We start from the raw sequence: 52,997 nt of genomic DNA on the forward strand, positions 1-52,997 counted from the left end.
GCCCGCCCGCCCCGAGCCCGGCCGCCCCGAGCCCGGCCGCGCCAAGCCCGCCGCCGCAGGTCAACCACGCCGAGCTGAAGCCCGCGCCAAAGCCGGCACGGTGCTCCCGAGCGCGCACGCCGGGAATTGTCGTACCCCTCCCGTAGCGTCCGATGCGACCCACACCACACCCGCACCGGATTGAGGAGAGGCGATGCCCACCCCCGGAACCCCGGCCTGGATCGAGGCGCCCACCGGCGACCCCGACCAGACCCGCGACTTCTACACGGGCCTGTTCGGCTGGACCTACACCGACGCCTACGAGGGCTATTCGGTCGCCATGAGCGACGGCGAGCCCGTCGCCGGCTTCTACCCGCCCTCCGCCGAGCCGACACCGCCGGGCTGGCTGTTCTACCTGCACACCGCCGACCTCGCGCGCACGTCGGAGCGGCTCGCGGAGCTGGGCGCGAAGACGGTCATGGGGCCGTTGGAGATCCCGGGCACGGGCCACGTGCAGCTGGTGCACGACCCGGCGGGCGCGGTCGTGGGGTTCTGGCAGGCCACATCGGACACCGTCCTGGCCACGGGCCGTCCGGGCGCGCTCGCGTGGCAGGAGGTCAACACCCGCGACGCCGCCGCGACGGACGCCTTCTACGGCGCGCTGTTCCCCTACGAGGAGCGGCAGCTCGGCGACGGCGAGGCGCTGGACTACAAGGTCTGGTCGCTGGGCGGCGAGGAGGTGGCCGGTCGGCTGCGCATGGGCCCGGAGTTCCCGCCCGACCTGCAACCGCACTGGATGCTGTACTTCGGCGTCACACCCGAGGTCGGCACCGACAAGGCGGCGGAACGGGTGACCGCGCTCGGCGGCACGGTCGGCGTCGAGCCGTTCGACTCGCCCTACGGCCGGATCGCGGTGGTGCGCGACCCGTACGGTTCGACGTTCTCGCTGGTCGACATGTCGCGGACAACACCGGACGCCTGAGCTTCGCCACCGGCGGAACGGCCCGTTCGAGGGGTCGGAGCCGTTCGGCCGGTGCGGTGCTCAGGCGGGCACGAAGGCGCTGAGCAGCAGCCAGGAGACGACCGCGGACGGCAGGAGCGAGTCCATGCGGTCCATCAGGCCGCCGTGGCCCGGCAGCAGGGTGCCCATGTCCTTCAGGCCGAGGTCGCGCTTAATCAGCGACTCCACCAGGTCGCCGGTCGTCGCGGTCACCACCAGCGCGGCGCCGAACAGCGCGCCGTGCCACCACTGGCCGCCCAGCATGAGGTTCACGGTGAGCGCGCCGCCGACCACGCCCGCCACCATCGACCCCGCGAAGCCCTCCCAGGACTTCTTCGGGCTGATGGTGGGGGCCATGGGGTGCTTGCCGAAGAACACGCCGGCCGCGTAGCCGCCGGTGTCGGACAGGACCACGCCGATCAGGAAGCACAGGACCCGGAAGACCCCGTCCTCGGGGACCACCAGCATGACCGCGAAGGAGGCGAAGACCGCCACGTACACGACCGTGAACACGGACGCGGTGACGTCCCGCAGGTAGCCGTCCGCGCCGTCCTTGAGCCGCCACAGCAGGCACACCAGGACGGTGACGACGAACGCCGTCAGCACGCCGTCGCGCCCGAACGGCCAGGCCAGCCACACCACGGCCTGGGCGCCCACGAGCACGGGCACCAGCGCGACCCGGATGTCCGCAGCGCGCTTCAACGCGCCCGTCAGCTCGTAGACCGACACGGCGACGGCGATGGCGACCACACCGATGAACAACTGCCGCACCGTGAACAGCGCGAACAGGATGACCGCGCCCAGCCCCACGCCGACGGCGATGGCCGCGCGCAGGTCCCGTCCCGCCCGAGACGGGCTCTTCGGGGCCGCGCCCTGCTCACCGCCGCCTGACACCTGTGCTCCCATCACGACCGGCTACCCGGCCGAGCGAACCATGCGGCCGGACACCCGGCCGGGGACACCGCACGGCCGGTGTTCCGGCCGGTCCAACCCGACGACTCCGTCAAATCAAACCTCTAGGAGCTCGGCTTCCTTGTGCTTGACCAGCTCGTCGACCTGGGCGACGTACCGGTGGGTGACGTTCTCCAGCTCCTTCTCGGCGCGGGAGCCCTCGTCCTCGCCGACCTCGCCGTCCTTGACCAGGCGGTCCAGCTCTTCCTTGGCCTTGCGGCGGATGTTGCGGATGGAGACCTTGGCGTCCTCGCCCTTGCCCTTGGCCACCTTGACCATCTCGCGCCGGCGCTCCTCGGACAACTGCGGGATCACCACCCGGATGACCGAGCCGTCGTTGCTGGGGTTGACGCCCAGGTCCGAGTCGCGGATGGCCTTCTCCACCGAGTTGAGCTGGCTGGTGTCGTAGGGCTTGATGACCGCCATCCGCGCCTCCGGGATGGCGACGCTGGCCAGCTGGTTCAGCGGGGTCGGCGAACCGTAGTACTCGACGACGATGCGGGAGAACATGGCGGGTGTAGCGCGGCCGGTGCGCACGGACGCGAGGTCTTCCTTCGCCACGGACACCGCTTTTTCCATCTTCTCCTCGGCGTCGAGGAGGGTCTCGTCGATCACGGCTACTCCCTATGGTGTGCGCAGTTCGGCTCGAATCCCAGCAGGTCTAGAAGGACGGGCGACCACCGGGGGTGCTCACCAGTGTCCCGATCTTCTCACCACGCACGGCACGCGCGATGTTCCCCTCGGTGAGCAGGTTGAACACCATGATCGGCATGTTGTTGTCCATGCACAGGCTGAACGCGGTGGCGTCGGCGACGTTGAGGCCGCGCTCCAGCACCTCGCGGTGGGTGATGTGGTCGAACATCAGCGCGTCCGGGTCGGTCTTGGGGTCGGCGGTGTAGATGCCGTCCACCGCCTTGGCCATCAGCACGACCTCGCACCCGATCTCCAGCGCCCGCTGCGCGGCGGTGGTGTCGGTGGAGAAGTACGGCATGCCCGCGCCGCCGCCGAAGATGACCACGCGGCCCTTCTCCAGGTGGCGCATGGCGCGGCGGGGGATGTAGGACTCGGCGACCTGGCCCATGGTGATGGCGGTCTGCACGCGGGTCTCGATGCCGTGCTCGCGCTCCAGGAAGTCCTGCAACGCGAGGCAGTTCATGACGGTGCCGAGCATGCCCATGTAGTCGGCGCGGCTGCGGTCCATGCCGCGCTGCTGGAGCTCGGCGCCCCGGAAGAAGTTGCCGCCACCGATGACGACGGCGACCTGGACACCTGTTCGGACGACCGCGGCGATCTGGCGGGACACGGTCTGCACGACGTCGGGGTCAACGCCCACGCCGCCGCCACCGAACATCTCGCCACCGAGCTTGAGCATGACCCGGCGGTAACCACCGGACTCGGCGTTGTCTGGCCCCGGGTGGGCTACCTCTGCGCTCACAGGTCCTCCTCTGGACACGGCAAGGGCGGGGTTGCATCCTCGCGCAACCCCGCCCTCACGCGAATCAGGCCTCGCCGACCTCGAACCGGGCGAAGCGGGTGACGGCGATCCCGGCCTCGTCCAGCACAGCCTTGACGGTCTTCTTGGACTCGGTCACGGAAGCCTGCTCCAGGAGCACGACGTCCTTGAAGAAGCCGTTCACGCGGCCCTCGACGATCTTGGGCAGGGCCGCCTCCGGCTTGCCCTCCTCGCGCGAGGTCTCCTCGGCGATGCGGCGCTCGTTGGCGACGACGTCGGCCGGCACCTCGTCGCGGGTGAGGTAGCGGGGGCGCATCGCGGCGATCTGCATGGCGGCGCCGCGGGCGGCCTCCTCGCTGTCACCGGTGTACTCGACCACGACGCCCACGGCGGGCGGCAGGTCGGCGGCACGGCGGTGCAGGTAGGTGGTCACGGTGCCGTCGAAGACGGCGACCTTGGCCAGCTCCAGCTTCTCCCCGATCTTGGCGGACAGCTCCTGCACGGCGGCGTCGACGGTCTGGCCGTCGAGGTCGGTCGCCTTGAGCACCTCGACGTCCGCGGGGCGGGAGGCCTTGGCGACGGCGACGATCCGGGACGCCAGGTCCTGGAAGTCGGAGTTCTTGGCGACGAAGTCCGTCTCGCAGCGCAGCTCGATCATCACGCCGTCCTCGGCGGCCACCAGGCCGTTGGAGGTCGTGCGCGCGGCGCGCTTGTCGACGTCCTTCGCACCCTTGATGCGCAGGATCTCGACCGCCTTGTCGAAGTCGCCGTCAGCCTCGTCCAGCGCCTTCTTGCAGTCCATCATGCCTGCGGCGGTCAGCTCGCGCAGGCGCTTCACGTCAGCGGCGGTGTAGTTCGCCATCGTGCGGTTTTCCGTTCCTTCTGCGGGATACGCGCGGGGATAGTGCCCGGTGCACGCCGCGCCCGCGAGTCGGCGGGCGCGGCGTGCGACGGATCAGGACTGGACGGTCTCGGAACCCTCGGCGGCGGGCTTCTCCGTCGACTCGGCGCCGACGAGCAGCTCCTGCTCCCACTCGGCCAGCGGCTCGTCGGTGGCGACACCCGGCTCCGGCTTGTCGTCACCGGCGGCGGCGCCGGCGCGCGCGCCGGAACGGGCCATGAGGCCGGCGGCGGCGGCCTCGGCGACGACCTTGGTCAGCAGCGCGGCGGACCGGATGGCGTCGTCGTTGCCCGGGATCGGGTAGTCGACCTCGTCCGGGTCGCAGTTGGTGTCGAGGATCGCGACGATCGGGATGTTCAGCTTGCGCGCCTCACCGACCGCGATGTGCTCCTTCTTGGTGTCCACGATCCACACGGCGCTGGGCACCTTGGACATGTCGCGGATACCGCCGAGCGTGCGCTCCAGCTTGTCCTTCTCGCGGTTCATCATCAGGATTTCCTTCTTGGTGAAACCCTGGAAACCGCCGGTCTGCTCCATCGACTCCAGCTCCTTGAGCCGCTGGAGGCGCTTGTGCACGGTGGAGAAGTTGGTGAGCATGCCGCCCAGCCAGCGCTGGTTCACGTAGGGCATGCCGACGCGGAGCGCCTCGTTGGCGATGGCCTCCTGCGCCTGCTTCTTGGTGCCGATGAACAGGATGGACCCGCCGTGCGCGACGGTCTCCTTCACGAACTCGTAGGCGCGGTCGATGTACGACAGCGTCTGCTGGAGGTCGATGATGTAGATGCCGTTGCGCTCGGTGAAGATGTAGCGCTTCATCTTCGGGTTCCAGCGCCGGGTCTGGTGCCCGAAGTGCACGCCGCTGTCGAGCAGCTGCTTCATGGTGACGACGGCCATGGCCGGTTACGCACCTCTTCGATCAGGCGCGCCGGGTGGCCCGGCACGCGTTCCGGTTGGTCGCGGCGTTCCGGGTCGGACCGCCGCCCTGGTGCCCCTGCCGCCGCCCGAACCGGAGTTTCACCTCAGGACCGCCGGACGCCGTGACTCGACCACGAGAGGTGGATCGGATCTGCAATGGCACGCGAAGTCGCCCCGCACTCACACGGGCCGCGCAACGAGTGTACGCCGCTCCCGGCGACCTTCCGAACCGCCCCTCAAGTTGTCCACAGCCCCGGAGTTGTCCACAGCCGGCGACCACCCCCTGGCACCCCTCCGCCCAGGTGAGGACCGTCGAACACATGACCACCCGGAACCCGCTCACCACGGCTCTCCGCCCAGCCACCCGCCTGACCGTGGCCGCGGTCCTCACAGCCCTCCTGACCTGCGCGGCACCCGCGACGGCCGGCCCAAGCCGCTACGCCTGGCCACTCGCGCCACCCCACACGGTGCTGCGGCCCTTCCACGCCCCCGCGACGCCCTACGGCCCGGGTCACCGGGGCGTTGACCTGGCCGCCCCCGCCGGCACCCCGGTCCTCGCGGCAGCCGACGGCACGGTGACCTTCACCGGCCAGGTGGCCGACCGCCGGGTGGTCACGCTGTCCCACGCGGGAGGCGTCCGAACCACCTACGAACCGGTCACCCCGACGGTCGCGATCGGCCGCACCGTGACCCGCGGCAGCCCGATAGCCACCCTCACCCCCGGCCACGAAGGCTGCCCGACCACGTGCCTCCACTGGGGCGCGCACCGGACAACGCCCAAGGCCGGCCGCACGTACCTGGACCCGCTGCGGCTGCTGTCGGCCACGCGCGTCCGCCTGCTGCCGACCGGCCCGCCGGGTTAGGAGTCGAGCTGCTCGTTCAGCTTCGTCCGCAGGCGCAGGACCGCCCGGGTGTGCAGTTGGCAGACCCGCGACTCGGTCACGCCCAGCACCTTGCCGATCTCCGCGAGCGTCAGGTTCTCGAAGTAGTACAGCGTCACGACGACCCGGTCGCGCTCGGCGAGTTGGGCGATCGCGTCGGCGAGCTGGCGGCGGCTGTCCTGGTCGACCAGGGTCGCGATCGGGTCCTCCGCGCCCTCGTCGGGCAGGGACTCGGCGAGCGACGCGCCCGCGCCACCGGCGCTGCGACCGGCGGCGATCAGCTCGTCCAGCGCCACGACGCTGGTGAGCTGGAGCTGGGCGTACAGCTCGCGCAGCTCGGCCAAGCCGATCTTGAGCTCGGCGGCCAGCTCGCGGTCGGTCGGCGTGCGCTGGAGGCGGCCACCGAGCCGTTCGAGGGCGCGCTCGACGTCCCGGGCGCGGCTGCGCACCGATCTCGGCACCCAGTCCTGGGAGCGCAGGTCGTCGAGGATCGCGCCCCGGATGCGCTGCATCGCGTAGGTCTCGAACTTCAGCCCGCGTTCGGGTTCGAACTTCTCGATGGCGTCGACCAGGCCGAAGATGCCGGACTGGATGAGGTCGGCGACGTCCACGTGCGCGGGCAGGCCGGTGCCGACACGACCGGCGACGTACTTGACCAGCGGCGCGTAGTGCAGGACCAGGCGGTCGCGCAGCGCCTGGTCGTGGGACTGGCCGTAGGTGTGCCAGAGGGCGATGATCCCGGCTTCCACGTCGTCGGCGGTGCGCGACTCCGAGGCCGGGTGTGCGGGGCGTGCGGACGGTGGGATCACCGCGTCGTCGTCGGCCATCGGGTCCGAGGTTGGCAGGTCGTGGGCGGCTGGGTCGAGAGCGGTCGCGGCGAGCGCGGCCAAGTCGAGCGCGGCCGGGTCGTGGGCGGACTGGTCGCGGGCAGCCGGGTCGGCGGCGAGCGCGGCGGCGGCCGGGTCGGCGGCGAGCGGCTCGCCCTCGGGGTCGGCGGTCTCACCACGGTCGGCGGCTCGGGCGCGGTCGCCGGCTTTGGCCCGGTCGGCGGCATCGGCGCGGTCGTGGAGGTGGCCGTTGCGCCGGGGGTCGTCGGAGGCTGCGTGACCGTTCGTCCCGGTCGGCTCGGGCGCGGCCGTCGCGGGCGCCTTCGACGAGGTCCCGACGTGCGCGGCGGTAGGAGAGGTCACGGTTGCGGTCCGCGAACCTCCCCCTGCGACGTCAGGAGCGGGGGTGGGTTCGGTCATGGATCGCCTTCAACCGGTCGACGGTGACGTGTGTGTAGAGCTGGGTCGTTGCGAGCGTAGCGTGACCGAGGAGCTCTTGGACGGTGCGCAGGTCCGCTCCCCCTTCCAACAGGTGCGTGGCCGCCGAGTGCCGCAGACCGTGCGGGCCGGTGTCGGCCGACTCCGGTACCGCACCCACTACATCGTGAACAACCCGCCTGGCGGTACGCGGATCGAGCCGACCGCCGCGCGCACCGAGGAACAGCGCCCGGTGTGAACGGTCGCTGACCAGCGCGGATCGGCCCTGTTCCACCCAGCGCCGTACCGCCCGTTCAGCCGGAACGCCGAACGGGACGGTGCGTTCGCGCCTGCCCTTGCCCAGAACCCGGATCACCCTTTGGGAGTAGTCGATGTCGTCGAGGTCGAGGCCGCACAGCTCGGCGACCCGAACACCTGTGGCGTAGAGCAACTCCACCACGGCTTGGTCACGCAGCGCAACCGGATCGCCCTGTTCCGCACCTACTTCCGCTGCTGTCATCGCCGCCTTCGCCTGCTCCGGACGGAGCACGGTGGGCAGCGTCCGGTGCGGTCGCGGCGCGGCCAGGCGCGGGCCGGGGTCGGTCGCCAACAGGCCGGCGCGGGTCGCCCACGCCGTGAACGCGCGGGCGGAGGCCGCGCGCCGGGCGAGCGTGGTGCGGCTCGCGCCCGCCGCGTGCTGGGCGGCCAGCCACGAGCGGAGTCCGGCGAGGTCGACGGCCTCCACCGCGACGTCGCCGGGCGTGCCGGACGCGAGGTGGACCAGCAGGGCCACGACGTCGGCGAGGTACGCGCGGACCGTGTGCGGGGACAGCGCGCGTTCCACCGCGAGGTGGCGTTCGTAGCGGTCGACGACGGCGGCCACGTCCTCGGGCAGTTCGCGGCGCAGGCCGACCAGGTCGATGCGGGGTGTCCGAGCGGGCGGCGGCGGGGACATAGACCCTGACGCTGCGCTCTCAGGCGGACTTGGTCAAGTATCGCCACGCGAACTCCCTTCCTGGGAGCGCTTCCAGCCCGCGTCCACCCGCTCGGCCAAGTCGATCAGCTCCAATTCGGGCAGCAGGGCGCGGACGCGGGACAGCTCGACCCCGGACTCGATCGAGATCGCCTCGGCGCTCGTGCCCGACCGCAGGCCCAACGCCTCGTAGACGCGCAACGCCTCGCCCTGTGGAAGTCCGACTTCGGTGTTCCGCGTGGCCTCGACAAGATCGACGCCGAGCCGTCCGGTCGACTCGATGATCTCGGCCACACTGGTCACCGGCTGCGCCTCGCCGGAGCGCAGCAGCTCGTGGCAGCCGGACGACGTCGAGGACGTGACCGGTCCCGGCACCGCCATCAGCACCCGTCCCAGCGCCGACGTCGAGGCGGCGGTGTTCTTCGCCCCGCTGCGCCGCCCGGCCTCCACCACGACCGTGCCCTCGCCGAGCGCGGCGATGAGCCGGTTGCGCGTGATGAACCGGTACCGCGCCGGTCGGCAGCCGGGCGGGTACTCGCTCACCACGAGACCGTGCTGCGGGATGCGTTCGAGCAGCCCCTGGTGGCCCGCCGGGTAGGCGATGTCCACCCCGCACGCGAGCACGGCGATCGTCGGACCACCCGCCGCCAGCGCGCCCCGGTGAGCAGCGCCGTCGATGCCGTACGCGGCCCCGGACACCACCGTCACCCCGGCCTCGGCCAGCCCGAACCCGAACTCGGCCGCGACGTGCTGGCCGTACCCGGTCGCCGACCGACTGCCCACCACCGCGACCGCCCGCTCGGTCAGCGCGGCGAGGTCCCCGCTCCCCCGCACCCACACCGCGAGCGGGGCCAGGCCGCACCGGAGCCCGTGGGCGGCGGCGATGGTGAGCGCGTTGAACGGCCACTCGGGCCACTCGTCGTCCTCGGGCACGACCAGCCGACCACCGATCTCCTCGACCGCCGCGAGGTCCTCCTCGGCCCGGTACTCGCCGCGCCGGGCGGAGGTCTGGTTGGCGACGGAACCCGGCACGTCCCCGGACCGGACCCGCCGCGCGGCCTCGACCGGCCCGCGCTCGGCGACGAACTCGCTCAACGCGGGCGCTGGCGGCTCGGCGACCCGCGACAGGTAGGCCCGAGCGAGCCGAACGTCATCCCCACTCACGGCCCACCACCACCGAACCGGCACCCGCCACCAGAACACGGCTCACAACCCTCGGCGCACAACGGCCACCCGCCGCGACGAACCGCCCACCAACACCGACCACCACGGGCGGTCCGACACGGACACCGACCGCCACCACCACCAACGTCACCAACGCCGAGCGACGACCCGCCACTCACGCCGCCCGGGTGCGCGCCGGTAGCGCCGCTGTGAGGGCCAGGGCTGCCGCTGCCCGGGCTGGGGCTGCCGCCGTGCGCACCGGCGATACCGCTGCGCGGGTTCGCGGGACCGTTGTGCGCGCCGCCGGTGCCGCTGTGTGGGCCGGTTGTGCAGCGGTGGCACGTGCGTGGGGGTTCGGGTGGTGGCGGGGTCGGGTTCGGGGGTTGTCGGGTTGGGCGCAGGGTTCGGTGATGGTGGTGGGGGTTGAAGGGGCAGTTCGGGGGGTTGCAGTCGGTGGTCATGGCGTGTCGGCCTTTCCGGGGTCGGGGTCGGGGTCGGGGTCGGAGGTGTGGGGAGCGGGAGCGCGGGGAGCGGGCGTGTGGGAGGCCTGGGTGTGGGAGGCCTGGATGCGGGTGGCTGGTCGGGGGACTGGGTGGCCGAGCGTCCATGTGCGGGTGGCGGGGTGTAGGCGGCGGAGGGTTGGGCGGCCTGCGTAGGGGCCCTCGTTCGCTGTGTCGGGTGGGGGTGGGTGGTGGTGTGGTTTGGGGGTTATCTGGCGTACGCGCCAGGTGTGGGGGCCGGTCATGCGCTTCTCCGTTCTCGGAATTCGAGGGCCGCCGCCACGTGGTCCTCGGTGGGCAGGTCGGTCCCGGCCAGGTCGGCCAGGGTCCAGGCGACGCGCAGGCAGCGGTCCGCGCCTCTGCCGGTCAGCGCTCCCCGGGAGAGGGCCCGGTCGAGCAGGGATGTCGCCTGCCTCGGCAGGCGGTATTCGCGGCGGAGGATCGGGCCCGGGACCTCCGCGTTCGTGCGCCAGCCGTGGCGGGACCAGCGCGCGTGGGCACGGGCGCGGGCGTCGGCCACGCGTTCGCGGACCGTTTCCGTGGATTCCGGTTCCGGGAGACCGGCATCCATCATCACGGTGAGCGGCCGCATGAGAACGCGTAGGTCCACGCGGTCCAGGAGTGGGCCGGAGAGTTTTGATTGGTAGCGACGTCTGACACCCGGCAGGCACGTGCAGTCGATGTCCTTCGCGGGCGCGCAAGGGCATGGATTCGTGGCCAATACGAGTTGGAAGCGGGCCGGATAGCGCGCCACACCGTCCCTCCTGGCGATTCGGACCTCCCCTTCCTCCAGGACCGTGCGCAGGGCGTCGAGTTTCGTCGGACCGAATTCCGAGGCCTCGTCGATGAAGAGGACCCCTTTGTGCGCCCGGCTGACCGCGCCCGGTTTCGCCAAGCCGGAACCGCCGCCCACCAGGGCCACCGTGGAAGTGGACGGGTGCAGGGACACGAACGGCGGTGTGGCGACTAGTGGTGTTTCCGGTGTGAGGAGGCCGGCGACCGAGTGGACCGCCGTGACGCCCAGCGCGTCCTCCGGACCCAACGGCGGCAAGAGGCTCACCAGGCGTTCGGCCAACATCGTCTTCCCCGTACCGGGTGGGCCGGTGAGCAGGACGTGGTGCCCACCCGCCGCGGCGACCTCCAGCGCCCACCTCGCCTCCGGCTGGCCGACCACGTCGGCCAGGTCCGGACCGGGTGGCGGCTGGGCCGGGGTGAACGGTGGCGGCTCGCGCAGGGCCGTCGGGTCGCCGTCCAGCCAGCGCAGCAGGTCGCCCAGCGAATCCGCCCCGTACAGGTCGAGGCCGTCCACCAGGGCCGCTTCGCGCAGGGATGCCGTCGGGACCACCGCGCGGGGCAGGCCGGCGCGGCGGGCCGCGAGGAGCGCCGGCAGGACGCCGCGCACCGAGCGGACCCGGCCGTCCAAGGCCAGCTCGCCGAGCAGGACCGTGCCTTCCAGGCGCTCACCGGGGACTGCCTGTGAGGCCGCCAGCACTACGCAGGCCAAGGCCAGGTCGTAGCTGGAACCGACCTTCGGCAGCGAGGCGGGCGACAGGCCGAGGGTGACCCGTTGGGTGGGCCACTCGTGCCCGCTGTTGCGGATGGCCGCGCGCACCCGGTCCTTCGACTCCTGGAGTGCCGTGTCGGGCAGCCCGATGAGCCTGGTGAGGACGGCGCCCGCGCCCACGTCCGCCTCGATCTCCACCGGTACGCCGTCCACCCCGAAGAGGGCGACGCACCACGCTCGTGCCAGTGCCATCTCAGGCTCCTCGCACGTGGTGCAGCCGGACCGGGCCCGAGGGCGGCCACAGGATGCCGATGACGTCGAACCGGATGCGCATCCAACCCAGGCCGTGGGCCCTCAGCCAACGACGGGCCAGGTCGCCTATTCGACCCAGCTTCTCCGGGGTCACCGCTTCCAGGGGGTGGTCGTGGGTGGTTCCCGAACGGCATTTGACTTCGCAGACGACCAGTTGTTCGCGATCGGTCGCCACGACGTCCAGTTCGCCGGCCTTGCAGCGCCAATTGCGGGACAGGACCACCAGGCCCTGCTCTTCCAGATACCGGCAGGCCAGGTCTTCACCGCGCCTGCCGAGTTCCTGCGTGCTCATTTCCGCCTCCGGGTGTGTCGAGTGGTGTGTCTCGACTGTGGCGGAGGAGGGAAGGGGGTGCCAGGAGCGGAACTGGGATTGTGGACAACTTCAGGGCTGTGGACAACTGGGTCGCCGATGGCGGCGGAAGACGGAAAAGCGGAAGGGGTCCACCCGATCGGGTGGACCCCTTCCGCAAGCGGAGCGGCGGGTCAGGAGTTGAACGGGCCGTCCTCGGGCAGGCGCAGATCGGGCTTGTCGAGTTCTTCGACGTTCACGTCCTTGAAGGTGATCACCCGCACGTTCTTCACGAACCTCGCGGGTCGGTACATGTCCCACACCCAGGCGTCGGACATCCGCACCTCGAAGTAGACCTCGCCGTCCGCGTTGCGGACCTGCACGTCCACCGAGTTGGCCAGGTAGAACCGCCGCTCGGTCTCCACGACGAACGAGAACTGGCTGACGATGTCGCGGTACTCCTTGTACAGCGACAACTCCATCTCGGTCTCGTACTTTTCGAGATCCTCTGCACTCATTACGCCTCCGCGCGGGTCGTGCTCATCGAGTCCGCGCCCCTCCTCGTCGCGAGCCTGCCACCGCTGGTCTGCGGCGATGTTCCATTCTGGACCACGGCGGCGGAAAGCACGTCGCGCGCCACCCGGTGCGGCGCGGTCAACCCGTGCCGGGCCGCCGCCTGCGCCACGTTCGCATACGACCAGCGGTGCTCCGCGCTCGGCCCGTGTTCCAGCAGCGCGGCCTGGTGCTCGGCGGTGCTGTAGCCCTTGTGCACGTCGAACCCGTACACGGGGTGTTCGTCGTGCAACGACGCCATGATGCGGTCCCTGGTGACCTTGGCCAGCACCGACGCCGCGGCCACGCACGCCGCCACCCGGTCGCCCTTGACCACCGGCATGTTCGGCGCGGTCAGGCCCGGCACCGGGAACCCGTCGGTCAGCACGTAACCGGGGTGCGCGGACAACTGCGCCACGGCCCGCCGCATGCCCTCGATGTTCGCCACGTGCACGCCGATCAGGTCCACCTCGGCCGAGGGCACCACGATCACCGCGTAGTCGACGGCGCGCTTGAGCACCAGGTCGTACATGCGGTCGCGGGCGGCGGCGGTGAGCAGCTTGGAGTCCGTCAGGCCCTCGAACCGCGCGGCGTCACCCGGCTTGAGCACGCAGGAGGCGATCACCAGCGGCCCGGCGCACGCACCGCGCCCGGCCTCGTCCACCCCGGCCACCGGGCCGAGGCCGCGCCGGTCCAACGCGGCCTGGAACGCCCAGATGCCCGCGGTCTGCCGTACCTGCGCGCGAGGCGGCTTGCGGATCACCACCCGACCTTATCCCAGCCGCCCGGGGCCGGGACCGCGCGTGCCGACCTCAGCCACGGCGGTCGCGGAACAACCGGACGCGGGCGCGGACGCGACGGCTCACCAACAGCACCGGCCACGCCCCCAGCAGGCCGACACCCAGCGGCACGGCCGACTGCCACGCCGGCGCGCCCAACGCCACGACCTGCGGGTTGTGGTCGCCCACGCCCTGCCAGCGCGACGGCGGCAGCACGATCACCCGCGCCTTGCCCACGACGTTGTCCACCGGCACCAGCCCGGCCTGCGGACCCTTGTCCCGCGCCTGGCACCGCGAGTCGCACGAGTCGTTGCGGTTGTCGCCCAGCACGAACAGGTACCCCTCGGGCACCCGGACCTCGGCGAACGAGTCCTGCGAAGTCCCGCGCCCCGGCTCCCAGTACAGGTACGGCTCGTCCAGCGGCTTGCCGTCGACCATCACGCGGTTCTGGTTGTCGCAGCACGACACCGTCTGCCCGCCGACCGCCACGATCCGCTTGACGAAGTCCTCCTTGTTCGCCGTCGGCACCCCGACCAGCGAACCCAGCCCCTGGAAGAACCCGACCACCGGGTTGCTCGGCTCCACCGGCGCGAACTCCTGGTTGATCCAGGCGTCGGGGCCGTGGAAGACCACCACGTCACCCGGCGCCGGGTCGGTGAAGTTGTAGGTGACCTTGTCCACCAGCACGCGGTCGCCGAAGCACGGCGAGGTGCAGCCGTGCAGCGTCTGCTCCATCGACTCCGACGGGATCATGTAGACCCGCGCCAGGAACGTCTGGATCAGGAACGCGAGCCCGACCGCCACGACGATCAGGACCGGCAGCTCACGCCAGAAGGAGCCCTTCTTCTTCTCCTTCTTGCGGGCGCGCCGACGCCACGCCTCGATCTTCTCCTCGTCGGAGGCGCGGGACGAGTCCTCGTCGGAGGGGCCGTGCGAAGGTGCGACGTCTACCACCGGCCCAGCGTACCGATCACCCCTGTGTGGACCTGGTCAACCGGCGGCGCAGCCGCTTGCCGAAGAACACCAGCGGGAACGCCCCGAGCAGGCCCACGCCCAGCGGGACCCCGGACTGCCAGGCGGGCGCGCCCAGCGCCACGGCCTGCGGGTTGTGGTCGCCGATGCCCTGCCAGCGCGACGGCGGCAGCACGATCACGCGCGCCTTGCCGATCACGTTCTCCTCGGGCACGACGCCGTTGACGCCGCCACCGCCCTGCCGACGGGAGTCGGTGGAGTTGGTGCGGTTGTCGCCCATCACCCACAGGTGGCCCTCGGGCACCTTGACCGGCGCGAACGGCTCGTGGTCCTCGGGACCGGTGCCGGGCTGCCAGTAGATGTACGGCTCGTCCAGCGGCTTGCCGTCGACCTTGACGCGGTGCTGGTCGTCGCAGCACTCGACGGTCTGCCCGCCCACCGCGATGACGCGCTTGACGAAGTCGCGCTCGTCCGGCGGCGCGAGGCCGACCAGGGACATCAGGCCCTGGAAGCCGCGCACGACGGGGTTGTCGGACCGGGGCGACTGGAAGTCGTTCTGGCCCCACGCCTCGGGGCCGCGGAACACCACGACCTCACCCGGTTCGATCTCGCCGAAGTCGTAGACCAGCTTGTCGACCAGGACGCGGTCGCCGAAGCACGGGGAGGTGCAGCCGTGCAGCGTCTGCTCCATGGACGCCGACGGGATGACGTACACCCGCGCGAGGAACGTCTGGATCAGGAACGTCAGCGCCAGGGCCGTCACCGCCAGCACGAGCAGCTCGCGCCACAGCGGGGGCTTCTTCTTCTGGGGTTTGACCTGGGGCTGCTCGCCCGACGCCGAGCCCTCGACGGGCTCGGCGTCGGGTTCCTGACCGTCTTCGCCGGCGGAGCGGTGCACGGGTTCTGCCACGTGGGGCAGGCTATCGGTAACGCGTGAATCCGGCGTCAGGAGGCCGGCTTGGCCTCGCGCTTCTCCTTGATCTTGGCGGCCTTGCCGCGCAGGTCGCGGAGGTAGTACAGCTTCGCGCGACGCACGTCGCCGCGGGAGGCGACCTCGATCTCCGCGATGTTCGGGGAGTGCACCGGGAAGGTGCGCTCGACGCCCACGCCGAAGGAGACCTTGCGGACGGTGAAGGTCTCGCGGATGCCACCGCCCTGGCGGCGGATGACCACGCCCTGGAAGACCTGGACGCGCTCGCGGTTGCCCTCGATGACGCGGACGTGGACCTTCAGCGTGTCGCCCGGCCGGAAGCTCGGGATGTCGGAGCGCAGCGACTGGGCGTCAAGAGCGTCCAGGGTGTTCATGGTCCGTCCTCTACGTTTCATTCACTTCCCCAGAGGCGCGTGCCATCTCAACTTGCGCACGTGCGTGGGGGCGGGCTCAAAGCGCACACCGGCAGACCCGGGTGCAGCAACCTGTCCAGTGTGCCAGACGGGGCTGTCGGCGACGAAATCGGGGCTCAGCGCAGGTCGTCGAGCAGCTTGCGGTCGTGCTTGTCCAGCGCGTCCTCGGGGAGGGCGGCGAGCAGGTCCGGGCGGCGCTCCCACGTGCGGCGCAGCGCCTGGTCGCGCCGCCAGCGGTCGATCGCCTTGTGGTTGCCCGAGCGCAGCACGTCCGGCACCGCGAGGTCGCGCCACACCTCGGGGCGGGTGTAGGAGGGGCCTTCCAGCAGGCCGTCGGAGAAGGAGTCCTGCGCGGCGGACGCGGGGTTGCCCAGCACGCCGGGCAGCAGCCGAACCACGGCTTCCACGATCACCAGCACGGCGACCTCGCCGCCGACCAGCACGTAGTCGCCGATGGACACCTCGTCCACACGCATGCGGCGGGACGCGTCGTCCACCACACGCTGGTCGATGCCCTCATAACGGCCGCACGCGAACACCAAACGCTCTTCAGCGGCGTACTCGTGCGCCAAAGCCTGCCTGAAGGGACGCCCGGCGGGCGTGGGAACGATGAGACGCGGCGGCTTCTCCCCCGCGCACACCTCGTCAAGCGCGTCACCCCACACCTGGGGCTTCATGACCATACCCGGACCGCCGCCGTAAGGGCTGTCGTCGACCGCCTTGTGCACGTCGTGCGTCCACTTGCGCAGGTCGTGCACATCGACGCTGATCAGGCCCTTGTCGATGGCCTTGCCGAGCAGCGCGGCGCGCAGCGGGTCCAGGTACTCCGGGAAGATCGTGACGACGTCAATCCGCATCGAGCAGGCCTTCGGGCGGGTCGAGCACGACGCGCTTCCCGGGCACGTCGACAGTGGGCACGATCTGCTTGACGAACGGGACCAGCACCTCGCCGCCGTCCCGTTCGATGACCAGCAACTCCCCGGCGGGACCGTGCACGACCTCCTGGACGGTGCCCACGAGCGTGCCGTCGAGCAGTTCGGCGCGCAGGCCTTCCAGCTCGTGGTCGTAGAACTCGTCCGGGTCGTCGGTGGGCGGCAGGTCCTCGGTGCTGACGAACAGCAGCGTGCCGCGCAGCAGCTCCGCGACGTCCCTGGTCAGGACTTCCTCGAAACGCACCAGCAGCCGCCCGGAGTGGTTCCGGGCGGCTGCGACGGTGAGGGTGCGACGCGTGCCGTCACGCAGCTTGCCGACCAGCGCCGAGCCCGCGGCGAACCGCTGCTCGGGCGAATCGGTGCGCACGTCCACGGCCAGTTCGCCGCGGATGCCGTGCGCCTTGGCCACGCGGCCGACGACGACGTCCATGCGCGCGCTCAGCGGTCGGTGTCGACCACGTCGACGCGCACGCCACGACCACCGATGCCGGCCATCACGGTGCGCAGCGCGGTCGCGGTGCGGCCGGAGCGGCCGATCACCTTGCCGAGGTCGTCCGGGTGGACGTGGACCTCCAGCGTGCGACCGCGCCGGGTCGTGACCAGGTTCACCCGGACGTCGTCCGGGTGGTCGACGATGCCCCGAACGAGGTGTTCGAGGGCGTCAGCCAACAAGCTCACGCCTCGTCCTTGGGAGCCTCGGCCTCATCCGACTTCTTGGCGGCCTTCTTCTTCGGCGTGGTCGCCTCGGTCGTCGGCGCGTCACCGGCCGCGGCGAGCGCGGCGGCGAACAGGTCGGCCTTGGACGGCTTGGGCTCCTTGACCTTCAGGGTGCCCTCGGCGCCCGGCAGGCCCTTGAACTTCTGCCAGTCGCCGGTGATCTCCAGGATGCGCTGGACGGACTCGGTCGGCTGCGCGCCGACGCCCAGCCAGTACTGCGCCCGCTCGGACTTGACCTCGATGAACGAGGGCTCCTCCTTCGGGTGGTACTTGCCGATCGTCTCGATGGCCTTGCCGTTGCGGCGGGTGCGCGCGTCGGCGACGACGATCCGGTAGTACGGCTGACGGATCTTGCCAAGCCGCTGAAGCTTGATCTTGACGGCCACGGGTGTGGGTACTCCTCAGGCTCTCTCTTGCATCGTGCGGGCGCTCCTCACCCGAGTGGGGCACGGGTGGGAGGACCCAGAGGTCTTGGCGCCAGGGCACGGTGAGAGGGACCGACCACGGCGAACAGCCAACCATTCTGCCAGACGGGGTCACTCGACCACGAATCGGGCCACTCCGACGCCCGATCCGGTCAACGCGGCCCGCACCGCGCGGGCGTGTTCGACGGCCCCGGGAGTGTCCCCGTGCAGGCACAGCGAGTCCACCTCGACGGGCACGACGTCACCCGTCACGGCGACGATCTCACCCTTCTCAGCGAGCCGCAGCACCTGCTCCACCACGGCGTCCGTGCTGGTCAGGACCGCCCCGGGCCGCGTGCGCGGCACCAGCGTGCCCTCAGGGGTGTAGGCGCGGTCCGCGAACGCCTCGCGCACCGGCCGCAGGCCCGCGTCGGCGGCGTGACGAAGAAGACGCGACCCGGGCAGCCCGAGCACCGGCAGGTCCCCGAACGCCCGCACACCCGCGACCACGGCCGCCGCTTGCGCGTCGTGGTGCACGGTCGCGTTGTAGAGCGCCCCGTGCGGCTTCACGTACGACACCCGCGTCCCGGCCGCGCGGGCGCACGCCTCCAGCGCGCCGATCTGGTACAGCACCTCGTCGGCCAGCTCGCCCGGGTCCGCGTCGATGAACCGCCGCCCGAACCCGGCCAGGTCCCGGTAGGACACCTGAGCGCCCACGGCGACCCCGCGCGCGGCGGCCTCCGCGCACACCCGGCGCATCGTGGACGGGTCGCCCGCGTGGAACCCGCACGCCACGTTCGCGCTGGTCACGATGTCCAGCAGGGCGGCGTCGTCGCCGAGCTTCCAGATGCCGAACCCCTCGCCGAGGTCGGAGTTCAGGTCGATCACGTGGGCATCACCCCGATGGAGACCAGCAGCAGCGTCAGGCCGGGCAGGAAGTTGTTGACCACGTGCGCCACGACGCTCGCGGTGAGCCGGCGGGTGATCAGCCGGGCGATGCCGATCGGCAGGGCGATCACGATCAGCAGGGACGTGCGCAGCGGCTCCAGGTGGCTGGCCGCGAAGATCAGCGTGGTCAGCACGAACGCGGCCCACTGGCTCCAGCCCTGCCGCTCGATCGCGCCCCACAGCAGCCCCCGGTAGATCAGCTCCTCGCAGATCGGCCCGACGAAGCACACGTACAGGAACATCGCGATGGCGGCGGCCAGCGGCAGCGCCGCGCCGTCCACCAACTCGCCGATCGCCGAGGTGGCGTTCTGGTCGCCCACGACGCGCGACCAGACCAGCGCCGCCAGGTAGGTCAGCACCAGGCCCAGCGCGCCGAGCTTGAGGCCGACCTTGACGTCCGCCCAGTTCCACGCCAGCCGCAGGTCCACCAGCGGCCCGTTGCCGCGCACGCGCGTGATGACGACCGCGACGGCGGCGGCCAGGACGGTCGGCGCCATCGAGCCGACCAGGATGAACGCCACCGAGGAACCGATGTCGGTGCCGGACGTGCGCGCGACCGCGGTGATGAACACCGCCGAGAGCACGAACACCGCTTCGACCAGCAGGAACGCGCCAAAGCCCCAACGCTGCCCGGTGCGCTCGGGCACCGGCTCGCGGCCGACGGCGCGCACGCCCTCGATCAGCCCTGTCGGGGGTTCATCCGGAGGATTCACAGTCGATAACCCTAGCTACGAGGCGCCTACGTACAGGTAGACGGCGGGGAGGAGGTTGTTGGCCGCGTGCGCCACGACGCTCGCCGCGACCCGCCCGGTGATCATCCGGGCGGCCCCGATGGCGAGACCCTGGGCGAACAGGCTGATGGTGCGCCACGACTCTTCGTGGAGGAACGCGAAGATCAGCGCCGTGAGGCCCAGGATGGCGTACCTGGGGACTTTGTAGTGCTCCAGCGCGCTCCACAGGGCGCCTCTGGTGAGGAGTTCCTCCGTCAGGGGCGCACCGAGGAAGACGAACAGCGCCGCGCACGCCAGCCAAATGGACTGACCGCCGCTCAACGCGCCGATCCGCTCCAGCGAGGAACCGGAGTCGCGGTTGATGCGGAGCAGCACGACTCCGAGTACCCACGCGGCGAGCAGCGACAACCCGCCACAGGCCAAACCCACCTTGATGTCACGCGCGCGGGGGACGAGCCCGAAGTCCCGCTCCGGACCGTCACCATGCCACCGGGAGACGACGACGGGACCCAGGCCGAGCAGGACGTTGGGCAGGAAGACCAGGAGCAGCAACGGGCCGAGCACGGGCGGGTCGGTGACGTCGACCTCGGCGAACCGGTCGGCCGTGACGGCGGTGAAGACCAGCGAGGACAGGTGGTAGCCGCCCAGTCCGACGAACAGCGCGAGGAAGCCCCAATGCGCCCGCCCGGTGTCCTGCCGTTCCTCCACTCGTCCGAACGTAGCGGCACCGGCTGAACGGACCCTGTGCAGGGCTCAAGATCACCCTGACGGCCGCACGGTCAGTGGATGCGACCGCGCAGCATCACGAGCTTGGGGTGCCTCAGGGCGGCCAGGTCGGCCCGGGGATCGGTCTCGTAGACCACGACGTCCGCCGCCGCGCCCTCGGTCAGCGACGGGAAGCCCAGCCACTCCCGCGCGGCCCACGAAGCCGACGCGAGCGCGTTCTCCCGGCTCAGGCCCACGGCGTGCAGGGCGGCGACCTCGTCCACGATCCGGCCGTGGCGGATGCCGCCGCCCGCGTCCGTGCCCGCGTACACCGGCACGCCGGCTTCGACGGCGGACGCGACCGTGGCCTTGTTGCGCGCGTAGAGGTGGCGCATGTGGGCCGCGTACTTCGGGAACTTCTCCGCGCCCGAGTCCGCGATGCCGGGGAAGTTCTCGATGTTGATCAGAGTCGGGACCAGCGCGGTGCCGGCGGCGGCCATCGTGGCGATCGTGTCGTCGTCCAGGCCGGTGCCGTGCTCGATGCAGTCGATGCCCGCCGCCAGCAGGCCGGGCAGGGCCTCGCCGCCGAACACGTGCGCGGTCACCCGGGCCTTCGCCTCGTGCGCGACCTTGATCGCCTCGGCCAGCACGTCGTCGGACCACAGCGGGGCCAGGTCGCCGGTCGAGCGGTCGATCCAGTCGCCGACCAGCTTCACCCAGCCGTCGCCCTGCGCCGCCTGCTCGGCCACGGCGGCGGGCAGGTCGCGCTCGTCCTCCAGCTCGACGCCGATGTACTTGATGTACCGCTTGGGCCGCGCGATGTGCCGGCCCGCGCGGATGATCCTCGGCAGGTCCAGGCGTTCCTGCAGCGGCCGGGTGTCCAGCGGGGAGCCGCAGTCGCGGATCAGCAGCGTGCCGGCGGCGCGGTCGAGCAGCGCCTGGTCCGCCGCCTCCGGCAGGTCGACGGCCCCGTTCGGGCCCAGGCCGACGTGGCAGTGCGCGTCGACCAGGCCCGGCACGAGGTAGCCGCCGTCCACGACGGTCCGCGCGCCGGGCACCGGCCGGGTGCGCACCCGCCCGTTGACCACCCACAGGTCGCGCGGGTCGCCGCCGTCGGGCAGGACGACCCCGCGCAGGTGCAGGCCGGTCACTTCGGGAACTTGAACTTGGTCGGGTCGAAGCCGGGCGGCAGGTCGTTGAGACCGCCGTCGAGGCCGGGCGGGAGCTGGCCCATGCCGGGCGGCATGCCGCCGGGGAGCATCCCGGGCATGCCGGGGAAGCCGCCGCGGATCTTCGGCTGCGTCGGCCCGCGCCCCTTCTTGCCCTTCTTCCCCTTCTTGCCCTTGCCCTTGGGCCCGCGCGCGCCGGGCAGGCCGAACCGGCCGGCCATCTGCGACATCATCTTGCGGGCCTCGAAGAACCGGTTGACCAGGTCGTTCACGTCGCTGACCCGGACGCCCGAGCCGTTGGCGATGCGCAGCCGGCGGGACGCGTTGATGATCTTCGGGTCCTCGCGCTCGGCCGGGGTCATGCCGCGGATGATCGCCTGCACGCGGTCGAGGTGCTTCTCGTCCAGGTTCGCGAGCTGGTCCTTCATCTGGCCCGCGCCGGGCAGCATGCCCAGCAGGTTCGCGATCGGGCCCATCTTGCGCAGGGTGAGCATCTGCTCCAGGAAGTCCTCCAGCGTGAGCTGGCCGGACCCCATCTTCATCGCCGCGGCCTCGGCCTGCTCCGCGTCGAACGCCTGCTCGGCCTGCTCGATCAGGGTGAGCATGTCGCCCATGCCCAGGATCCGCGACGCCATCCGGTCCGGGTGGAAGACGTCGAAGTCCTCCAGCTTCTCGCCGTTGGACGCGAACAGGATCGGCTGGCCGGTCACCTCGCGGACGCTCAGCGCGGCACCACCGCGGGCGTCGCCGTCGAGCTTGGTCAGCACCACGCCGGTGAAGCCGACGCCGTCGCGGAACGCGGTCGCGGTGTTGACCGCGTCCTGACCGATCATCGCGTCGACCACGAACAGCACCTCGTCGGGCTGCACGGCGGCGCGGATGTCGATCGCCTGGCGCATCATCTCCTCGTCCACACCGAGGCGGCCCGCGGTGTCCACCAGCACGATGTCGTGCTGGGCCCGCTTGGCCTCCTCGATGCCGCGGCGCGCCACGTCCACCGGGTCGCCGACGCCGTTGCCCGGCTCGGGCGCGAACACCGGCACCCCGGCGCGCTCGCCGACGACCTGCAACTGGGTGACCGCGTTGGGCCGCTGGAGGTCGCAGGCGACCAGCATCGGCGTGTGGCCCTGGCCACGCAGCCACTTGGCGAGCTTGCCCGCCAGCGTCGTCTTGCCGGCGCCCTGGAGACCGGCGAGCATGATCACCGAGGGCGGGTTCTTGGCCAGGTTGAGCCGCCGGGTCTCGCCGCCGAGGATGGCGACCAGTTCCTCGTTGACGATCTTGACGACCTGCTGGGCCGGGTTGAGCGCCTGGGAGACCTCCGCGCCCTTGGCGCGCTCCTTGACCTTGGCGATGAAGGTCCGGACGACCGGCAGCGCGACGTCGGCCTCCAGCAACGCCACCCGGATCTCCCGCGCGGTGGCGTCGATGTCGGCGTCGGAGAGCCGCCCCTTGCCGCGCAGGTTGTTCAGGACCGAGGTGAGCCGGTCGGAAAGGGTGTTGAACACGATGCCGTCAGACCTCGCACGTCGTCGGACCAATGACCACCCGCCAGGGTAGCCGGTCCCACGCCCACTCCGGTCGGCGCTCGCCCGCAGCCCCCCGCCCCAACCGACGACACGCGCGCGCCCGCCCTCCAGGCGCGCAGCGCCCAGCCCTTCCGGCGCGCGCAGCGCGCCCGCTTTTGGGCTTTTCCGTCCTCCCCGTATGGCCTGCCCGAAGGGCTACCACACTTTCCCGGGGTCGGGCCAAAAGTTTTGCGAGGAACGAGCAAAAGTTTTTCGACCGACCCCGGGAAAGTGTGGTCGGCTCCGCCAGGCCATACGGGGAGGACGGAAAAGCCCCCGCCTGTGCCCTTCCTCCCCGGCGGCCTGCCCGCCGGCGAGGCGCTTTTGATCTTGAAAAGCTTGAGAGCTTGACGCCAAAGCCGTCACGAAGCCACGGCCAACCGAAGGCGGTCACCCCGCGACAGGAGCGTCATCGCCTGCCAACCCCGCGGGGCGTGTCCCTCGGCGAACCGTCGGCGCAACCGATCCGCCCGCCTGACATGCCTGCTGAACGACCGCGACCGGATCAACCGACCCCGGTGGACCTGCCCGGACAACGCCTGTTCGGCGGTCGCGTCGAGCCACAGGAAGTGCCGCGGCCGTGCGCTCACCAGACCGACCGCCACCAGACCGGCACGCGTGGTCGGCCGGGTGGAGGGCTCGTGGACCAGGAGCAGCCCGGACGTGAAGAGGGCGAACCACAGGATGCGCAGCCGGTGCACCAGGTGCACCAACGGCCGGTAGAAGCGGTAGGGGAGGGACGCGGGCAGCACGGCACGCAGGTAGCCGCGGACCTGGTCGGAGTCCAGCACCACGGCCGCCGCGCCGCCGGTGTCGACGTCGGCGAGCATGGTCGTCTTGCCCGCCCCGGGCAGTCCCGCGAGCACGACCAGGGATCGGGGCGCCACGGCGACGACGGTCATCGCTTCCATACTAAAGAGACGTTCCGGACGCCTCCGAGTTCCCGGCAGGACCCGGAGGCGGTCTGTACCCCTCGAACGGACCGCCCCCGGGCCTTTCGCCGGTGACGCTCCTCACCGCCGGTTCCCCGGCGGCCCCCCGCGTCACAGCTTGAAGCCTGCCGTGGCGGGAGGGGCCGGGGCAGCGTGAGCACCCCCGATCGGTTGTGCGTAGACCTACGCATCCCCTCAGCGGGCGGCTACCAGGACGGCGCGTTCGATCTTCTTGCGCAGAGCCGCGTCCAGGACCCCGGAAGTGGTGATGGCGAAGGAATCCACGACCGTCGAGCCCAATGTGGACACCCGGGCCCACACGACGTCCACACCGGACTGCTCCAGCGCGTCGGCCACGTGGTGCAGCAGCCCGATCCGGTCCGCCGCGCGCAGCTCCATGACCACCGAACCCGAGGCCTCGTCGTCGAACCACAGCACCTTCGGCGGGGGCGGGTCCTGCGGCGGGCCGCCGTAGTCGCGTTCCTTGGCGGCCAGCTTGTCCGCCAACGGCAGCGACCCGTCCACCGCGCGCGTCAACTGCTCGCGCAACAGGGTCACGTCGGGCAGCGACCCGAACCTCGGGGACACGGTGAACACGTCCACCGCCGCCCCTTCATGCGAGCCGAGGACCGCCGAGTGGACCTCCAACGAGTTCAACGCCAGCACGCCCGCCGCCCGCGACAGCAGACCCGGCCGGTCCGGGGCCACCACGGTGACGGTCGCCGCGTGGTCGCCCGGGTCGATCAGGACGTCCGGCTTCCCGGACGCCAGCACGGCCGCCGCCAGGTCCTGTTGCCGCTGGTCCAACGGCTCCGGCTTGGGCAGCGGGTCGCCCGCCATCGCCGCCCGGCAGCGCGCCACCAGGTCGCCGACCAGGGACGCCTTCCAGTCCGACCACACGCCCGGACCGGTCGCGATGGCGTCGGACTCGGCCAGCGCGTACAGCAGTTCCAGCAGCACCGGGTCGCCGCCGAGGGTGTCCACGACGCGGCGCACGGTCGCCTCGTCCTCGACGTCGCGCCGGGTCGCGGTGTGCGGCAGCAGCAGGTGGTGGCGGACCAGCGCGGTGAGCGTGGCGACGTCCTGCGGCCACAGGCCCAGCCGTTCGGCGACCTGGGTGGTCAGGGCCGCGCCCACCTCGGAGTGGTCTTGCTGCCTGCCCTTGCCGATGTCGTGCAGCAGCGCGCCGAGCAGCAGCAGGTCCGGGCGGGACACCGTGGTGACCAGGCGGGCGGCGTGCGCGGTCGTCTGCACCAGGTGCCGGTCCACGGTCCAGACGTGCGCGGCGTCGCGCGGCGGCAGGTCGCGCACCGCGCCCCACTCCGGGAAGAGCCGGCCCCACAGCCCGGTCCGGTCCAGGGCCTCGACCACGTCGATCAGGCCCGTTCCGCTGCCCAGCAGCGCCAGCAGCTCCTCGCGGGCCTCGCGTGGCCACGGCTGGCGCAGTTCGGGCGCGGAGTCGGCGAGCTTGGCCAGCGTTCCCGCCGCGATCGGGTGCTTGCTGCGGGCGGCGGCGGTGGCCACGCGCAGCAGCAGCGCCGGGTCCCGGCTGGGCACCGCGTCACGGGCGAGCGCGACCTCGGTGCCGTGCAGCACCACGCCTTCGTCCAACGGGCGGCGCGCGGGCTGGCGGCGCAGCGGAGAGCGGGCGAACACGCCCAAGCCCCGCTTCGGCACGGCCGCGCGAGCCGTGCGCATGGCCACGTCCACCGCGTACACGATCGTGCGGGCGGCCGACGACATCGCGCGCGCCAACTGGAACCGGTCGGCCAGGCCCAGTGCCGCCGCGACCTCGTCACCGTCCTGCGCGCGCAGCACGTCCCGCGGCTTGCGGGCCACCCGGCGCAGCTCGGTGCGCACGTCCAGCAGCAGCTTGCGGGCCTCGTTCACCTCGGCCGACGGCCGGTCGGTCAACTGCGCGGCCGACAACGCGTCCAGCAGCGTCACGTCCCGCAGCCCGCCCCGGCCGTGCTTGAGGTCCGGCTCCACGCGGTGCGCGATCTCGCCGCTGCGCGCCCACCGGCGTTGCGCCGACTCGGCCATCTCGTCCAGCCGGGTCCGCACGCCCGACCGCCACGCCTGGCGCGCGCTGTCCGCGAGCCGGGTGCTGATCTCGGTGTCCCCGGCGATGTGCCGGATGTCCAACAACCCCAACGCGGTGCGCAGGTCCCCGGCGGCGACGCGCAGCGCCTCGCCGACCGTGCGCACCGAGTGGTCCAGCCCGATCCCCGAGTTCCACAACGGGTACCAGAGCTTCTCCGCGACCTCGTCCACACCCTTGTGCCCGTTGTGCACCAGGAGAAGGTCGAGGTCGGAGTACGGCACCAGCTCGCGCCGGCCCAGTCCCCCCACGGCGACCAGGGCCAGCCCGCTGCCCGGTCCACCCACCCCAGCCTGCGAGGCGTGGGCGGTGAGCCAGAACTCGTGCAGGTCCACCAGCGCCTCGCGCAACGACTCCCCCGTCAGACGGCGCCGACCTGGCGCGAGCAGGCGGTCCCTCGCTCGCACCAGGTCGTCAGCCGTGACGACGGCCGCCTCGGCGTTGTCCATACGGCCGTCCCCCATCTCTACAGCGCGTCGGTGCCGCGCTCCCCGGTCCGGACCCGGATGACCGTGTCGACCGGGGTCACCCAGACCTTCCCGTCGCCGATCTTGCCGGTGCGGGCGGCCTCGACCACCGCGTCCAGCACCTTGTCCACGGCGGCGTCGTCGATGAGCACCTCGACGCGCAGCTTGGGCACGAAGTCCACGGCGTACTCGGCGCCCCGGTAGACCTCGGTGTGGCCCTTCTGGCGGCCGTAGCCCTGGACCTCGCTGACGGTCATGCCCAGCACGCCCAGCTGCTCCAGCGACGCCTTCACGTCGTCCAGGGTGAACGGCTTGATGATGGCGGTGACCAGCTTCATGACTTGGTGCTCCCCTCAAGGACCGCGGTGGCGCCGGCGGCGACACTCGGCTTGGTGTTGCCACGCGAACCGAGGCCGCTGCCGAACTCGTACGCGGTCTCCGCGTGCTCGGCCTCGTCGATGCCGCCCACCTCGGCCTCCTCGTCGGCGCGGAAGCCGACGACCAGCTTCACCAGGTAGCCCAGGACCAGGCTCAGGACGAAGGAGTACGCGAGCACGGCCAGCGCGCCCACCGCCTGCCGCCACAACTGGTCCACGCCGCCACCGTAGAAGAGGCCGTTGACGCCCGCCGGGGCCGCGGAGCTGGCGAAGAAGCCGATCAGGATGGTGCCGGACAGGCCGCCGACCAGGTGGACGCCGACCACGTCGAGCGAGTCGTCGAAGCCGAAGCGGTACTTCAGGCTGACCGCCAGGGCGCACAGCGCGCCGGTGATCGCGCCGATCGCGATGGCGCCCAGCGGGGTCACGGCGGAGCAGGCCGGGGTGATCGCGACCAGGCCGGCGACGATGCCCGAGGCCGCGCCCAGCGTGGTGGCGTTGCCGTCGCGGACGCGCTCGACCACGAGCCAGCCGAGCATGGCGGCGGACGTGGCGACCAGGGTGTTGACGAAGGTGACGCCGGCGGTGGTGTTCGCGGCGAGCGCGGAGCCCGCGTTGAAGCCGAACCAGCCGAACCACAGCAGGCCGGCGCCGAGGACGACCAGCGGCAGGCTGTGCGGCTTCATGCGGTCCTTGGGCCAGCCGACGCGCTTGCCCAGCACGATCGCCAGGGCGAGACCCGCCGCACCGGCGTTGATGTGGACGGCCGTGCCGCCCGCGAAGTCGATCGCGAGGAGCTTGTTGGCGATCCAGCCGCCGGGGTCGATGACGTTGCCGTCGGCGTCCTTGCCGTCGAAGTCGAACACCCAGTGCGCGACCGGGAAGTAGACGACCAGCGCCCACAGGCCGGCGAACAGCAGCCACGGACCGAACCGGGCGCGGTCCGCGATCGCGCCCGAGATCAGGGCGACGGTGATGATCGCGAACATCGCCTGGAAGGCGACGAAGACGGTGGCCGGCACGGTGCCCGAGAGGGCCTCCTTGCCCAGCAGGCCGTCCAGGCCGAAGAACTCGAACGGCTTGCCCAGCAGCCCGGCCCCGACATCGGTGCCGAACGCGGTGGAATAGCCGACCAACACCCAGAGCACACCGACCACGCCGATCGCGCCCAGGCTCATCATCATCATGTTGAGCACACTCTTGGACCGGACCATGCCCCCGTAGAAGAAGGCAAGTCCGGGGGTCATCAGCAGCACCAGTGCGGAGCTGGTGAGCAACCAGGCGGTGTCCCCTGTATCCACGTCGACCTCCACTGCACGTCGGTTGCGGAGGAGCATCGGGATGTCCTGTTTCGCGCGGTCACGTGCCAGGTTTCGCGCGGGTGAACTGTCCGGGGGCTGGTGTTACGGGCACGTTTCACACGCTTGAAGGGACGGTTTTCGGGTGCAACCAGGTCGGGGGGCCGGGCTGTGCGCGGTGACGGACGGTGGGGTGGGCGGTCGCTCTTCGGGTGGCTGGCGCGGGGGCCCGGTGGGGGCGTGGTGACGGACGGTGCGGACTGGGCACAGATCGGCTTCCACCCCCGCACAAGCCCTGCTCGACTCCGCACAAGCCCGCCCGACCCGGCACGCAAGCCCTCGCCTGCCCGCACAAGCCCCGCTCGGCGCGAGCAGGGCGGCGCGGGCAGGGCGGGCGGGGCGGGGCGGGCAGGGCGGGGCTGGGCAAGGCGGCAGTTGGGCGAGGGCTGGGCAGGGGGCGGCTGGGCGAGCGAACGGGCCGCCCCAGGAGGGACGGCCCGTTCGGAGTGCCGGTATAGCGCAGTGCGCGTATCGCGCAGTGCGCGTGTCGCGCGGTGTGCGGTCAGATTCGCCAACCGGGCAGGCCCGGCTTCGGGCCCGCGGGGCGCTGGCCGCCGCCGGTTTCCGCCGTCGTCAGGGACGGCTGCGGTTCGACCGCCGCGCAGCGGGTGCCGTCGCGCGGGGTCTTCAGCTCGATCAGGTACTTGTCCGTCGCCCCCGTCGTGCAGGCGCTCCGGTCGTACACGCCGTGGCCCCAGCCCTCGTACGTCAGCAGGACCGTGGTGTCGCGGCTCTGCCGGTGGGCGTTGACGGCCCACTCGTAGCCCGTCGCCGGGTCGTGCAGGGCGTTCATCATCAGGATCTTCGGCGCGTGCTTGATGCGCAGCCGGTGCTGCGGGTTGTTCACCTTCTCCGGCAGGCCGACGCAGCCGGCGATCGCGTAGTGCCCCAGGGAGGAACCGCGCATGTGCGGGGCCAACTGGTTCGCCCGCGCGACCAGCGCCGCCATCTCGCGGTGGTTCTTCACGCGCATCGCCCAGTCCTGGCAGAACACCGCCGGGAACGGGTTGTTCACCGTCTCCGGCTCGGCCGCGAAGCCCGTCGGCGCGGCGCCGCCGCCCGACAGGGCCAGGAGCCACTCCGCCAGCGGGGCCCAGTCCGGGCCGTAGAACGCGCCGAAGGCGTTGCCGATGATCAGGTCCGCCGGGATCTTGCGGCTCGGGTCGCCCGGCGCGGTGATCTCGCCGCGGTCGGCGCGGGCCAGGAGGTCGTCCCAGAACTTCGCCACGTCACGGCCGTGCAGCGCGCAGGACGGGGTCCGCTCGCACCACTTCACGAACTCGGTGAACGCGTCCTCCGCCGCCACCGCCTCGGTCTCGTTGAACCGCCACGTCCCCAGGCTGTGGTCCATGTTCGAGTCGATGACCATGGCGCGGATGTTGCGGCCGTAGCGCTCGGCGTACTGCTGGCCGATCAACGTCCCGTACGACACGCCGTAGTAGTTGATCTTGCGCTCGCCGAGCGCGCGGCGCAGCGCGTCGATGTCGTTGGTGACCGCGATGGTGTCGGCGTGGTCGTAGATCGGACCGCTGTGCTTGCGGCAGTCGGCGGCCAGCTCGCGGTTGTACCGGGCGAGGGCGTCGAACTCGGCCTGGTCGGCCGGGTAGATCGACACCTGCTTCTCCAGCACCTCCAGCGAGCACTTCACCGGGGCGCTGCGCGCGACGCCGCGCGGGTCGAAGCCGACGATGTCGAAGCGGTCCTGGACGTCCTTGCTGAAGAACCGGTTCGCGAACAGCGCGAAGTCCACGCCGGACCCGCCGGGCCCGCCCGGGTTGATCACCATGGCCCCGATCCGCTTGGCGGGGTCGAGGGCCTTGCGCCGCGCCACGGCGAGGTCGAACTTCTCGCCGCGCGGGTTCGCCCAGTCGATCGGCAGCTTGAGCGTGCCGCACTCCACCTCGGGCAGCTCGGGGCACGGCTTCCAGTCGATCGGCGCGGCGAGCGCCTGGACGTCGGCGTCGAGCGGCGTCGCGTCCGCGGGGTCCGCGGACGCGACCGACGCGGTGCCGGCGACGAGCGCCACCGCCGCGCCGACACCGCCCAACGCTCGGAAGATCGGTCGCACAGGTTCCTCCCTAGTTCCTGTCACCGTTCAGTCACCCTTTGGGGTGACCGCAGGCTTCCAGGGGCGTGAACTGGCGCACAACCGACTGAAGTCGCAGACGGCGTCAGTCCGAAGGCTGACGACCGCGCACTAACGGGTGAGTTCGTCGTACCGGGCGGTGAGCTGGTCGAGGCCTGCGGCGGTGAGGGAGCCGAACAGCCGCATCCGGGCCATGCCGCCGTCCGGGTGGATGTCGAGGCGCGCGTGGGTGGCCTCCGGGCCCTCCACGCGGAAGCGGTGCCGGGTGTCGGGTTGCAGGCGGGTGAGCGGGAGCAGGTCGAACCACTCGTCCGGGTCCTTGCGGGCGTCCCGGCCGCGCACGGACGCCCAGCCCGGCGCGTTGCCCTTGAAGTGGGTGGTGTCCAGTTCCGCCAGGTGCACGACACCGGGCGCGGCGAGGGCGATCTCCACCCACTCGTTGCCCTCTTCACGCCGGCGGGCGGTCTCCCAGCCCTCGCCCATCGAGGCGGCGTCGCCGGGCGAGATCAGGTTGCCGGGCCGGCCGAAGAAGTCGTTGCTGCACCCGGCGACCGCCGCGCCGTTCTCCAGCGCGGCCAGGTCGAGAGCGCCCGGGAGCAGCAACGCCGGGTCGGGTACGGGCGAGCCGTGCACCCGCAGCCGGGCCACACCGCCGTCGGGGTGGATGGTCAGGCGGACGTGCGTGTACCGGCGTTCCACGTCCACGTCGAAGTAGTGCTTGCGGTCGCCGCCGAGGGGCGACTTGGGCACCAGCGGCTCCCACCCGGTCAGCTCGTCCGGGCTCGGGTAACCCGGCGCGTGCGTGCCCTCGACGCTCGCGAACGGCGGGTAGTTGCCCTTGAACCACGCCGTGTCCACCACGACCCCGCGCACCACGCCGGGCATCCCCAGCCGCACCACGGCGCTGTCCGAACCCGGCTCGCGCCGCCGCCGGGTCTCCCACCCGTCGTAGACCTGCCCCTTGTGGCCGAACGTGTGGGGCCGGTACTCGGCCTCCGCCGGGGTGATCAGGTTCTCCCGCTCGGCGAACAGCTCGTCGTTGGCCCACACCACGCTCCCGCCGACCGCGCGGGAAGCCAGGTCGGGCAGCCGGGTCCAGGTGGGTGTCATGCGTCTCCTCTGCTCAGCAGCCGGCCGGTGGGCCGGTCTCCGGTGATCCTGTTGCCCCGCAACCACGTCTGCCGCACGACCCCCGCCAGCGGGCGGCCGTGGTAGGGCGTGACGGGGTTGCGGTGGTGCAGCTTCGCGCGGTCCACGACGAAGGCGTCGTCCGGCGCGAACACGGCGAGGTCGGCGTCGCGACCGGGAGCGATCGCGCCCTTGCGGGTCAGCCCGACCAGGTCGGCCGGGGCGGTGGCCATCCAGCGGACCACGTCGGTGAGGGCGTGGCCGCGCTGCCGGGCCTGCGTCCACACGGCCGGCAGGCCCAGCTGCAGGCTCGCGATCCCGCCCCACGCGGTGGCGAAGTCGCCCTCCTTCAACTCCGGCGTGCACGGCGAGTGGTCGCTGACGACCAGGTCCACCAGCCCGTCCGCGAGGCCCCGCCACAGCAGTTCGCGGTTGGCCGCGTCGCGGATCGGCGGGCAGCACTTGAAGTGCGTGGCCCGGTCGCCGATCTCCTCCGCGATGAAGGTCAGGTAGTGCGGGCACGTCTCGGCCGTCACGCGCAGCCCCGAAGCGCGGGCTTCCCGCAGCGCCGGCAACGCCTCCCCGCTGGACAGGTGCAGCACGTGGACGCGGGCGTCGGTCTCCCGGGCCGCCTCCAGGAGGCCGCTGATCGCCTGCCCCTCGGCGTGGTGCGGCCGGGACGCCAGGAAGTCGCGGTAGCCGGGACCGGACTCGGTCACGTGGCCCGGGTGCTCGGCGTGCACGATGGTCAACGCGTCCACGGTCCGCAGCTCGCGCAGCGCCGCCCGCAGCTCGTCATCCTCGACGTGCGGGAACTCGTCGACGCCGGAGTGGATGAGGAAGCACTTGAACCCGAACACCCCGGCCTCGTGCAGCGGCACGAGGTCGGCCGCGTTGCCGGGCACGATCCCGCCCCAGAACCCGACGTCCACGTGGGCGTTGCCCTCGGCGGACTTGCGCTTGACCTCCAGCGCCGCCACCGACGTGGTCGGCGGCAGGCTGTTGAGCGGCATGTCCACGATGGTCGTCACGCCGCCGGCCGCCGCCGCGCGGGTCGCGGTCGGGAACCCCTCCCACTCGCTGCGGCCCGGGTCGTTGACGTGGACGTGCGTGTCCACCAGACCGGGCAGCAGCACCTCGTCCTCGGCCAGCTCCACCACCCGGTCGCCGGACAGCTCGTCGGGCCCGGTGACGGCCTCGATCCGCCCGTCCCGGACACCGACGTCGGCCGCCCGCTCGCCCTGCGGCGTGATCACCCTGCTCGCGCGGAACACCAGGTCCATGCGGGTCACTCTCCCAGCCAGTCGGCGGCGATGCGACCGGCCAGCCGCTCCAGCAGCGGCTCCGGCTCGGCCAGGCAGCGGGTCAGGTCGGGCTCCACGTCCAGCAGCGCGTACGCGCCGCGCAGACCCAGCTCGGCGGGGTCGATCGAGGTCCGGCCGGCGACGGCGACCGTGGGCACGGACCCCGCCGCCGACGCCACCCCCGCCGGGGCCTTGCCGTGGCGGGTCTGGGCGTCCAGCGACCCCTCGCCGGTGACCACCAGCCGGGCGCCGGCGACCGCTTCGGCGAACCCCACCAGCTCCAGCACCACCTCGATGCCGGGCCGCCGGGACGCGCCCAGCGCGGCCAGCGCGGCGAACCCGATGCCGCCGGCCGCGCCCGCGCCCGGCACGTCGGCGTACTCCGGCCCGACCTCCTCGGCGAACCGCGCCAACCGCTCCTCCAGCACCTCGACCTGCTCGGGGGTGGCGCCCTTCTGCGGCCCGTACACCGCCGCCGCCCCGGACGGCCCGAGCAGCGGGTTGTCCACATCGCTGGCCAGCACCACTTCCACGTCGGCGAAGTCACGGTCGCCGATGGCTTCGAGCATCCCGCGACCGCCGTCGGTGCACGCGCTGCCGCCGACCCCGAGCACGATCCGCCGGGCGCCCGAGTCCACCGCGCTGACCAGCAACTCGCCCACGCCCCGGCTGGTGGCGGTGAGCGGGGCCGGCTCGTCCAGCAGCGCCAGCCCCGCCGCCGAGGCCACCTCGACCACGGCGGTCGCTCCGCGCACGGCGAAGCTCGCCGCCACCGGCTTGCCCACCGGGCCGGTCACCCACCGACCGACCCGCAGGAAGCCGGCGGCGACGGCGGCGTCGACCGTGCCGTCACCGCCGTCGGCCACCGGCAGGCTGCGCACCGCCAGGCCCGGGACCGCCTCCCGCAGGCCGCGCTCGACCGCGGCGGCGACCCGCGGGGCGGACAGCGTTCCCTTGAACTTGTCGGGCGCGACGACGACGTGACCCATCAGGGCAGCGGCTCGTACTCGCGCATCGCCGCGATGGACGTGCCGTTGGCGGTGTTGCCCTCGCGCTCGATCATGATCTCGACCAGGACCGGCCGGCTGGTGCGCTCGGCCTCCTTGCGCGCCCACTCCAGCGACTCCCGGATGCGGCCCGGTTCGGTGACCCGCGTGCCGGAGCACCCGTAGGCCTCCATGATCTTGACGTTGTCCGAGCCGTTGGTGTCGTAGTGGATGTCCACCTCGTACTCCATGTCGTATCCGCCGTGGTCCTCGGCCATGCGGATCAGGCCCAGGTACTCGTTGTTCAACATGATCAGCACGAACGGGACGTCGTACTGCGCGCCCACGGCCAACTCCTCGACCAGGAACTGGAACGAGTAGTCGCCGACGATGCCGACCACCTCGGCGTCCGGCTCGGAGTTCTTGAGCGCCTTCTTCACGCCGATGGCCGCCGGGATCTCCCAGCCGAGCGGACCGGCCTGGCCGCACACCTGGTAGTGCCGCGGCTTGTGCGCCTTCTGGTGCTGGCCCGACCAGATCTGGTACAGCCCGATGGCGGTGACGAAGTACGTGTCCGGCCCGTAGAACTCGTTGATCTCCTTGAAGACCCGGGGAGCCTTGACGGGGACGGTGTCGAAGTCCTCGCGCCGCAACAGGGTCCGCTTCAGCTCCGCGCACCGCTCGGTCCAGGCGTTCGGGGATGCCGCCGCCCGTTCACGCGCAAGCTCCAACAACGCCTGCAGGAACAGCTTCACGTCCGCCACGACACCCAGGTCCGGCCCGAACACCTTGCCGATCTGGGTCGGCTCGACGTCCACGTGGATGAACTTGCGCTCGCCCCGGTAGGTGGCCAGGTCGCCGGTGTGCCGGTCGCCGAACCGCGCGCCCAGCGCCAGCACCAGGTCGGACTCCAGGAAGGAGGCGTTGCCGTAGCGCTGGGAGGTCTGGATGCCGGTCATGCCCGCGTACAGCGGGTGGTCCTCGTCGATCGCGCCCTTGCCCATCAGCGTGGCCTGGACCGGGACCTGGAGGTGCTCGGCCAGGGCCCGCAGCTCCTCCCCCGCCTCGGCGAGGATCACGCCGCCGCCCGCGAGCAGCAGCGGGCGTTCGGCGGCCAGCAGCATCTCCAGCGCCCGCTCGACCCGCGCGGGGTGCGGCTCGGGCCTGGCGACCGGCAGCGGGGCGTCGATGGCCGCGTCCCACTCGATCTCCTGCTTCTGTACGTCGATCGGCAGGTCGATGAGGACCGGGCCGGGCCGGCCGGAGCGGGCGGTCCGGAAGGCCTCGCGGAAGATCCACGGCGCCTGCGCGGCCTCCTTGACCTGCACCGCCCACTTGGTGACCGGTGCGGCGATGGCCACGATGTCCACCGCCTGGAAGGCCTCCTGGTGCAGCTTGGAAGTCGCCGCCTGGCCGGTGATGCACAGGATCGGCACGGAGTCGGCCTGCGCGGTGTAGAGGCCGGTGATCATGTTGGTGCCGGCCGGGCCGGAGGTGCCGATCGCGACGCCGACGTTGCCGGTGGTGCGGGACCACCCGTCGGCCATGTGCGTGGCCCCCTCCTCGTGGCGGACGATCAGGTGCTCGATCGTGCCGTCGGTCTCCAGCGCCTTGTAGAGCGGGAGGATGGCCGCGCCGGGGCAGCCGAACACGGTGTCGATCCCCTCGGACTTGAGGACGTCGACGACCGCCTGCATGACGGGAACCCTGGCCATCAGGCCCTCCCTGCGAAGTTCTCGATGACCTTGAGCAGCGCCGAGTGGTCCAGGGAGCCGTACCCCTGGGCGCGCGCGGACGCGATGAGCTGGGCGATGAGGCCCGTGACGGGCAGCGCGACGTCGACCTGGCGGGCGGCGGCCAGCGCGATGCCCATGTCCTTGTGGTGCAGGTCGATCCGGAAGCCCGGCTGGAACTCGCGGGCGACCATGCTCTCCCGCTTGAGGTCCAGGACGCGGTTGGCGGCCAGGCCGCCGGCGAGCACGTCCAAGCCGGCCTTGGCGTCCACACCGGACGCCTCCAGCAGCACGATGGCCTCCGCGACCAGCGCGTAGATGCCGCCGACCATGAGCTGGTTGGCCGCCTTCACGACCTGGCCCGCGCCGTGCGGACCCACGTGCACGACGGTCTTGCCCAGCACCTCGAAGATCGGCCGGGCCGCCGCGAAGTCGGCCTCGTCGCCGCCGACCATGATCGACAACGTGGCCTGCTTGGCGCCCGCCTCGCCGCCGGACACCGGGGCGTCGAGCACCCGCACGCCCTTGCCCCCGGCCGCTTCGGCGATCGCGAGGGAGGTCTCGGGGCGGATCGTGCTCATGTCGATCAGGAGCGTGCCTTCGGCGACCACGTCCAGCACGGTGCCCAGGACGACCTCTTCCACCTGCGGGTGGTTGGGCAGCATGGTGATGACGACCTCGGCGTCCCGGGCCGCGTCGGCCGCGTTCGAGACCGCCGTGCCGCCCGCCGCGGTCAGCCTGGCCAGGGCGTCGGCGTCGAGGTCGAAGCCCGTGACGTCGTGGCCGGCGGCGGCGAGGTGGGCGGCCATGGGCGTGCCCATGATCCCCAGCCCGATGAATCCGATCCTGCTCATGCGTTGTCCTTAGGTCCGAAGAGCCAGTCGAAGTCGGGGACGCCGGCGCGGGAGCGGGTGGCCTTGTACTCCAGGCCGACGAAGCCGCGGTAGCCGCCGGCGTCGAGCTTCGCGAGCAGCCCGTCGAGGTCGAGGTCCCCGGTGCCGGGCTCGCCCCGGCCGGGCGCGTCGGCGATCTGCACGTGCCCGATGCGGTCGACGTGCGCGGTGAGCGCGTCGAGGTCGTCCCCGTTGACGGCCAGGTGGTAGAGGTCGGCGAGCAGGGCGAGGTTGTCGCGGCCCGCCGCGTCGAGCACGGCCAGCGCGTCCGCCGCGGTGCGCAGCGGGTAGTCCGGCGCGGCCGAGAGGGGTTCGAGGACCACCGTCCCGCCGATCCCGGCGGCGACGTCGGCGGCGTGGCGGAGGTTCTCCAGGGCCGCCGGGGTGGTCGGGAAGCAGCCGTGCAGCGCGTTGAGGGTGCGGCAGCCGAGGCGGTCGGCGAGGCCCACCGCGATCTCCACGTTCGCCCGGAACTCCGCCTCGCGGCCGGGCCACGCCACCAGGCCCCGGTCGCCGGCGGGCAGGTCGCCCGCGAAGAAGTTCAGGCCGACCAGGCGTACGCCCGCGTCCCGGACCGCCGCCTCGAACGCGTCGAGTTCGCCCGTCGGGGGCACGGCCTCGGCGAACGGCCACCAGAACTCGACCGCGTCGAACCCGGCCGCCTTGGCGGCGGCGGGCCGCTCCAGCACCGGCAGCTCGGTGAACAGGATCGACAGGTTGACGTCGTACCGCATCTCTCGGCTTCCTTCCACAATGCGGAAGCTATCTTCCGTACATCGAGAGAGTAGGCACGGTTCGCGGACCGGCGCAAGACTGTTGACACGCTCGGAGGCCGCTCGTACCGTCCCTCATGGCGGAAATGAGTTTCCGCGATACAGAAAAAGGGAGCCCTGGTGACCGATCTGCAAGGGTTCAACTCCGCACCGGCCGAGCAGCTCCGCCCGCTGCTCACCGAATGCCTCGCCGTGCCGCGGTGGGTCGAGGCCGTCCTCGCCGGGCGCCCGTACGCGAGCGAGGACGAGCTGCTCGCCGCCGCCGACGCCGCCGCGTCCCTCACCGACGACGAGGTGCACGCCGCCATCGCGGGCCACCCGCGCATCGGCGAGAAGGCGAAGCACGGCGGCGTGTCCGCCCGGTGGTCGGCGGCCGAGCAGTCCGGCGTGGCCGAGTCGCTCGCGGACCGCCTCAAGGCGGCCAACGCCGCGTACGAGGAGCGGTTCGGGCACATCTACCTGGTGTGCGCCACCGGTTTGAGCGGCGAGCGGATGTTGGACGACCTGGCCGCGCGCATGGCCAACGACCCGCGCACCGAGCTGCGCGTGGTCAACGGCGAGCTGCGCAAGATCGCCGCACTGCGCCTGCGGAAGGTGCTCCACCCCCACGAAACGCAAGGGAGCTGACCGATGGCCATCGTCTTGGGCCCGAACCAGTACGGCAAAGCGGAGAACCGGCTCGTCACCGTGACCCGCGACGGCGATGTGCACACCATCAAGGACCTGACGGTCGGCACCTCGCTGCGCGGCGACCTCGCCGAGACCCACCTGACCGGCGACAACGCCGCGGTCCTGGCCACCGACACGCAGAAGAACACCGTCTACGCCTTCGCCAAGGAGGCCCCGGTCGGCGAGATCGAGGACTTCGCGCTGCGCCTCGGCCGCCACTTCGTGTCCTCGCAGGAAGCCATCACGGGCGCGCGCGTCCTCATCGACGAGCACTCGTGGAACCGGATCGAGGAGAACAACCACTCGTTCGTGCAAGGCTCGAACGAGAAGCGGACGACCGCGGTCACGGTGGAGGGCGACCGGGCCTGGGTCGTGTCGGGCTTGAAGGACCTGGTCGTCCTGAAGTCCACGGGCTCGGAGTTCCACGGCTACCCGCGCGACAAGTACACGACCTTGAAGGAGGTCAACGACCGGATCCTGGCCACGTCGGTGACCGCGCGCTGGCGCTACCAGGGCAGCGGGATCGACTGGGCCAAGAGCTTCGCGGAGATCCGCGGCGTCCTGCTGCGGACGTTCGCGGCCAAGCACTCACTGTCGTTGCAGCAAACGCTGTACGCCATGGGCGAGGCGGTGCTGGAGGAACGGCCGGAGGTCGCGGAGGTGCGGCTGTCGATGCCGAACAAGCACCACTTCGTCGTGGACCTCTCGCCGTTCGGGCTGGAGAACGACAACGAGGTGTTCTACGCGGCGGACCGGCCGTACGGGCTGATCGAGGGCACGGTCCTGCGCGACGACGCCGAAGACCCCGGCCAGGCCTGGTACTCGCTCCCGGCGTTCTGACCTGATCCCCGCACCGCCGACCCTGCAGGAGGCCGTCCGTGCGCCACCCCGTCGACCGCGTCCCCCGTCCGTTACCGCTGGCGGCCGGGGCCGTCCAGCACGTCGCCGCCATGTACGCCGGGGTGGTCGCGCCGCCGCTCATCATCGGGGCGGCGGTGGGCTTGGGGCCCACCGACCTCGCCCTGCTGATCAGCGCGAGCCTGTTCACCGCCGGGGTGGCGACCCTGTTGCAGGCCCTGGGTTTCTGGCGGATAGGCGCGCGGCTGCCACTGATCAACGGCGTGTCGTTCGCCGTGGTGGCCCCGGTGCTCGCGATCGTCAAGGAGCACGGGCAGGAGGGGGCGTTGCCCGTCATCTACGGCGCGACGCTCGTGGGCGGGGCCCTGACCGCGTTGGCGGCGCCCTACTTCGGGCGGCTGACCCGGCTGTTCCCCGCGGTGGTGGCGGGCACGGTGATCACGTTGATCGGGTTGTGCCTGCTGCCGGTGGCCATCCGGTGGATCCGCGGCGGCGAGGGCACGTCGGCGTCCTCCGGGTCGGTGCTCGTGGCCGGGGTGACGCTGGCCGTCATCCTGGCGTGCAACCGGTTCCTCACCGGGGTGGCGGGCCGGTTCGCGTTGCTCATCGGGCTCGTCGTGGGCACGGTGGTGGCCTGGCCGCTGGGCATGGTGGACACGGCGGCGTTCTCGGACGCACCCGTCTTCGCCTTCGCCACGCCGCTGCACTTCGGCGTGCCCGTGTTCGACGTCGCGGCCATCGTGTCCATGTGCATCGTCATGGTCGTGGTCATGACCGAGAGCACCGCGGACATGTTGGCGCTGGGCGAGATCGTCGGCCGTCCCACCACCGAGCGGACCATCGCGGAGGGTCTGCGGGCCGACGGTCTCGCCACTTCGTTCAGCGCGGTGTTCGGCGGGTTCGCGTGCACGGCGTTCGCGCAGAACATCGGGCTGGTGGCGTTGACCCGCGTGGTGAGCCGGTACGTCGTGGCGGGCGCGGGGGTGTTCCTGGTGCTGCTGGGGCTGTTCCCGGTGGCCGGAGCCGTGGTCGCCCTGGTTCCGGGGCCGGTGCTGGGCGGGGCCGGGTTGGTGCTGTTCGGGTCCGTCGCGGTGTCGGGGATCAAGACGCTCGCGGCGGACGGGCTGGAGACCCCGGGCAAGGTGCTGACGGTGGCGATCGCGCTCGGCGTCGGGCTGGTGCCGATCGTCGCGCCGGACTTCTACCACGGGTTCCCCGGGCTCGTGCAGACCGTGATGGACTCGGGGATCAGCGCGGGCACCATCACGGCGGTCGTGCTGAACCTGCTCGTCGGCCGACGCGCGTCAGGGCGTGCGGCGGGCCAGGGCGTGCAGGTCGGGTAGGGCCAGACCGGTCAACGCGTGGAGTTCGGCCCGGTCCACCGCCCCGCAGTCCAGGGCGCGCAGGAACGACGTCGACAGGGCCTGGGCGGTGGCGGGTTCGTCCAGGACCGCCCCGCCCGCTTTGTCGACATATGCCTTCAGCCGCTTGGCTTCCGCCTCCAGGGTCTCGCGGTAGTACGCGTACACGGCGGCGTAACGGGTCACCAGTTGCGCCGGGTGGAGGTCCCAGCCCTGGTAGAAGCCGTGCGCCAGGGAGCGGCGGACCAGCGCGTAGTGCGTGCGCCAGCCGTGTTCGACGTTGTCTTCGGTGGGCAGGACGTTGGTGGAACCGTCGGACAGCTCCACGCCGTGGCCGGCCGCCGACACCTGCATGACGTTGCGGGCGAAGTCGCACGCCCCGTGCGCCAGGTGCTGGTGCGCGGCACCCAGGCCGCAGCTCGCCGTGTAGTCGTAGGTGCCGAAGTGCAGCGCGGTGACGCGCCCTCGACCGGCCTCGATGAGCCGCGGAACGGTCAGGCGGCCCTGCGCGTCCACAATGGACTGGGTGGTCTCGACCTGGATCTCGAAGCGCAGGTCCGCGCCGAGCAGGTCGAGGACGTCGGTGAAGACCTCGACCTGGGCCACGGACGTCACCTTCGGGAACGTGACCACGAAACCCGGCGGCACCTCACCCAGGGTGGTGACGAAGATGTCGAGGGTGCGGAGGCCGCGTTCCAGGAGCGCCTTGGTGTCGAAGGACTTCATGCGCAGGCCGAACCGGCTCGGCGCACGGCCCGCGGCCACCCAGTCGCGGACGACCAGGGCGGTGCGCTCGGCGTCGTCGTCCTCGGTGGGCCGGACGCCGTAGCCGTCCTCGAAGTCGATCCGCAGGTCCTCCACCGGTTCCGCTTCGAGCTTCGCCCGGACGCGCCCGTACAGGTCCTCGGGCACGTCCAAGAGCGCGGCGAAGTCCTCGGGCGAGTACCCCTCCAGCGCCGCAAGCGCTTGCGCACCCCAGTCGGCGGGGGTGGATCCGTGCACGCGGTCCGCCGGCACGTAGCACGTGTGCACCGGCTGGCGGCCCGACGGCGAGCGCAGGTCCACGGCGGGCAGCCGCGCGGTGAGCGCCGCGACCGCCGCCGGGTCCAGGGACGTCCGCGGCACGTCAGATCCGCTCGTAGGCGGGCAGGGTCAGGAAGTCCACGAAGTCGTCGGCCAGCGCCACCTGCTCGAACAGCTCCACCGCCAGGTCGAGGTGGTCACCGTCGAGCTTGGCCCGGGTGTCGGCGAGGACCGAGCGGACGAGGTCGGCGGTGACCGGCGTGCCGTCGTCCAGCACGACCCCGTTGTGCACCCACTGCCAGATCTGCGACCGGGAGATCTCGGCGGTGGCCGCGTCCTCCATCAGGTTGTGGATCGCCGCCGCGCCGTTGCCCGCGAGCCACGACAGCAGGTAGCGCACGCCGACGTCCACGGCGCTTTCCAGGCCGGCGCGGGTGGCATGGCCGCCGGTGGACTTGAAGTCGAGCAGGTCCTCGGCCCGCACATTGACGTCCTCGCGGACGTTGGCGAGCTGGTTGGGCCGGTCGCCCAGCTTGGCGTCGAAGATCTCCCGGCACACCGGGACGAGGTCGGGGTGGGCGACCCAACTGCCGTCGAACCCGTCGTCGGACTCGCGGGTCTTGTCGTCGCGCACCTTCGCCAGGGCCTGCTCGGTGACCTCGGGGTCGCGGCGGTTGGGGATGAACGCGGCCATGCCGCCGATCGCGAACGCGCCCCGCTTGTGGCAGGTGCGCACGAGCAGTTCGGTGTAGGCGCGCATGAACGGGGCCGTCATGGTGATGCTGTTGCGGTCGGGCAGCACGTAGTCGGCGCCCGCGTCCCGGAAGTACTTGATGATGCTGAACAGGTAGTCCCAGCGGCCGGCGTTCAGGCCCGAGGCGTGGTCGCGCAATTCGTAGAGGATCTCCTCCATCTGGAACGCGGCGGGGATCGTCTCGATCAGGACGGTGGCGCGGATCGTGCCGTGCGGGACGCCCAGCTCGGCCTGGGCGGCGGTGAAGACGTCGTTCCACAGCCGGGCTTCGAGGTGGCTCTCCATCTTCGGCAGGTAGTAGTACGGCCGGCCGAGGGAGGCGTTGTGGAAGAAGTGCAGGCCGAAGTCCACCAGCGCGCCGACGGCGGGCCGGCCGTCGACCTCGATGTGCCGCTCGGGCAGGTGCCAGCCGCGCGGGCGGACCACGATGGTCGGGTGGTCGCCGTCCTTGAGGGAGTAGTACTTGCCCTCGGGCGACTGGTAGTCGATCGTGCCGCGGGCGGCGTCGTAGAGGTTGACCTGGCCGGAGACGACGTTGTGCCAGTGCGGGGTGTTGGCGTCCTCCAGGTCGGCGAGCCACACCTTGGCGCCGGAGTTGAGGGCGTTGATCGTCATCTTGCGCTCGGTGGGGCCGGTGATCTCGACGCGGCGGTCGCGCAACGGCTCCGGGGCCTCGGCCACCCGCCAGTCGGACTCGCGGACGTGCGCGGTCTCGTCGAGGAAGCCCAGCGGCCGGCGGTCGGCGCGCCTGGCGACCAGCTCGTCCCGGGTGGCGGCGAAGGCGCGGTGCAGGTCGGCGACGAAGTCCAGCGCGTCCGGGGTCAGGATCTGCTCGCCGCGCTCGACCTCGCCGCCGAGCACGCGGATACCGGACATGGTTCCCACCTTCCTGGCGCTGATTTCTACTTCGCGGACTATAGTTATCGCATCGCGGAACGGCAACGGAGGGTTGGTCGAGATGGCACGGGAGTCCTCGGGTGGCGTGCAGTCCCTGCAGCGTGCCTTCGACCTGCTGGAACGGCTCGCCGACGCGGGCGGTGAGGCGAGCCTGTCGGAGCTGGCGACGACATCGGGGTTGCCGCTGCCGACGATCCACCGGTTGATCCGCACCCTGGTCACGCTGGGGTACGTGCGGCAGAACAGCAACCGGCGCTACACCCTGGGGTCGCGCCTCATCCGGCTCGGGGAGAGCGCGTCGCGGCAGTTCGGCACGTGGGCGCGGCCGTTCCTGGCGGCGTTGGTCGACCAGGTCGAGGAGACGGCGAACCTGGCGGTGCTGGACGGGGACGAGGTCGTGTACGTGGCGCAGGTGCCGTCGCGGCACTCGATGCGGATGTTCACCGAGGTGGGCCGCCGCCTGCTGCCGCACGGGACCGGGGTCGGGAAGGCGATCCTGTCGCAGCTGCCGCGGGACGAGGTGCGGGCGCTGCTGGGGCGGACCGGGCTGCCGGCGTACACGCCGAACACGATCACGGACGCGGAGGAGCTGCTGGCCTCGCTCGACCGGATCGCGGAGCAGGGGTACGCGCTGGACGAGAGCGAGCAGGAGTTGGGGGTCCGCTGCATCGCCGTGCCGCTGGTGGGCGCGCCGACCCTCGCGGCGGTGTCGGTGTCGGGCCCCGAGGGTCGGCTGACGAAGGAAGCCGTGGACCGCATCCTGCCGGAGGTCCTGGCCATCGCGAAGCGCCTGTCCGCGCAGTCCGCACTGGCCTGAACAAGTGGGCCACCGGCAATCGCCGGCGGTCCGGCCCACCGGTAGACGACCGGTCAACTATTTGATCGGAAATAGACGACCGGTCAACTATCCGGCCGCGCGCGTTGACGTGCTGCGGCAAGTGACCTGGGTCTCCGTTGACCGAGTTATATTCATGCGCATACAGTTAATGCACATGCACTCGTCACACCGGAAGGTCGGCCCATGCACTGGCTCCACCTCGCCATCGCCACCGTCTTCGAGATCGTCTTCGCCCTCGGAGCACGCGCCGCCAACGGCTTCACCCGCCCGCTGCCCTCGGTGGTGACGCTCGTCGCGGCGGCGGGCGGGATCTTCTTCCTCAGCCTCGCCCTGCGCACGCTGGACGTCGGCGTCGGCTACACGATCTGGACCGGCATCGGGTCGATCGGGACGGTCGTCATCGGCGCGTTCCTGTTCAAGGAACGCCTGACCGCCGCCCGCGCCGTGTGCTTCGGCGTGATCATCCTCGGCGTCGTCGGCCTCCGCGTCGCGGCCGGCGCCTGAACCCGACAGCGCCCGAACCCCACAGCGCCCGAACCCCACAGCGCCCGAACCCCACAGCGCCCGAACCCCACAGCGCCCGAACCCCACAGCGCCCGAACCCCACAGCCCCCGAACCCCACAGCCCCCGAACCGGAAGCAGAGCAAAGATGCACAACCACAAGCGCGCCTGGACCTACCTGCTGATCGCGGCCGTGTTCGAGGTCGTCTTCGCCCTCGGCACCAACGGCTCCAACGGGTTCACGCACCTCTGGTGGTCGATCACCACCATCGTCGCCGCGGCCGGCGGCATCTTCTTCCTCAGCCTCGCCGTCAAGACCCTCGACGTGGGCGTCGGCTACACCGTCTGGACCGGCATCGGCTCGGTGGGCACGGTCGTGTTCGGCAGCATCGTCTTCCACGAGTCGCTGTCCGCGCTGAAGGTCCTGTGCTTCCTCCTGATCATCGGCGGCGTGGTCGGGCTCAAGCTCACGTCACGCGCGGCACCGGCCAGCTAACATATGTATGTACGACCATAGAAACGGGAGGGCCACCATGCCGGACGCTTCGGACCACGCGGTGGCCCTCTCCAGCGACGGACAGCTCTGGGCCCGGCTGTCCGCGCTGCACGCCCGGGTCGGCGGCGCCATGCAGAAGGTCCTGCAGCGGCGCGCCGACATCGGGTTCTCGGAGTTCCTCGCCCTCGTCGCCCTCGCCAACTCCGAACTCGGCGAACTGCACATGCAGGAACTCGAAGAGGTCACCCAGCTCAACCAGAGCTCGGTCAGCCGGCTCGTCCTGCGCCTGGAACGGACCGGGCTGACCGAGCGCCGCCACTGCGAGCGCGACCGGCGGCGCGTCTACACGGGCATCACCGAACTGGGGCGCGCGGTGGTCGCGGAGGCGCTGCCCGTCTACGAAGCGGCGTTGAGCGACGCGTTCGGCACGGTCACCGGCGACCGCGAGCTGGGACCGCTGCTGGCGAAGCTGCGCGACTGACCCCGCGCGGTTCCCACCATCGAGCGACCCCGGCGTGCCGGGCGGGCGGCCAACGGTCAAGATCTCCCGCGTGACTTACGAGGGACGCACGCTGACCCTGCACTGGGACGACCGCCAGGTGGTGGGCCGCTGGTCCGACGGGTCCCGGCTGGACCCCGAGCCGGCGGACCCCGCCGCGGACCGGGTGCAGTGGCTGGTGGACCTGATCGCGCGGTACCGCCGCGCCTACCCCGGCGCGCGGGTGCGCGCCACCAACCGCGACGACTGGCGGGCGCCCGCGAGCGGGCGGCTGCGGTACGTCGTGCCGCAGGAGCCGCCCGCGGGCCGGCCCTACGTCGTGCGGTCCGCGCTGGAACCGTTGCACTACCACGTCTTCCCGGAGCGCCGGGAGGTCAAGGAGTGCTGGCACCACTGCCCGTGAGGGCCTAGCCCAGGAGGGCGTCGACGAACGCGGCCGGCTCGAACGGGGCCAGGTGGTCGGCGCCCTCGCCCAGGCCGACGAGCTTGACCGGCACGCCGAGCTCCCGCTGGACCTGGAAGACGATGCCACCCTTGGCCGTGCCGTCCAGCTTGGTCAGCACGATGCCGGTCACGTCCACCACGTCGGCGAACACGCGGGCCTGGGTCAGGCCGTTCTGGCCGGTGGTGGCGTCCAGGACCAGCAGCACCTCGTCCACCTCGGCCTGCTTCTCCACCACGCGCTTGACCTTGCCCAGCTCGTCCATCAGGCCGGTCTTGGTGTGCAGGCGGCCGGCGGTGTCCACCAGCACCGTGTCCACGCCCTTCGCCACGCCCTGCTTGACCGCCTCGAACGCGACCGACGCCGGGTCCGCGCCCTCCGCGCCGCGCACGGTCGCCGCGCCGACCCGCGAGCCCCAGGTCTCCAACTGGTCGGCGGCGGCGGCGCGGAACGTGTCCGCCGCGCCCAGCAGCACCGTGCGGCCGTCGGCGACCAGCACGCGGGCCAGCTTGCCGGTGGTGGTGGTCTTGCCGACGCCGTTCACGCCGACCACGAGCACGACGGCGGGCTTGCCCGAGTGCGGGAGCGCGTGGACGTTGCGGTCCAACTCCGGGTGCAGCGCCTCGACGAGGACCTCCCGCAGCAACGCGCGGGCGTCGTCGGAGGTGCGCACGCCACGGCTCGCGATGCGCTCACGCAGGTTGGTGACGACCTGGTCGGTCACCGCCGCGCCGAGGTCGGCCAGCAGCAGGGTGTCCTCGACGTCGGTCCACGAGTCCTCGTCCAGGTCGCCCGCGCCGAGCAGGCCCAGCAGGCCCTGGCCGAAGGTCGAGCGGGAGCGGGACAGCTTGCCGCGCAGCCGTTCCAGGCGACCGGCGGTGGGCTCGATCTCCTCGATCTCGGACGCCTCGACCGGCAGGTCCACGTCCACGAACCCGCGCTTCACGGAGTCGCGGGGGACGCTGGCGTCGTCGCCCACGCCCGGCTGGCCGTCGACCTCGGTGCGGTCGGCGACCGGGTGCTCGACCGGGGCCGTGTCGGACGGCGTGGTCGGGGTCGCGGTGTCGAGGGGCGGGGTGGGCGCCTCGTCGACGGGCCGGGCGGGGCTCGCGCCGCTCGGCCCGGCCGCGGCGGGCTCGGCGGCGGGCTCCGCCTCGACCGGCTCGGCGGGTTCGACCGGCTCGCGCTCGACCGGTTGAGCCGGCTTGCGCTCAGCGGGCTTGCGCTCGGCGGGCTTGCGCTCGGCGGGCTTGCGCTCGGCGGGTTCGGCCGGCTTGGTGTCCGCGGGTTTCGGCTCGGTCGTCCGGGGTGCGAAGCTCACCCCCGACCCGGCCTGGTAGCCCTTGACGGCCGGCTTGTCCTCCTCGGGTTCGGCGAGGCTGATCCGCCGCTTCCGGGACAGCACGACGCCGGTGACGAGGGCGACCGCGAGCAGGGCCGCGACAACGACGACGATCCAGATCACAAGCTCCGTGGACACTCCGCAATCCTCGCACGCCACGTTCCGTGACAATCCAACAAGCTGGATTGATTTCCGGCAACTTTCCCACTTACACCCTTGCGCCTGCGGTCTGTGTGGAATAGGACACAGGGCGTGAGGGTGATCGGGCTCATCTCCGGGACGTCGATGGACGCCGTCGACGTCGCCGTCGGCGACTTCTCGTTCGACGGCACGACCATCGCGCTGCGCCCGATCGCGCACGCCGAGCACCCGTTCCCGCCCGAACTGCGCGAGCCGCCCGCGAGCGCCGCCGACCTGTGCGTGCTGGACACCCGGCTGGGCCAGGTGTTCGCGGCGGCGGCCCGGGAGCACGAGGCCGACCTGGTGGCCTCGCTCGGCCAGACCGTGCACCACTGGGTCGAGGACGGCCGGTGCCTGGGCACGCTCCAGGTCGGCGCGCCCGCGTGGATCGCCGAGGCGACCGGGCTGCCCGTCGTCGCCGACTTCCGGGTGCGGGACGTCGCCGCCGGCGGCCACGGCGCGCCCCTCGCGAGCACCCTGGACGCCCTCTGGCTCGCCGAACTGGCCGGCTCCGAGCCGGGCAACGCCGTCGCCCTGAACATCGGCGGCATCGCGAACATCACGAAGGTTTCGCCCGAAGGTGTGATCGCCTACGACACCGGGCCGGGCAACGCGCTGATGGACGCCGCCATGACCGTCCTCTCGAACGGCCTGCGCACCTGCGACCTGAACGGCGAGTTCGCCGCCCGCGGCCGGGTCCACGAGGAGTTGCTCGACCGCCTCCTCGCCGACCCCTACTACGCCCTCCCCGCGCCGAAGTCGACCGGCAAGGAGCACTTCAACCGCGCCTACCTGGACCGGATGACCGGGGGACTGGTGATCCAGGCCGAGGACCTGCTCGCCACCCTCACCGAACTGACCGCCCGCACGATCGCCGCCGAGTGCGCCGGGCCGGTGATCGGGTCCGGCGGCGGGATGCGCAACCCCGTGCTGGTGGAGTCGTTGCGCGCCAAGGTCGAGCTGCGCACCAGCGACGAGCTGGGCCTGCCCGGCGACGCCAAGGAGGCCTACCTGACCGCCCTGCTCGGCTTCCTGACCTGGCACGGCCTGCCCGCCAACGTCCCCTCCGCCACCGGCGCGTCCGGCCCGCGCCCGCTCGGCTCGATCACCCCCGGCCGCGAACCCCTGCGCCTGCCCGAGCCCGTGACCACCGCCGTCACCGGGCTCAAAGTGATTGGAGGACACCGTGCGCGCACTTGATGTCGCCATCATCGTGCTGTTCCTGGTGGGGATGCCGCTGCTGGGGGTGTGGATCGGCGGCCGGCAGCGCTCCGCCACGGACTACTTCGTCAGCGAGCGTCGCATCTCGTGGTGGGTCGTGTGCGTGTCGGTGGTGTCCGCGGAGACGTCCACGCTGACCGTGCTGTCCGTGCCGACGGTCGCCTACGGCGGGACGATGACGTTCCTGTCGCTGGCGATCGGCTACCTGCTCGGCCGGATCGTGGTGTCGTTCGTGCTGCTGCCCAAGTACATCGCGGGCAACCTGATCACGGCGTACGGGTTCCTGGGCAAGCGGTTCGGCGGCGGGTTGCAGTCCACGGCGTCGGTGACGTTCCTGGTGACCCGGCTGCTCGCGGACGGCCTGCGGCTGTTCGCCACCGCGATCCCGGTGAAGGTCGTGCTCGCGGCGTACGGGGTCAACGCGTCCTACTGGGCGATCGTGGTCGTGTTGGGCATCGCGATGGTCGTCTACAGCTTCCTGGGCGGCGTGCGGGCCGTGGTGTGGGTGGACGCCATCCAGATGCTCTGGTACGTCCTGGGCGCCGTCGCGGTGATCGTGGTGCTGTCCGGCAAGCTGCCCGACGGCTGGTTCTCCGCCGCGGCCGACGCGGGCAAGTTCCAGATCCTCGACTTCGCCGCCAGCCCGTTCACCTCGCCGTACGCGATCCCGACCGCGTTCATCGGCGGCGCGGTCCTGTCCATGGCCTCGCACGGCGCGGACCAACTCATCGTGCAGCGGCTGATGGCCACCAAGGACGTGCGGGCGTCGCAGAAGGCGTTGATCGCCAGCGGTGTGGTCGTGTTCCTCCAGTTCGCGTTGTTCCTGTTCATCGGCGTGATGCTGTGGGCGTTCTACAAGGGCGCGAACCCGGTCAAGGACCTGGGGCTGAACAACAACGACGAGCTGTTCGCGAACTTCATCGTGCGGGACATGCCGTCGGGGCTGTCCGGGTTCGTGATCGCGGGCATCCTCGCGGCGGCGCTGTCGTCGTCGCTGGGCGCGCTGGCCTCGTCCACGGTCACCGACGTCTACCAGAAGTTGGTGCGGCGGCCGATGACCGAGGCGGAGGTGTTCCGGCAGGGCCGGATCTGGACGGTGGTGTGGGCGGGTCTGCTGATCGTGTGCGCGGGCCTGTTCGCCTCGCTGACGCGGCGCGGCAACCCGATCGTGGAGCAGGGCCTGTCCATCGCCGGGTTCACCTACGGCGCGTTGCTGGGCGCGTTCCTGCTGGGGTTGCTGTTCCGCAAGGCCAAGCAGACCGACGCGATCGTGGCGTTCGTGACGACCGTGGTGGTGATGGCGTTCGTGATCCTGGGCGTGAAGTTCGTCGGCCCGGAGGCCGCGGCGACCCTCGACTTCTCGGCGGCCACCGCGACCTCCAAGCCGCTGGCGTACCCGTGGTACACGCCGATGGGTGTGCTGGTGACGCTCGTCGTGGGCGGCTTGCTCTCGTTGCGGCACAAGGGCTACACGCCGCCCGAGGTGGACGAGGCCGTGAGCGTGAAGGCGGCCTGAGCGACCGGGCCGCTCGGGCCGTCCAGGCGGCCTGAGCGGCTCAGGCGGCTGTGGAGCGGTAGGCCACCAGTTCGAGGGTGCGGCGGAAGCCGAGCCGGTCGAACATGTGGTGGGACGACGTGTTGCCGGCCAGGATGGCGGCGGCGGCTTGGGGGCGGGCGCCGAAGCGCTCGGCGAGCTTCCAGACGAGTTCGGTGATCAACGCGGCACCGACCCCCTTGCCGCGCACGTCGGGTTCCACGGCGACGAAGTCGATGTAGTACTCCCCGGGCTCGGCCTTGCCCGCGGCGTAGCCGAGCACCCGGTCGCCGTCCATCGCGACGACGACGGTGTGGTCCCGGCTGCCGTCGACCAGGGACCGGCCGGACAGGTAGGTCTTGGGGAAACAGCGCTCGTGCAGGACGGCCACCGCCTCGTGGACGGCGGCCTCGGTCGGCAGGACGCGCATCTCGCGCGCCGGGCCGGTGCGGGGGCAGCTCGCCTCGCGCAGCAGCAGCCCGCGCAGGCCGTCGCCGTCGAGGACGTGGATGCTGCTCGCCCGGCCCGCGGTGAAACCGTGGCGTTCGGCGAACGCGGCCAGCCTGCGGTGCAGGGTGTGGCCGTAGACCTCGCGGTCGGCGATGCCGGCCAGGAGGGGTTGGGCGCGGGCGTAGAGGGCGTCGGAGGTCTGGTCCCAGATGCGGCTGCCCGCCGGGTGGTTGACCGGGACGTCCACGAACGGTCCGTGCAGGAACGCCCGGCCCAGCTCGGCGTCCACCTCGACGCTGAGCACGCCGCAGACGCGGCCGGAGTCGTCGGTGGCGACGACGGTGCAGGAGGGCCAGTCGGGTTCGAATTCGGCGAGTTCTTCGGTCAGCTCCCCGAGCGTCTCACCGAGGTAGCCGATGTGGTGCGCGGTGTCGGCTTGGAGCCGGACGAGCAGGGCCAGCACCGCGCCCAGGTCGTCCTGGCCGGCGAAACGGGTGTCATACATGTCCGGAATAGTCACTCGCGGATGCACCGAACGCGAGGGAGTTTTCGGACGTGGACGCTGCTGATCTTGCGCGGGCCGTCGGGGTGGGCGCGGACTTCCTGGAGGGGGTGGTGGACCGTGACTGGGCGGTGGGCGTGCCGGGGATGGACTGGACGGTGGCGCAGACCGTGGCGCACGTCGGCAACTGCCTGATGTGGTACGCGATCGACATGGCCGCGGGCGCCGGCGGCCTGCACACCGCGGACGTCGAGGTGCGGCCCGCGACGCCGCCCGCCGAGCTGGTGGCCACGCTGCGGACGTTCGGGGCGGTGCTCGGGAGCGTCCTCGCCACCGCGCCGCCGGACGCGCGCGGCTGGCACCCGTGGGGCGAGGCGGACGTGGCCGGGTTCGCCGCGATGGGGTCGATCGAGTCGATCATCCACGCGCACGACGCGTCGCGGGCGCTGGGCGTGCCGTTCGAGCCGCCGGCGGACCTGGTGACCAAGGTGCTGCGGCGGCTGTTCCCGGAGGCCCCGGTGGACACCGACCCCTGGCAGACGCTGTTGTGGGCGACCGGGCGGCAGCCGTTGGGCGACCTGCCGCGGCGGGGCGAGTGGGCCTGGCACTCCGCGCCCCTGCCCTGAGCGGGTTTCGGCGCGCGGTCGGACGTGGGGCGGGTCACCATGGGGACCGCAACACCCCCGGGGAGGCGTCATGGCGGTGCGGCGCGTGCACTTCGAGGAAGCGGGTTGCCCGGTCTCGCGGTCGGTGGACGCGGTCGGCGACTGGTGGTCGCTGCTGATCGTGCGGGACGCGTTCGACGGCGTCCGGCGGCTGGTGGACTTCCAGCGGAGCCTGGGTGTGGCCAAGAACATGCTCAGCGCCCGGCTGCGGGCGCTGGTGGCGAACGGGGTGATGGTCCCGGTCCCGCCGGCCGACGGCGGGTTCCAGCGCGAGTACGTGCTGACCCCGAAGGGCCGTGACCTCTTCCCGGTGATCGTGGCGCTGCGCCAATGGGGTGAACGCCACTGCTTCGTGCCGGGCGAGCCGCACACCGTCCTGGTGGACCGCGCGGACGGCCGACCAGTGGCGCAGGTGGAGGTGCGCGCGGAGTCCGGAGCGGTGCTCGGACCGGACGACACCGTTGTCATGGAGGTGTCCTGACGGGACGCATCTCTTGCCGCCGGGCTGCGCGTGGTGGACCCTCGACTGCGTGAGTGAGGAAACGATCCAACTCGAACTCAACGACAGCGGGGTGGCGGTAGACCTTCCGATGCCCGCCAACCAGCGGGACGCGATCCAGGAGGTTCCCTACCGGCCGGTGGAATTCCGGGACGACGACCTGCCCAGCGCACTCGAACGGGCCGCTTCCTGGCTCCGGCAGACCCAGGACTGGCTGGGCGAGGCGGTAGACGTCATCGCGATCCACCTGGACTACGACGACACCAAGGGTTCGCCGTACTACAACCTCAAGTTGCTGTGCAACGACGAGGACCTGGCCGGAGTCCCCCGCGTGGTCCGCGAGCACGAGGCTGGTATTACCCGCCAGTAGCGTACCGTTGGGGTATGCCAGATCGCGTGTACCCGCCGGTGATCGCCGCGGCCAAGCTCATGTTCCGCGTGCTCGACCTGCGCATCACCGTGGACGGCGCGCGCCACGTGCCGACCACCGGCGGGGCCGTGCTGGCGAGCAACCACGTCAGCTACCTGGACTTCATCTTCGCGGGCTACGGCGCGCAGCCCGCGAAGCGCCTGGTCAGGTTCATGGCCAAGCACGAGGTGTTCAAGCACCGCGTGTCGGGCCCGTTGATGCGCGGGATGCACCACATCCCGGTGGACCGCGCCAACGGCCAGGAGTCGTTCCAGCAGGCGCTGGACGCGCTGCGGGCGGGTGAGGTGGTCGGGATCTTCCCGGAGGCCACCATCAGCCGGTCCTTCACGGTGAAGGACATCAAGAGCGGCGCGGTGCGCTTGGCGGCGGAGGCCGGCGTGCCGTTGCTGCCGGTCGCCGTGTGGGGCACGCAGCGGCTGTGGACCAAGGGCCGACCAAAGAACCTGACGCAGCGACACGTGCCGGTGACGATCATCGTGGGCGAGGCGATCGAGCCCACGACGGACGAGGCATTGCGGAAGCGGATGCAGGAACTGTTGGACGAGGCCCAGGCCCGGTACCCGGAGAACGGGGACGGGCAGTGGTGGCAACCCGCACACCTGGGCGGGGTCGCACCCACGCCGGAGGAGGCCGCCGAACTGGACCGCCGACGCGACTGAGCGCCACACTTCGCGCGAAGCGCGGCGCTTCGCCGCGCAGCGGCGTGCTTTTGGTTCGGGCTCCCAGCCACAAGGGGCCTTCGTGTTCCCCACCGTATGACCTGCCCGAAGGGCTACCACAGATTTCCCCGGGTGACGCCGAAAGTTTTGC

55 protein-coding genes are annotated in these 52,997 nt (G+C 71.7%); 16 read left to right on the forward strand and 39 right to left on the reverse strand.

The genetic code is table 11. The features are described from left to right. Nucleotides 1-193 precede the first annotated feature (193 nt). Complete coding sequence (locus AB0A74_RS27635) at nt 194-961, forward strand: VOC family protein (protein ID WP_358253869.1); 768 nt, start codon at nt 194-196, stop codon at nt 959-961. Between the two features lie 60 nt (nt 962-1,021). Here AB0A74_RS27635 and AB0A74_RS27640 read toward each other — a convergent pair whose 3' ends face one another. The 5 genes from AB0A74_RS27640 to rpsB all read right to left on the reverse strand — a co-directional run bounded on the left by AB0A74_RS27640 (nt 1,022) and on the right by rpsB (nt 5,178). Beyond that, the gene (locus AB0A74_RS27640) at nt 1,022-1,873 is read right to left on the reverse strand and encodes a phosphatidate cytidylyltransferase (protein WP_358253871.1); all 852 of its coding nucleotides are present in this window, start codon (nt 1,871-1,873) and stop codon (nt 1,022-1,024) included. Nucleotides 1,874-1,987: 114 nt separating this feature from the next. Further along, nucleotides 1,988-2,545 (reverse strand): ribosome recycling factor, encoded by a 558-nt coding sequence (gene frr, locus AB0A74_RS27645; protein ID WP_343932345.1) that lies wholly within the window; start codon nt 2,543-2,545, stop codon nt 1,988-1,990. A gap of 46 nt (nt 2,546-2,591) precedes the next feature. Continuing rightward, entirely contained in the window at nt 2,592-3,302 is a 711-nt protein-coding gene (pyrH, locus tag AB0A74_RS27650; protein WP_246030263.1) for a UMP kinase, read from the reverse strand. Between the two features lie 127 nt (nt 3,303-3,429). Continuing rightward, nucleotides 3,430-4,245, reverse strand: coding sequence for a translation elongation factor Ts (tsf, locus tag AB0A74_RS27655; RefSeq protein ID WP_309114507.1), 816 nt, complete (start codon nt 4,243-4,245; stop codon nt 3,430-3,432). A gap of 93 nt (nt 4,246-4,338) precedes the next feature. Continuing rightward, the gene (gene rpsB / locus AB0A74_RS27660; RefSeq protein WP_358253873.1) at nt 4,339-5,178 is read right to left on the reverse strand and encodes a 30S ribosomal protein S2; all 840 of its coding nucleotides are present in this window, start codon (nt 5,176-5,178) and stop codon (nt 4,339-4,341) included. A 341-nt stretch (nt 5,179-5,519) separates the two neighbouring features. Between rpsB and AB0A74_RS27665 the strand changes: the two genes are divergently transcribed. Beyond that, entirely contained in the window at nt 5,520-6,062 is a 543-nt protein-coding gene (locus tag AB0A74_RS27665) for a M23 family metallopeptidase (RefSeq protein ID WP_358253875.1), read from the forward strand. Here the strand turns inward: AB0A74_RS27665 and AB0A74_RS27670 are convergent. The 30 genes from AB0A74_RS27670 to AB0A74_RS27815 all read right to left on the reverse strand — a co-directional run bounded on the left by AB0A74_RS27670 (nt 6,059) and on the right by AB0A74_RS27815 (nt 36,986). Continuing rightward, nucleotides 6,059-6,907 carry a FliA/WhiG family RNA polymerase sigma factor gene (locus tag AB0A74_RS27670; RefSeq protein WP_358253936.1) on the reverse strand — a complete coding sequence of 283 codons (849 nt, stop codon included), beginning with the start codon at nt 6,905-6,907 and terminating at the stop codon, nt 6,059-6,061. The two genes, AB0A74_RS27665 and AB0A74_RS27670, sit on opposite strands and share 4 nt — an antisense overlap. Before the next feature lie 394 nt (nt 6,908-7,301). Beyond that, nucleotides 7,302-8,279, reverse strand: coding sequence for a tyrosine recombinase XerC (locus AB0A74_RS27675; RefSeq protein WP_358253877.1), 978 nt, complete (start codon nt 8,277-8,279; stop codon nt 7,302-7,304). Nucleotides 8,280-8,312: 33 nt separating this feature from the next. Beyond that, a complete protein-coding gene (gene dprA / locus AB0A74_RS27680) occupies nt 8,313-9,461 on the reverse strand; it encodes a DNA-processing protein DprA (protein WP_358253879.1) in 1,149 nt (382 codons plus the stop codon). A 741-nt stretch (nt 9,462-10,202) separates the two neighbouring features. Continuing rightward, nucleotides 10,203-11,717 carry a YifB family Mg chelatase-like AAA ATPase gene (locus tag AB0A74_RS27685; RefSeq protein ID WP_358253881.1) on the reverse strand — a complete coding sequence of 505 codons (1,515 nt, stop codon included), beginning with the start codon at nt 11,715-11,717 and terminating at the stop codon, nt 10,203-10,205. A gap of 1 nt (nt 11,718) precedes the next feature. Beyond that, the gene (locus AB0A74_RS27690; RefSeq protein ID WP_358253883.1) at nt 11,719-12,069 is read right to left on the reverse strand and encodes a YraN family protein; all 351 of its coding nucleotides are present in this window, start codon (nt 12,067-12,069) and stop codon (nt 11,719-11,721) included. Between the two features lie 191 nt (nt 12,070-12,260). Continuing rightward, on the reverse strand, nt 12,261-12,584 hold the full coding sequence (locus AB0A74_RS27695) for a DUF2469 domain-containing protein (protein ID WP_015104440.1): 324 nt from the start codon (nt 12,582-12,584) through the stop codon (nt 12,261-12,263). Continuing rightward, a complete protein-coding gene (locus tag AB0A74_RS27700) occupies nt 12,584-13,378 on the reverse strand; it encodes a ribonuclease HII (protein ID WP_358253938.1) in 795 nt (264 codons plus the stop codon). The genes AB0A74_RS27695 and AB0A74_RS27700 overlap by 1 nt, the downstream gene beginning before the upstream one ends. Nucleotides 13,379-13,430: 52 nt before the next feature. Continuing rightward, nucleotides 13,431-14,282: a signal peptidase I gene (lepB, locus tag AB0A74_RS27705; RefSeq protein WP_358253940.1), complete on the reverse strand. Its 852-nt coding sequence runs from the start codon at nt 14,280-14,282 to the stop codon at nt 13,431-13,433. A gap of 85 nt (nt 14,283-14,367) precedes the next feature. Further along, complete coding sequence (gene lepB / locus AB0A74_RS27710; protein ID WP_358253884.1) at nt 14,368-15,279, reverse strand: signal peptidase I; 912 nt, start codon at nt 15,277-15,279, stop codon at nt 14,368-14,370. Nucleotides 15,280-15,314: 35 nt separating this feature from the next. Beyond that, complete coding sequence (gene rplS / locus AB0A74_RS27715) at nt 15,315-15,674, reverse strand: 50S ribosomal protein L19 (protein ID WP_309113981.1); 360 nt, start codon at nt 15,672-15,674, stop codon at nt 15,315-15,317. A gap of 155 nt (nt 15,675-15,829) precedes the next feature. Continuing rightward, nucleotides 15,830-16,570 (reverse strand): tRNA (guanosine(37)-N1)-methyltransferase TrmD, encoded by a 741-nt coding sequence (trmD, locus tag AB0A74_RS27720; RefSeq protein WP_358253886.1) that lies wholly within the window; start codon nt 16,568-16,570, stop codon nt 15,830-15,832. Further along, nucleotides 16,560-17,075, reverse strand: coding sequence for a ribosome maturation factor RimM (gene rimM, locus AB0A74_RS27725; protein ID WP_358253888.1), 516 nt, complete (start codon nt 17,073-17,075; stop codon nt 16,560-16,562). Before rimM ends, trmD begins: the two co-directional genes overlap by 11 nt. Nucleotides 17,076-17,083: 8 nt before the next feature. Further along, nucleotides 17,084-17,323 carry an RNA-binding protein gene (locus AB0A74_RS27730; RefSeq protein ID WP_015104447.1) on the reverse strand — a complete coding sequence of 80 codons (240 nt, stop codon included), beginning with the start codon at nt 17,321-17,323 and terminating at the stop codon, nt 17,084-17,086. Then, complete coding sequence (gene rpsP / locus AB0A74_RS27735; protein ID WP_358253890.1) at nt 17,320-17,748, reverse strand: 30S ribosomal protein S16; 429 nt, start codon at nt 17,746-17,748, stop codon at nt 17,320-17,322. Before rpsP ends, AB0A74_RS27730 begins: the two co-directional genes overlap by 4 nt. A 150-nt stretch (nt 17,749-17,898) precedes the next feature. Further along, nucleotides 17,899-18,654: a 5-oxoprolinase subunit PxpA gene (locus tag AB0A74_RS27740; protein WP_358253892.1), complete on the reverse strand. Its 756-nt coding sequence runs from the start codon at nt 18,652-18,654 to the stop codon at nt 17,899-17,901. Then, nucleotides 18,651-19,397 carry a CPBP family intramembrane glutamic endopeptidase gene (locus AB0A74_RS27745; RefSeq protein ID WP_358253941.1) on the reverse strand — a complete coding sequence of 249 codons (747 nt, stop codon included), beginning with the start codon at nt 19,395-19,397 and terminating at the stop codon, nt 18,651-18,653. Before AB0A74_RS27745 ends, AB0A74_RS27740 begins: the two co-directional genes overlap by 4 nt. 45 nt (nt 19,398-19,442) lie before the next feature. Beyond that, on the reverse strand, nt 19,443-20,153 hold the full coding sequence (locus AB0A74_RS27750; protein WP_358253893.1) for a CPBP family intramembrane glutamic endopeptidase: 711 nt from the start codon (nt 20,151-20,153) through the stop codon (nt 19,443-19,445). A 71-nt stretch (nt 20,154-20,224) separates the two neighbouring features. Continuing rightward, the gene (locus AB0A74_RS27755) at nt 20,225-21,301 is read right to left on the reverse strand and encodes an amidohydrolase family protein (RefSeq protein WP_358253895.1); all 1,077 of its coding nucleotides are present in this window, start codon (nt 21,299-21,301) and stop codon (nt 20,225-20,227) included. After that, nucleotides 21,298-22,827, reverse strand: a complete 1,530-nt coding sequence (gene ffh / locus AB0A74_RS27760) for a signal recognition particle protein (RefSeq protein WP_343932330.1) — start codon at nt 22,825-22,827, stop codon at nt 21,298-21,300. The genes AB0A74_RS27755 and ffh overlap by 4 nt, the downstream gene beginning before the upstream one ends. Nucleotides 22,828-23,249: 422 nt before the next feature. Further along, entirely contained in the window at nt 23,250-23,789 is a 540-nt protein-coding gene (locus AB0A74_RS27765; protein ID WP_358253896.1) for a Zeta toxin, read from the reverse strand. 225 nt (nt 23,790-24,014) lie between these two features. Continuing rightward, nucleotides 24,015-26,369, reverse strand: a complete 2,355-nt coding sequence (locus AB0A74_RS27770; RefSeq protein ID WP_358253898.1) for a [protein-PII] uridylyltransferase — start codon at nt 26,367-26,369, stop codon at nt 24,015-24,017. A 17-nt stretch (nt 26,370-26,386) separates the two neighbouring features. After that, complete coding sequence (locus AB0A74_RS27775; protein ID WP_309113990.1) at nt 26,387-26,725, reverse strand: P-II family nitrogen regulator; 339 nt, start codon at nt 26,723-26,725, stop codon at nt 26,387-26,389. Then, nucleotides 26,722-28,065, reverse strand: coding sequence for an ammonium transporter (locus AB0A74_RS27780; protein ID WP_358253900.1), 1,344 nt, complete (start codon nt 28,063-28,065; stop codon nt 26,722-26,724). Before AB0A74_RS27780 ends, AB0A74_RS27775 begins: the two co-directional genes overlap by 4 nt. A gap of 559 nt (nt 28,066-28,624) precedes the next feature. Then, nucleotides 28,625-30,190: an alpha/beta hydrolase gene (locus AB0A74_RS27785; protein WP_358253902.1), complete on the reverse strand. Its 1,566-nt coding sequence runs from the start codon at nt 30,188-30,190 to the stop codon at nt 28,625-28,627. Nucleotides 30,191-30,319: 129 nt separating this feature from the next. Continuing rightward, nucleotides 30,320-31,318 (reverse strand): allantoicase, encoded by a 999-nt coding sequence (alc, locus tag AB0A74_RS27790; RefSeq protein WP_358253904.1) that lies wholly within the window; start codon nt 31,316-31,318, stop codon nt 30,320-30,322. After that, nucleotides 31,315-32,619 (reverse strand): allantoinase AllB, encoded by a 1,305-nt coding sequence (gene allB / locus AB0A74_RS27795; RefSeq protein WP_358253906.1) that lies wholly within the window; start codon nt 32,617-32,619, stop codon nt 31,315-31,317. Before allB ends, alc begins: the two co-directional genes overlap by 4 nt. A gap of 5 nt (nt 32,620-32,624) precedes the next feature. Beyond that, nucleotides 32,625-33,629 (reverse strand): glycerate kinase, encoded by a 1,005-nt coding sequence (locus tag AB0A74_RS27800; RefSeq protein ID WP_358253908.1) that lies wholly within the window; start codon nt 33,627-33,629, stop codon nt 32,625-32,627. Beyond that, on the reverse strand, nt 33,629-35,341 hold the full coding sequence (gene gcl / locus AB0A74_RS27805; protein ID WP_358253909.1) for a glyoxylate carboligase: 1,713 nt from the start codon (nt 35,339-35,341) through the stop codon (nt 33,629-33,631). Before gcl ends, AB0A74_RS27800 begins: the two co-directional genes overlap by 1 nt. Then, complete coding sequence (locus AB0A74_RS27810) at nt 35,341-36,213, reverse strand: 2-hydroxy-3-oxopropionate reductase (protein ID WP_358253910.1); 873 nt, start codon at nt 36,211-36,213, stop codon at nt 35,341-35,343. Before AB0A74_RS27810 ends, gcl begins: the two co-directional genes overlap by 1 nt. Next, complete coding sequence (locus tag AB0A74_RS27815) at nt 36,210-36,986, reverse strand: TIM barrel protein (protein ID WP_358253911.1); 777 nt, start codon at nt 36,984-36,986, stop codon at nt 36,210-36,212. The genes AB0A74_RS27810 and AB0A74_RS27815 overlap by 4 nt, the downstream gene beginning before the upstream one ends. A gap of 156 nt (nt 36,987-37,142) precedes the next feature. Here AB0A74_RS27815 and uraD point away from each other — a divergent pair, with 156 nt between their 5' ends. Genes uraD through AB0A74_RS27830 form a run of 3 tightly spaced genes read left to right on the forward strand, consistent with a single transcriptional unit; the run spans nt 37,143 to nt 39,895 of the window. Then, a complete protein-coding gene (gene uraD, locus AB0A74_RS27820) occupies nt 37,143-37,652 on the forward strand; it encodes a 2-oxo-4-hydroxy-4-carboxy-5-ureidoimidazoline decarboxylase (RefSeq protein WP_358253942.1) in 510 nt (169 codons plus the stop codon). 3 nt (nt 37,653-37,655) lie between these two features. Then, the gene (gene pucL, locus AB0A74_RS27825) at nt 37,656-38,534 is read left to right on the forward strand and encodes a factor-independent urate hydroxylase (RefSeq protein ID WP_358253913.1); all 879 of its coding nucleotides are present in this window, start codon (nt 37,656-37,658) and stop codon (nt 38,532-38,534) included. 38 nt (nt 38,535-38,572) lie between these two features. Continuing rightward, nucleotides 38,573-39,895 (forward strand): nucleobase:cation symporter-2 family protein, encoded by a 1,323-nt coding sequence (locus tag AB0A74_RS27830; RefSeq protein ID WP_358253915.1) that lies wholly within the window; start codon nt 38,573-38,575, stop codon nt 39,893-39,895. Here AB0A74_RS27830 and AB0A74_RS27835 read toward each other — a convergent pair. Together AB0A74_RS27835 and aceB are read right to left on the reverse strand one after the other, a co-directional pair. Next, nucleotides 39,857-41,038 (reverse strand): aldolase, encoded by a 1,182-nt coding sequence (locus tag AB0A74_RS27835; RefSeq protein WP_358253916.1) that lies wholly within the window; start codon nt 41,036-41,038, stop codon nt 39,857-39,859. The genes AB0A74_RS27830 and AB0A74_RS27835 overlap by 39 nt on opposite strands. Nucleotide 41,039: 1 nt before the next feature. Then, a complete protein-coding gene (aceB, locus tag AB0A74_RS27840) occupies nt 41,040-42,566 on the reverse strand; it encodes a malate synthase A (RefSeq protein ID WP_358253917.1) in 1,527 nt (508 codons plus the stop codon). Nucleotides 42,567-42,648: 82 nt separating this feature from the next. Between aceB and AB0A74_RS27845 the strand changes: the two genes are divergently transcribed. From AB0A74_RS27845 to AB0A74_RS27865, 5 genes are all read left to right on the forward strand, one after another. Then, nucleotides 42,649-43,404, forward strand: coding sequence for an IclR family transcriptional regulator (locus AB0A74_RS27845; protein ID WP_358253918.1), 756 nt, complete (start codon nt 42,649-42,651; stop codon nt 43,402-43,404). A gap of 204 nt (nt 43,405-43,608) precedes the next feature. Beyond that, nucleotides 43,609-43,929, forward strand: coding sequence for a multidrug efflux SMR transporter (locus AB0A74_RS27850; protein WP_343932315.1), 321 nt, complete (start codon nt 43,609-43,611; stop codon nt 43,927-43,929). A 146-nt stretch (nt 43,930-44,075) separates the two neighbouring features. Next, nucleotides 44,076-44,423 carry a multidrug efflux SMR transporter gene (locus AB0A74_RS27855; RefSeq protein ID WP_358253919.1) on the forward strand — a complete coding sequence of 116 codons (348 nt, stop codon included), beginning with the start codon at nt 44,076-44,078 and terminating at the stop codon, nt 44,421-44,423. A 37-nt stretch (nt 44,424-44,460) separates the two neighbouring features. After that, nucleotides 44,461-44,904: a MarR family transcriptional regulator gene (locus tag AB0A74_RS27860; RefSeq protein WP_358253920.1), complete on the forward strand. Its 444-nt coding sequence runs from the start codon at nt 44,461-44,463 to the stop codon at nt 44,902-44,904. A 70-nt stretch (nt 44,905-44,974) separates the two neighbouring features. After that, complete coding sequence (locus AB0A74_RS27865; RefSeq protein ID WP_358253922.1) at nt 44,975-45,325, forward strand: hypothetical protein; 351 nt, start codon at nt 44,975-44,977, stop codon at nt 45,323-45,325. Between the two features lie 4 nt (nt 45,326-45,329). Here the strand turns inward: AB0A74_RS27865 and ftsY are convergent, their stop codons facing one another. Further along, nucleotides 45,330-46,844, reverse strand: coding sequence for a signal recognition particle-docking protein FtsY (gene ftsY, locus AB0A74_RS27870; protein ID WP_358253924.1), 1,515 nt, complete (start codon nt 46,842-46,844; stop codon nt 45,330-45,332). Nucleotides 46,845-46,958: 114 nt separating this feature from the next. On the opposite strand from ftsY, the gene AB0A74_RS27875 reads away from it, so the two are divergent. Together AB0A74_RS27875 and AB0A74_RS27880 are read left to right on the forward strand one after the other, a co-directional pair. Next, complete coding sequence (locus tag AB0A74_RS27875; protein WP_358253925.1) at nt 46,959-48,086, forward strand: anhydro-N-acetylmuramic acid kinase; 1,128 nt, start codon at nt 46,959-46,961, stop codon at nt 48,084-48,086. Next, nucleotides 48,073-49,623: a sodium:solute symporter gene (locus AB0A74_RS27880; RefSeq protein ID WP_358253926.1), complete on the forward strand. Its 1,551-nt coding sequence runs from the start codon at nt 48,073-48,075 to the stop codon at nt 49,621-49,623. Before AB0A74_RS27875 ends, AB0A74_RS27880 begins: the two co-directional genes overlap by 14 nt. 40 nt (nt 49,624-49,663) lie before the next feature. Here AB0A74_RS27880 and AB0A74_RS27885 read toward each other — a convergent pair whose 3' ends face one another. Continuing rightward, a complete protein-coding gene (locus AB0A74_RS27885) occupies nt 49,664-50,596 on the reverse strand; it encodes a GNAT family N-acetyltransferase (protein WP_358253928.1) in 933 nt (310 codons plus the stop codon). A gap of 50 nt (nt 50,597-50,646) precedes the next feature. Here AB0A74_RS27885 and AB0A74_RS27890 point away from each other — a divergent pair, with 50 nt between their 5' ends. From AB0A74_RS27890 to AB0A74_RS27905, 4 genes are all read left to right on the forward strand, one after another. After that, a complete protein-coding gene (locus AB0A74_RS27890; protein ID WP_358253930.1) occupies nt 50,647-51,219 on the forward strand; it encodes a maleylpyruvate isomerase family mycothiol-dependent enzyme in 573 nt (190 codons plus the stop codon). Nucleotides 51,220-51,289: 70 nt separating this feature from the next. Beyond that, nucleotides 51,290-51,739, forward strand: a complete 450-nt coding sequence (locus tag AB0A74_RS27895; RefSeq protein ID WP_358253932.1) for a helix-turn-helix domain-containing protein — start codon at nt 51,290-51,292, stop codon at nt 51,737-51,739. Nucleotides 51,740-51,788: 49 nt separating this feature from the next. Beyond that, nucleotides 51,789-52,127: a hypothetical protein gene (locus tag AB0A74_RS27900; protein WP_343932305.1), complete on the forward strand. Its 339-nt coding sequence runs from the start codon at nt 51,789-51,791 to the stop codon at nt 52,125-52,127. A 14-nt stretch (nt 52,128-52,141) separates the two neighbouring features. Beyond that, nucleotides 52,142-52,846 (forward strand): lysophospholipid acyltransferase family protein, encoded by a 705-nt coding sequence (locus tag AB0A74_RS27905; protein WP_358253934.1) that lies wholly within the window; start codon nt 52,142-52,144, stop codon nt 52,844-52,846. The last annotated feature ends 151 nt before the right edge of the window (nt 52,847-52,997 follow it).

The sequence above is a fragment of the Saccharothrix sp. NPDC042600 genome (assembly GCF_040647305.1).
GTDB lineage: Bacteria > Actinomycetota > Actinomycetes > Mycobacteriales > Pseudonocardiaceae > Actinosynnema > Actinosynnema mutabilis.

What these genes read in the sequence shown, in the direction of transcription:
- AB0A74_RS27635 (WP_358253869.1), top strand. Translation starts at nt 194, where the DNA reads ATGCCCACCCCCGGAACCCCGGCCTGGATCGAGGCGCCCACCGGCGAC.
- pyrH (WP_246030263.1), bottom strand. Translation starts at nt 3,302, where the DNA reads ATGCTCAAGCTCGGTGGCGAGATGTTCGGTGGCGGCGGCGTGGGCGTT.
- tsf (WP_309114507.1), bottom strand. Translation starts at nt 4,245, where the DNA reads ATGGCGAACTACACCGCCGCTGACGTGAAGCGCCTGCGCGAGCTGACC.
- rpsB (WP_358253873.1), bottom strand. Translation starts at nt 5,178, where the DNA reads ATGGCCGTCGTCACCATGAAGCAGCTGCTCGACAGCGGCGTGCACTTC.
- AB0A74_RS27665 (WP_358253875.1), top strand. Translation starts at nt 5,520, where the DNA reads ATGACCACCCGGAACCCGCTCACCACGGCTCTCCGCCCAGCCACCCGC.
- AB0A74_RS27670 (WP_358253936.1), bottom strand. Translation starts at nt 6,907, where the DNA reads ATGGCCGACGACGACGCGGTGATCCCACCGTCCGCACGCCCCGCACAC.
- AB0A74_RS27675 (WP_358253877.1), bottom strand. Translation starts at nt 8,279, where the DNA reads ATGTCCCCGCCGCCGCCCGCTCGGACACCCCGCATCGACCTGGTCGGC.
- AB0A74_RS27685 (WP_358253881.1), bottom strand. Translation starts at nt 11,717, where the DNA reads ATGGCACTGGCACGAGCGTGGTGCGTCGCCCTCTTCGGGGTGGACGGC.
- AB0A74_RS27690 (WP_358253883.1), bottom strand. Translation starts at nt 12,069, where the DNA reads ATGAGCACGCAGGAACTCGGCAGGCGCGGTGAAGACCTGGCCTGCCGG.
- AB0A74_RS27695 (WP_015104440.1), bottom strand. Translation starts at nt 12,584, where the DNA reads ATGAGTGCAGAGGATCTCGAAAAGTACGAGACCGAGATGGAGTTGTCG.
- rplS (WP_309113981.1), bottom strand. Translation starts at nt 15,674, where the DNA reads ATGAACACCCTGGACGCTCTTGACGCCCAGTCGCTGCGCTCCGACATC.
- trmD (WP_358253886.1), bottom strand. Translation starts at nt 16,570, where the DNA reads ATGCGGATTGACGTCGTCACGATCTTCCCGGAGTACCTGGACCCGCTG.
- rimM (WP_358253888.1), bottom strand. Translation starts at nt 17,075, where the DNA reads ATGGACGTCGTCGTCGGCCGCGTGGCCAAGGCGCACGGCATCCGCGGC.
- AB0A74_RS27765 (WP_358253896.1), bottom strand. Translation starts at nt 23,789, where the DNA reads ATGACCGTCGTCGCCGTGGCGCCCCGATCCCTGGTCGTGCTCGCGGGA.
- AB0A74_RS27770 (WP_358253898.1), bottom strand. Translation starts at nt 26,369, where the DNA reads ATGGACAACGCCGAGGCGGCCGTCGTCACGGCTGACGACCTGGTGCGA.
- AB0A74_RS27775 (WP_309113990.1), bottom strand. Translation starts at nt 26,725, where the DNA reads ATGAAGCTGGTCACCGCCATCATCAAGCCGTTCACCCTGGACGACGTG.
- alc (WP_358253904.1), bottom strand. Translation starts at nt 31,318, where the DNA reads ATGACACCCACCTGGACCCGGCTGCCCGACCTGGCTTCCCGCGCGGTC.
- allB (WP_358253906.1), bottom strand. Translation starts at nt 32,619, where the DNA reads ATGGACCTGGTGTTCCGCGCGAGCAGGGTGATCACGCCGCAGGGCGAG.
- AB0A74_RS27800 (WP_358253908.1), bottom strand. Translation starts at nt 33,629, where the DNA reads ATGGGTCACGTCGTCGTCGCGCCCGACAAGTTCAAGGGAACGCTGTCC.
- gcl (WP_358253909.1), bottom strand. Translation starts at nt 35,341, where the DNA reads ATGGCCAGGGTTCCCGTCATGCAGGCGGTCGTCGACGTCCTCAAGTCC.
- AB0A74_RS27810 (WP_358253910.1), bottom strand. Translation starts at nt 36,213, where the DNA reads ATGAGCAGGATCGGATTCATCGGGCTGGGGATCATGGGCACGCCCATG.
- AB0A74_RS27815 (WP_358253911.1), bottom strand. Translation starts at nt 36,986, where the DNA reads ATGCGGTACGACGTCAACCTGTCGATCCTGTTCACCGAGCTGCCGGTG.
- pucL (WP_358253913.1), top strand. Translation starts at nt 37,656, where the DNA reads ATGGCCATCGTCTTGGGCCCGAACCAGTACGGCAAAGCGGAGAACCGG.
- aceB (WP_358253917.1), bottom strand. Translation starts at nt 42,566, where the DNA reads ATGTCCGGTATCCGCGTGCTCGGCGGCGAGGTCGAGCGCGGCGAGCAG.
- AB0A74_RS27845 (WP_358253918.1), top strand. Translation starts at nt 42,649, where the DNA reads ATGGCACGGGAGTCCTCGGGTGGCGTGCAGTCCCTGCAGCGTGCCTTC.
- AB0A74_RS27850 (WP_343932315.1), top strand. Translation starts at nt 43,609, where the DNA reads ATGCACTGGCTCCACCTCGCCATCGCCACCGTCTTCGAGATCGTCTTC.
- AB0A74_RS27855 (WP_358253919.1), top strand. Translation starts at nt 44,076, where the DNA reads ATGCACAACCACAAGCGCGCCTGGACCTACCTGCTGATCGCGGCCGTG.
- AB0A74_RS27860 (WP_358253920.1), top strand. Translation starts at nt 44,461, where the DNA reads ATGCCGGACGCTTCGGACCACGCGGTGGCCCTCTCCAGCGACGGACAG.
- AB0A74_RS27885 (WP_358253928.1), bottom strand. Translation starts at nt 50,596, where the DNA reads ATGTATGACACCCGTTTCGCCGGCCAGGACGACCTGGGCGCGGTGCTG.
- AB0A74_RS27895 (WP_358253932.1), top strand. Translation starts at nt 51,290, where the DNA reads ATGGCGGTGCGGCGCGTGCACTTCGAGGAAGCGGGTTGCCCGGTCTCG.
- AB0A74_RS27905 (WP_358253934.1), top strand. Translation starts at nt 52,142, where the DNA reads ATGCCAGATCGCGTGTACCCGCCGGTGATCGCCGCGGCCAAGCTCATG.